Origin of the sequence: Sulfitobacter sediminivivens (genome assembly GCF_042611115.2) — a bacterium.
Lineage (GTDB): Bacteria > Pseudomonadota > Alphaproteobacteria > Rhodobacterales > Rhodobacteraceae > Sulfitobacter > Sulfitobacter sediminivivens.
Window position 1 is genome coordinate 1 of sequence record NZ_JBHGAR020000013.1, and the last position, 57671, is coordinate 57671.

The 57671-nt window shown below is 56.8% G+C and carries 49 protein-coding genes, 1 tRNA gene and 1 pseudogene; 25 read left to right on the forward strand and 26 right to left on the reverse strand.

Going from position 1 to position 57671, the window contains the following annotated elements; translation table 11 throughout:
- Nucleotides 1–712: 712 nt before the first annotated feature.
- The gene (locus ACEWL3_RS13590; RefSeq protein ID WP_435001021.1) at nt 713–838 is read right to left on the reverse strand and encodes a hypothetical protein; all 126 of its coding nucleotides are present in this window, start codon (nt 836–838) and stop codon (nt 713–715) included.
- Between the two features lie 331 nt (nt 839–1169).
- Between ACEWL3_RS13590 and ACEWL3_RS13595 the strand changes: the two genes are divergently transcribed.
- On the forward strand, nt 1170–2108 hold the full coding sequence (locus ACEWL3_RS13595) for a hypothetical protein (protein ID WP_386183837.1): 939 nt from the start codon (nt 1170–1172) through the stop codon (nt 2106–2108).
- A 225-nt stretch (nt 2109–2333) separates the two neighbouring features.
- Here ACEWL3_RS13595 and ACEWL3_RS13600 read toward each other — a convergent pair whose 3' ends face one another.
- From ACEWL3_RS13600 to ACEWL3_RS13620, 5 genes are all read right to left on the reverse strand, one after another.
- Nucleotides 2334–4154, reverse strand: a complete 1821-nt coding sequence (locus tag ACEWL3_RS13600) for a pentapeptide repeat-containing protein (RefSeq protein WP_386183838.1) — start codon at nt 4152–4154, stop codon at nt 2334–2336.
- 822 nt (nt 4155–4976) lie between these two features.
- Nucleotides 4977–5939 carry a Gfo/Idh/MocA family protein gene (locus tag ACEWL3_RS13605; protein WP_386183840.1) on the reverse strand — a complete coding sequence of 321 codons (963 nt, stop codon included), beginning with the start codon at nt 5937–5939 and terminating at the stop codon, nt 4977–4979.
- 11 nt (nt 5940–5950) lie between these two features.
- Nucleotides 5951–6901: an acetamidase/formamidase family protein gene (locus tag ACEWL3_RS13610; RefSeq protein WP_386183842.1), complete on the reverse strand. Its 951-nt coding sequence runs from the start codon at nt 6899–6901 to the stop codon at nt 5951–5953.
- A gap of 31 nt (nt 6902–6932) precedes the next feature.
- Nucleotides 6933–8528, reverse strand: a complete 1596-nt coding sequence (locus ACEWL3_RS13615) for a gamma-glutamyltransferase family protein (protein WP_386183844.1) — start codon at nt 8526–8528, stop codon at nt 6933–6935.
- A gap of 60 nt (nt 8529–8588) precedes the next feature.
- Nucleotides 8589–9218 carry a GntR family transcriptional regulator gene (locus ACEWL3_RS13620; protein ID WP_386183846.1) on the reverse strand — a complete coding sequence of 210 codons (630 nt, stop codon included), beginning with the start codon at nt 9216–9218 and terminating at the stop codon, nt 8589–8591.
- 246 nt (nt 9219–9464) lie between these two features.
- On the opposite strand from ACEWL3_RS13620, the gene ACEWL3_RS13625 reads away from it, so the two are divergent.
- From ACEWL3_RS13625 to ACEWL3_RS13675, 11 genes are all read left to right on the forward strand, one after another.
- A complete protein-coding gene (locus tag ACEWL3_RS13625) occupies nt 9465–10457 on the forward strand; it encodes an ABC transporter ATP-binding protein (RefSeq protein ID WP_386183848.1) in 993 nt (330 codons plus the stop codon).
- Entirely contained in the window at nt 10454–11470 is a 1017-nt protein-coding gene (locus ACEWL3_RS13630) for an ABC transporter ATP-binding protein (protein ID WP_386183851.1), read from the forward strand. Before ACEWL3_RS13625 ends, ACEWL3_RS13630 begins: the two co-directional genes overlap by 4 nt.
- 42 nt (nt 11471–11512) lie before the next feature.
- A complete protein-coding gene (locus ACEWL3_RS13635) occupies nt 11513–13312 on the forward strand; it encodes an ABC transporter substrate-binding protein (protein WP_386183853.1) in 1800 nt (599 codons plus the stop codon).
- 83 nt (nt 13313–13395) lie between these two features.
- Nucleotides 13396–14346, forward strand: coding sequence for an ABC transporter permease (locus tag ACEWL3_RS13640; protein ID WP_386183855.1), 951 nt, complete (start codon nt 13396–13398; stop codon nt 14344–14346).
- A complete protein-coding gene (locus tag ACEWL3_RS13645) occupies nt 14343–15242 on the forward strand; it encodes an ABC transporter permease (RefSeq protein ID WP_386183858.1) in 900 nt (299 codons plus the stop codon). Before ACEWL3_RS13640 ends, ACEWL3_RS13645 begins: the two co-directional genes overlap by 4 nt.
- Nucleotides 15243–15244: 2 nt before the next feature.
- A complete protein-coding gene (locus ACEWL3_RS13650; protein ID WP_386183860.1) occupies nt 15245–15376 on the forward strand; it encodes a hypothetical protein in 132 nt (43 codons plus the stop codon).
- Nucleotides 15373–17028 (forward strand): amidase, encoded by a 1656-nt coding sequence (locus ACEWL3_RS13655; protein ID WP_386183862.1) that lies wholly within the window; start codon nt 15373–15375, stop codon nt 17026–17028. Before ACEWL3_RS13650 ends, ACEWL3_RS13655 begins: the two co-directional genes overlap by 4 nt.
- A 147-nt stretch (nt 17029–17175) precedes the next feature.
- Nucleotides 17176–18714, forward strand: a complete 1539-nt coding sequence (locus ACEWL3_RS13660; protein ID WP_386183864.1) for an ABC transporter substrate-binding protein — start codon at nt 17176–17178, stop codon at nt 18712–18714.
- Between the two features lie 56 nt (nt 18715–18770).
- Nucleotides 18771–19712 carry an ABC transporter permease gene (locus ACEWL3_RS13665; protein ID WP_386183866.1) on the forward strand — a complete coding sequence of 314 codons (942 nt, stop codon included), beginning with the start codon at nt 18771–18773 and terminating at the stop codon, nt 19710–19712.
- A gap of 4 nt (nt 19713–19716) precedes the next feature.
- Entirely contained in the window at nt 19717–20541 is an 825-nt protein-coding gene (locus ACEWL3_RS13670) for an ABC transporter permease (protein WP_386183868.1), read from the forward strand.
- A gap of 2 nt (nt 20542–20543) precedes the next feature.
- Entirely contained in the window at nt 20544–22373 is a 1830-nt protein-coding gene (locus ACEWL3_RS13675; protein ID WP_386183871.1) for an ABC transporter ATP-binding protein, read from the forward strand.
- A 539-nt stretch (nt 22374–22912) separates the two neighbouring features.
- Here ACEWL3_RS13675 and ACEWL3_RS13680 read toward each other — a convergent pair.
- The 9 genes from ACEWL3_RS13680 to trpS form a co-directional block, all read right to left on the reverse strand.
- On the reverse strand, nt 22913–24706 hold the full coding sequence (locus ACEWL3_RS13680) for an ABC transporter ATP-binding protein (RefSeq protein ID WP_386183874.1): 1794 nt from the start codon (nt 24704–24706) through the stop codon (nt 22913–22915).
- Nucleotides 24703–25647, reverse strand: a complete 945-nt coding sequence (locus tag ACEWL3_RS13685) for an acetamidase/formamidase family protein (protein ID WP_386183877.1) — start codon at nt 25645–25647, stop codon at nt 24703–24705. The genes ACEWL3_RS13680 and ACEWL3_RS13685 overlap by 4 nt, the downstream gene beginning before the upstream one ends.
- 4 nt (nt 25648–25651) lie before the next feature.
- Nucleotides 25652–27274 carry an ABC transporter substrate-binding protein gene (locus tag ACEWL3_RS13690; protein ID WP_386183880.1) on the reverse strand — a complete coding sequence of 541 codons (1623 nt, stop codon included), beginning with the start codon at nt 27272–27274 and terminating at the stop codon, nt 25652–25654.
- 33 nt (nt 27275–27307) lie between these two features.
- The gene (locus ACEWL3_RS13695) at nt 27308–28228 is read right to left on the reverse strand and encodes an ABC transporter permease (protein ID WP_114879757.1); all 921 of its coding nucleotides are present in this window, start codon (nt 28226–28228) and stop codon (nt 27308–27310) included.
- Nucleotides 28228–29109, reverse strand: a complete 882-nt coding sequence (locus tag ACEWL3_RS13700) for an ABC transporter permease (protein ID WP_386184051.1) — start codon at nt 29107–29109, stop codon at nt 28228–28230. The genes ACEWL3_RS13695 and ACEWL3_RS13700 overlap by 1 nt, the downstream gene beginning before the upstream one ends.
- Nucleotides 29093–29704, reverse strand: coding sequence for an ANTAR domain-containing response regulator (locus ACEWL3_RS13705; RefSeq protein WP_386183884.1), 612 nt, complete (start codon nt 29702–29704; stop codon nt 29093–29095). The genes ACEWL3_RS13700 and ACEWL3_RS13705 overlap by 17 nt, the downstream gene beginning before the upstream one ends.
- Nucleotides 29701–30801, reverse strand: coding sequence for a transporter substrate-binding protein (locus ACEWL3_RS13710; RefSeq protein WP_386183886.1), 1101 nt, complete (start codon nt 30799–30801; stop codon nt 29701–29703). The genes ACEWL3_RS13705 and ACEWL3_RS13710 overlap by 4 nt, the downstream gene beginning before the upstream one ends.
- 838 nt (nt 30802–31639) lie before the next feature.
- A complete protein-coding gene (locus ACEWL3_RS13715) occupies nt 31640–32491 on the reverse strand; it encodes a HalD/BesD family halogenase (protein ID WP_435001025.1) in 852 nt (283 codons plus the stop codon).
- Between the two features lie 293 nt (nt 32492–32784).
- Nucleotides 32785–33801 (reverse strand): tryptophan--tRNA ligase, encoded by a 1017-nt coding sequence (gene trpS, locus ACEWL3_RS13720; protein ID WP_386183891.1) that lies wholly within the window; start codon nt 33799–33801, stop codon nt 32785–32787.
- Between the two features lie 75 nt (nt 33802–33876).
- Here trpS and ACEWL3_RS13725 point away from each other — a divergent pair, with 75 nt between their 5' ends.
- On the forward strand, nt 33877–34563 hold the full coding sequence (locus ACEWL3_RS13725) for a rhomboid family intramembrane serine protease (RefSeq protein WP_386183893.1): 687 nt from the start codon (nt 33877–33879) through the stop codon (nt 34561–34563).
- A 53-nt stretch (nt 34564–34616) separates the two neighbouring features.
- On the opposite strand, the gene murJ is transcribed toward ACEWL3_RS13725, so the two are convergent.
- The gene (murJ, locus tag ACEWL3_RS13730) at nt 34617–36209 is read right to left on the reverse strand and encodes a murein biosynthesis integral membrane protein MurJ (RefSeq protein WP_386183895.1); all 1593 of its coding nucleotides are present in this window, start codon (nt 36207–36209) and stop codon (nt 34617–34619) included.
- A 771-nt stretch (nt 36210–36980) separates the two neighbouring features.
- On the opposite strand from murJ, the gene ACEWL3_RS13735 reads away from it, so the two are divergent.
- Complete coding sequence (locus ACEWL3_RS13735) at nt 36981–37256, forward strand: ArsR/SmtB family transcription factor (RefSeq protein WP_386184053.1); 276 nt, start codon at nt 36981–36983, stop codon at nt 37254–37256.
- Nucleotides 37253–37720: pseudogene (locus ACEWL3_RS13740) on the forward strand (SRPBCC family protein). Before ACEWL3_RS13735 ends, ACEWL3_RS13740 begins: the two are co-directional and overlap by 4 nt.
- A gap of 71 nt (nt 37721–37791) precedes the next feature.
- On the opposite strand, the gene ACEWL3_RS13745 reads toward ACEWL3_RS13740, so the two are convergent.
- Nucleotides 37792–39051, reverse strand: coding sequence for a D-amino acid dehydrogenase (locus tag ACEWL3_RS13745; protein WP_386183897.1), 1260 nt, complete (start codon nt 39049–39051; stop codon nt 37792–37794).
- 250 nt (nt 39052–39301) lie between these two features.
- The gene (locus ACEWL3_RS13750) at nt 39302–39964 is read right to left on the reverse strand and encodes a 50S ribosomal protein L25/general stress protein Ctc (RefSeq protein ID WP_386183900.1); all 663 of its coding nucleotides are present in this window, start codon (nt 39962–39964) and stop codon (nt 39302–39304) included.
- Between the two features lie 160 nt (nt 39965–40124).
- On the opposite strand from ACEWL3_RS13750, the gene ACEWL3_RS13755 reads away from it, so the two are divergent.
- Nucleotides 40125–41276 (forward strand): MFS transporter, encoded by a 1152-nt coding sequence (locus ACEWL3_RS13755; protein ID WP_386183902.1) that lies wholly within the window; start codon nt 40125–40127, stop codon nt 41274–41276.
- Here ACEWL3_RS13755 and ACEWL3_RS13760 read toward each other — a convergent pair.
- Entirely contained in the window at nt 41273–42439 is a 1167-nt protein-coding gene (locus tag ACEWL3_RS13760; RefSeq protein ID WP_386183905.1) for an alpha-hydroxy acid oxidase, read from the reverse strand. The two genes, ACEWL3_RS13755 and ACEWL3_RS13760, sit on opposite strands and share 4 nt — an antisense overlap.
- A gap of 137 nt (nt 42440–42576) precedes the next feature.
- On the opposite strand from ACEWL3_RS13760, the gene ACEWL3_RS13765 reads away from it, so the two are divergent.
- On the forward strand, nt 42577–43689 hold the full coding sequence (locus ACEWL3_RS13765) for an Acg family FMN-binding oxidoreductase (RefSeq protein WP_386183907.1): 1113 nt from the start codon (nt 42577–42579) through the stop codon (nt 43687–43689).
- A complete protein-coding gene (locus ACEWL3_RS13770; protein WP_386183909.1) occupies nt 43673–44125 on the forward strand; it encodes a MarR family winged helix-turn-helix transcriptional regulator in 453 nt (150 codons plus the stop codon). The genes ACEWL3_RS13765 and ACEWL3_RS13770 overlap by 17 nt, the downstream gene beginning before the upstream one ends.
- 28 nt (nt 44126–44153) lie before the next feature.
- Here ACEWL3_RS13770 and trpA read toward each other — a convergent pair whose 3' ends face one another.
- Nucleotides 44154–44945: a tryptophan synthase subunit alpha gene (trpA, locus tag ACEWL3_RS13775; RefSeq protein ID WP_386183911.1), complete on the reverse strand. Its 792-nt coding sequence runs from the start codon at nt 44943–44945 to the stop codon at nt 44154–44156.
- A 146-nt stretch (nt 44946–45091) separates the two neighbouring features.
- On the opposite strand from trpA, the gene ACEWL3_RS13780 reads away from it, so the two are divergent.
- The 3 genes from ACEWL3_RS13780 (at nt 45092) to ACEWL3_RS13790 (ending at nt 46759) form a co-directional block, all read left to right on the forward strand.
- Nucleotides 45092–45283 carry a hypothetical protein gene (locus tag ACEWL3_RS13780; RefSeq protein ID WP_114879743.1) on the forward strand — a complete coding sequence of 64 codons (192 nt, stop codon included), beginning with the start codon at nt 45092–45094 and terminating at the stop codon, nt 45281–45283.
- 61 nt (nt 45284–45344) lie between these two features.
- Nucleotides 45345–46442, forward strand: a complete 1098-nt coding sequence (gene ychF / locus ACEWL3_RS13785) for a redox-regulated ATPase YchF (protein ID WP_386183913.1) — start codon at nt 45345–45347, stop codon at nt 46440–46442.
- Between the two features lie 229 nt (nt 46443–46671).
- Nucleotides 46672–46759, forward strand: a tRNA-Ser gene (locus ACEWL3_RS13790).
- A 224-nt stretch (nt 46760–46983) separates the two neighbouring features.
- On the opposite strand, the gene ACEWL3_RS13795 is transcribed toward ACEWL3_RS13790, so the two are convergent.
- Together ACEWL3_RS13795 and ACEWL3_RS13800 are read right to left on the reverse strand one after the other, a co-directional pair.
- Nucleotides 46984–49824 carry a [protein-PII] uridylyltransferase gene (locus tag ACEWL3_RS13795; RefSeq protein WP_492012009.1) on the reverse strand — a complete coding sequence of 947 codons (2841 nt, stop codon included), beginning with the start codon at nt 49822–49824 and terminating at the stop codon, nt 46984–46986.
- A complete protein-coding gene (locus ACEWL3_RS13800; protein ID WP_386183915.1) occupies nt 49769–50953 on the reverse strand; it encodes a penicillin-binding protein activator in 1185 nt (394 codons plus the stop codon). Before ACEWL3_RS13800 ends, ACEWL3_RS13795 begins: the two co-directional genes overlap by 56 nt.
- Before the next feature lie 88 nt (nt 50954–51041).
- Here ACEWL3_RS13800 and rsmI point away from each other — a divergent pair, with 88 nt between their 5' ends.
- The 4 genes from rsmI to ACEWL3_RS13820 are packed head-to-tail and all read left to right on the forward strand — an operon-like array spanning nt 51042 to nt 54191.
- Complete coding sequence (rsmI, locus tag ACEWL3_RS13805; protein ID WP_386183918.1) at nt 51042–51899, forward strand: 16S rRNA (cytidine(1402)-2'-O)-methyltransferase; 858 nt, start codon at nt 51042–51044, stop codon at nt 51897–51899.
- A gap of 5 nt (nt 51900–51904) precedes the next feature.
- Nucleotides 51905–52282: a YraN family protein gene (locus tag ACEWL3_RS13810; RefSeq protein WP_386183921.1), complete on the forward strand. Its 378-nt coding sequence runs from the start codon at nt 51905–51907 to the stop codon at nt 52280–52282.
- Between the two features lie 59 nt (nt 52283–52341).
- Nucleotides 52342–53277 carry a glutathione synthase gene (gene gshB, locus ACEWL3_RS13815; protein ID WP_386183923.1) on the forward strand — a complete coding sequence of 312 codons (936 nt, stop codon included), beginning with the start codon at nt 52342–52344 and terminating at the stop codon, nt 53275–53277.
- A complete protein-coding gene (locus ACEWL3_RS13820; RefSeq protein ID WP_386183925.1) occupies nt 53274–54191 on the forward strand; it encodes an alpha/beta hydrolase in 918 nt (305 codons plus the stop codon). Before gshB ends, ACEWL3_RS13820 begins: the two co-directional genes overlap by 4 nt.
- On the opposite strand, the gene ACEWL3_RS13825 is transcribed toward ACEWL3_RS13820, so the two are convergent.
- From ACEWL3_RS13825 to cobU, 4 genes are all read right to left on the reverse strand, one after another.
- A complete protein-coding gene (locus tag ACEWL3_RS13825) occupies nt 54157–55671 on the reverse strand; it encodes a YifB family Mg chelatase-like AAA ATPase (protein WP_386183927.1) in 1515 nt (504 codons plus the stop codon). The two genes, ACEWL3_RS13820 and ACEWL3_RS13825, sit on opposite strands and share 35 nt — an antisense overlap.
- 109 nt (nt 55672–55780) lie before the next feature.
- On the reverse strand, nt 55781–56464 hold the full coding sequence (locus tag ACEWL3_RS13830) for a glutathione S-transferase (RefSeq protein ID WP_386183929.1): 684 nt from the start codon (nt 56462–56464) through the stop codon (nt 55781–55783).
- Between the two features lie 59 nt (nt 56465–56523).
- Nucleotides 56524–57105 carry a histidine phosphatase family protein gene (locus ACEWL3_RS13835; protein WP_386183931.1) on the reverse strand — a complete coding sequence of 194 codons (582 nt, stop codon included), beginning with the start codon at nt 57103–57105 and terminating at the stop codon, nt 56524–56526.
- Complete coding sequence (cobU, locus tag ACEWL3_RS13840; protein WP_386183933.1) at nt 57102–57623, reverse strand: bifunctional adenosylcobinamide kinase/adenosylcobinamide-phosphate guanylyltransferase; 522 nt, start codon at nt 57621–57623, stop codon at nt 57102–57104. The genes ACEWL3_RS13835 and cobU overlap by 4 nt, the downstream gene beginning before the upstream one ends.
- Nucleotides 57624–57671 lie beyond the last annotated feature (48 nt).

Genomic DNA, 57671 nt, shown 5'->3' on the forward strand with positions numbered 1-57671 from the left:
CATTAGGCTATCGCCCACCAGCGCCTGAAGCCATCATCCCGATGGACCAACGGCCAATCATGCACTAACTTTTAACACGGACCACTCAAGTGGGGCTGCTCAAGGCCAGCTATGCGAAACTGTGGAAATTTATCACTACTGCCTCAAAGAGCGGCTGATCGCACAATTGTGCTAACGGCTGGCGTTGGCGCTTTGCGACACGCATTCCAAACGGTGTTAATGAAAAAAATTTTAGAAACACCAAATTTGCTCTGCGTAATTCGGTTTTTGCTAAACGGATTGACCGGTCAAGCGCAAATTCTGCATACGAAATAGTGCATCAAAGCAGAGTATTGCGTTGAGTTGAACTATTGGGCGCTAGTCCTGTTTTCCGCATGTGTGCAACTTGTGTGCAATAATCGTCATGCTGCGAAATCGTTGTTGCAAGATTTGGGAAAGAATCGCTGACAAAAGTTTCAAAGGTAGCAATACCTTGGTTAGATGCACTTCAGCTAGGCAGCGATCTTGACTATCTGCCGCTCAAGCAACCGCAGAAATCGAAAGTTGCGAACTCCTGCAACCAAGTTTACTAATTAATAACAATCGCTTAAAGTCCATCCTTGGGTGAGTTTTTGCGTTTTAGATACCGCCGCAGACGCATTGTGGAAGCAGACGGAGCGCGTTCAGGGGCGTGGGCCCACCCAACTTGGTTCGCACGCTGACGCTTCGCAATCTACAGTTCGTTCATATCCTCCATAAAACCTGCACGCATTTTCTCGCGCGTCACAACATCAGCCAGATAAACGAAATCAGCAGGGTCCGCCCCACTGGTGACGAGGGCGCGCAGAAACTGCGTCATTACCGCATCGCAGACCCGTTTCGGTTCAATGCCAAGGCTACAGAAATATGCCACGAAGTGGGGGTAACGACATTCCTGATGTTTGGCCCCCGCATGCCTGAAGAAGGCGTTCCATCTTGCGTTGCGATCCGCTTTCGCCATTTCATGGGGGACGAACCGCGCCAGCGGTTCTCTTGCGCGGCACAAGACAACTGTCGTTTTGTCGACCTGGAATGCTAAACGTTTGGCAGTTGGGAACCGGCCGTTCTTGTAGATAATCTGGTGGCCCATGCTGTCTTGGACGGTAGGATTGTCTTGATGGGCCGTGCAATTGCGGCCTAAGGTTTAGATCATGTATGATCGTGCCCATTTGACGTGGATTTTCTTGCCTATTTTGCCGTTTTCATTGGGCTTTACTGTGCTCGAATTGCTCAGTAACGGGACGACTGATTTGCTGACCCGCATGTTGGAAATTGACAGCTTTTTTCAGGGCAATCTGGATCTTCGGTTTTATAACGGGTTAATAATATACTCTGCTGTGGGCTTGTTTCATGTATCGAGTTGTTTCGCTGTGATTTGTCTCATGGTGTCAAAGATTTGGGAGCTGTCTCCTAAGGCCAGAAGCCAAAGCCTGCTTGTTTTGGGCGTATCAGTGCTCCTGCTTGTCTTGGTCAATGCTTTGGCCCGCCACGAGAATTTCTTGGGCGCGTTGAATCTGACTTACCGATCAACCTGCGCGGTTTTGGTTGAGGCGGGTGTGGCCCCTCACGTCTTGCCAGAAGGGTGCAGTGATCCAGGTTTGAGCATTTTGGCCTGGTTTGCTGTTTTGCCGTATCTCTTTGGACTATTGGCAGCGGCTTGTGCATCTGCAGTTGTAAGCACGGGTCAAAGCATCAAGAATTTGGAAGCACATCTGGGCTTGGTTGATCTGACTTTTCAGACGACAGCCTTCGTATTGGTAACGAGCACAATTACGCTGATGCTATTCTATCACCTGCCTCTGGCGGTTGTGGCAGAGGACACAGCACGGGAATTGATCCGCGGTTTTGCACAAGGGATGGCGCTGTTCTGGGGGATCGTGTTCACCCTGACCCTTTTGTTCATTTTTGGGCCCAGCAATTTGATACTCCGCAAAGCATTGGAACACGATCCAACCATACAAGAGGACCTGCGTGGAAGGATCGAAAGGCGCAGTACAAGATATCAAGTCACAAGGATTCTCACTATCTTGGCACCACTTCTTGTCGGCTCCTCGGCTTCAATTTTGGAAATGATTACGCAGGCCTTGTGAATCGAAGTTGTGATTTGTTTTGGCGAGCAGGGCGGTCTCGCGTCCGAAATCAGATCTGTTGATGTTCAAAAGGACTTCATCTGCCACAAAGGTCTGTTCACACCAAATGAAGTGTGGATCCCGATCAGGACGCCAAGCCTTATCTAAACATTCAAGTCGCTATGCACCAATTCAGCCTTTAACATTTCGACCGGCGCTGACGTTTTCAATTATTATTGCCAGATATTATAGTTTGTCGGGACAGGTTCCATCAGGTCCTCTTGCGACCGGCGGTATCTTTCCTGCCATCCAATCGTCGCGCCAATGATAATGGTATCGTCCGCTTATCGCGTAATCAGGCCAATGACACGGGGTCTCAATTCCCGGTGGAAGAACCGTTGTGGCGTCCCCAAAGGTCTTGTCAAAGTCCTCTTGGTCCATGTTGGTTGAACTCAAATTACTGAGGTCCGTCGACACAAGGAAATTCATTTCGATAGTGTGCACATCAAGGCGAGTAGACGTCATTATTGCACTTGAAAGATCGACCCCGATCAATCGTGACTTCCAAAAATGGGCGTTTTGCAGTTCCGAATGTCTGAGATCCGTTTCTAATAGCTGTGCAAAGGAAAAGTCAGCGCCCTGCAAGTCAGAACCAGCAAGAGACGTTCCCTCTAGCCCCGCTCCAATAAAGTTCGCATCCCGCAGATTGGCTCCTCCGAAATTAACGCCTTCAAGTTCAGTTGAAGAAAAATCGGCTTCAGGTAGCTGCAGAAATTGACGTATGGGTACCCCATCTTCTGACACAGCTGCATGGTTTTCATCCTCTTCTTCTGTTTCGTACGTAAGATCCGCCCATTGCATTTGTGCGCCAACAAATCGAACCCCTTCCAGACCTGCACGCGATAGGTTTGCACCTTGCAATGAGGCACCACTTAAGTTCACATTCTGCATTTGTGCAGACTTGAAAACCGCGCCAGAGGCATCAGCACCTTTTAAGTTCGCCCCCGTCAAATCCGCTTTTTCAAGATCAATGCCGGCCATAAAGGCAAAAGACAGATCTGCACCGCGCAGGTCCCTATTCTCAAGGTTCTGATGGTCAAGAGAATGCGTAAGCGATTGCCACAGACGGCGGGCTTCCTTGTCAAAGTTGATTTTCTGTTCAGGCGTCCAGGCGGCATGGTGTACGTCAATCCCTTCTCTGCGCGCAAATTCGGACCTGATCTCTTTTCGCCAATCCTCCCAAACAAGCCAATCTCTGGGCCTTACACTCAAGTGCGCTTCACGAAGATTGGCGCGCGAAAGAGGAATGAGCTTTGTCAAACGCTCGGACGCAATAGGGTAGGCTGCCAACAACGTGTCAAAGCCTTTGGTACGCCCATAGGACGTTAAGATTAGGGCAGCGCATACCGCAATGCTGCTTAAGATCCGAATTGGCCGCATTGCCGTTTGCGAAGGTGCCTTATTTCCCAATTGCGTGCGTGCGGCACTGATTGCATATAGTCCGACGTCCAGCGTGCCACAGAGGCAAACCGCTGCAACTATCGTTATGAGCGGTTCATGGGCAGGCATGGAGCGCCACCAGACAAATGCAAGAATGACCCAGCAGAAAGCCCAACCCAAAAGTACTGCGATGATCACCGTCCAAATCCCAAAGATGCGGGCGGACATTGATCCGTCTTGCCTGACATGATTGCGATACCAAAGCGCAGCAATTGTAAAAATCGTTGGGACGATCAATTCAGCAAGTGGTGGCATCTCGTCCGTTTCGGGATCGGGTGGTATCTGATCAATCTTTCCTAATGCATCCCACAATCCGAACAGGAAAATATTCATGTAGCAATAAAACGCCGTCACCAAGAGAGGAGCTGCAAGAAAGAACGCATCTGTCGGCACTTCCACACCAATTATGGGCAGAGTTGTCGAAGCGCCATGTGCGAAAAAGTCACTGTCTTTGTGAGCCATAATTGTAATGCCGACGAAAATCAGCAAGCCAAGAAGGCCCAGCCACGTACTGCGCGCGGTTTGAGCAAGGCTGGAGATATGGCTAAGTCGGACTTCGGTATTCATAGCGATAGCGCTCCAGACCGGTAGACATCCAAGTGAACAACAGTTCCAAAAAATTGGCAACGATCAATGATCGCGCCAGATTTTGAAATCGATCTAAGGTCTTTGCGCTGAGGGCAGATCTGTCTGATGAGTGTGAATAGCCCCACTATCGGACTTCGCGTTTGCAGCGAAAGTCAGCAATAACGGGCCGCGTCGCAGCATTTCGTCGGACGGATCAAAGGCAGCAATGGGCCGTCTGAGACAATACGAGAAGGGTAGAACCGGCATGATGCCGCAAAGCGGGAACGGCAAATGTGAGCCCATGGTGTTGGTTTCTGCACGATGCATCGATTTATGGTCTGCGCAAAGCCTTCGCCTTGCGTCACGCCCAGTCAATCAAACAGCGCCGGAATGGCCAGCGACGACAAAGCTTGGGTCAGCGGCCCCGTATTGTAGAGAGTCTCAACCGATGTTGTGACTGTAAGAGGGGTTTGCAGTTCGGACTGTAGCTTTCGAAATCCATTTGCCGCAGCGGGCTCCCCTGCGCTTGGAGAAAGCGGGCATGGGTGTGGGCGATATCGCCGCGATAGTAGCTGTCAGCGCTGATTTTCGTAGTAACGCAGTGCGGCGGGGAGAAGATACTTGGCAGGCCATAAGCAGTATTATTCATCTCCCTTTCAATTCATTTCGCACGCCGAGACGCGCCCGAACCCGGCGCAGCAGTTTTGTGTAAGAGTGGCCTTACCACAGTGATTTGCAAGCGAACGTCCGTCGCGGGGCAGCGCGCAAACGATACTGGACAAGACCTGCGCCAGCGGGGGCGTGCCGGGCGTCTGGTTCAATTCAGGATTTGCCAGCCAACATTGCCTCGACGAGCTTTTGCACACGTAGCGCCTCTTCGGGAGTGGCTAGGCGGTTAGTTTTGCCGTCGAGACATAGGCTCAGATCGTCAAGCTGTGCTTTCAGGCTGGTTGCTCTGGGGTCCTCCGGCCGTTCCCGGACCTCGGTGAACGCGCCGCCATCCGAAACGGCATCGACATAGAAATCGGTGATGCGTCTGCTGGCCCTGCTTCCCTTGATTGTCAATTCCTGGCGGTCCGGTTGTGCACCGCCGATACTGGCCATGATTGTTACAGGTCGACCATCCAATGTTTCAAGACGGGCCAGCATATGGGTTTCGCACAGCGCAGGATCGTCCGGAAAGGACGGGCGTGCCCAGATGACCGTCAGTGGCCCAAGAATACGTTCCGAAAAAAACAGGAAATGCGAGATTACTTCCCGCGTCATGCCGCCTTCGTCGCGAAACCTAAGCCAATCGGCCGCCTTCTGCCAAGCGCGCGGCCAAGCCCCATAGGTTATGACGATATCGGCCCCAAGGACATCGCCCAGCACGCCGCTACGCGCAGCTTTGCTCACGTCCGTGAGGGCGGACCCTGCCGCCTGAGTGAAATTGACGGCGGTGGGAACGCCGAAAGATGCCAGCCGGTCCACGAGGTCTTCGCTCTCGGCGATATCCACGCCTAGCGGTTTTTCAAGAAACAGTGCCTTGCCTGCAGCTGCGGCAGTTAACGCATAGGCCTTGCGTGGTGCCGGTGGGCAGGACAGGTAGATCAGGTCAGCGGCATCCATCGCGGCCTCCGCGCTGGTTGCGATGGCAGCATCCGGGGCCAGTCGCACCGCTTGCGCACAGGCTTCTGGATCTGGGTCCCAAAGTGCGATCGGTTCATATCCATTGTGCCGGACCATGTGTTCGAGCATTCGCCGCCCCATGATCCCCAGACCGATGAGCGTTGTCTTAACGGCCATGTTGCCTTCCTTCATTGGGTTTTCCCGTCCAGCAATGCGATCTCCATCATCATGTGAATGCCTTTGTTGCCATTCACGGTTTGCGTCACCCGCAAATTACCGGCAAGCGAACACAGCATGTAGGCGTCTTCGCGGTTGAGCCCGGTGCGATCGGTGATCCACGCAATCATGTCCCTCAGCGCCATTTCAACACAGCGGTCCAAATCCTCGTGCATGCCCATGGTAATCAAGTGCGTCGGGGTCTTGGCGCGCGGAAAGTGGATTGGCATATCTTCGCGAATGGTAAGCCGGAACGTGCCTTCCAGAGCCGTTTCAATCGCCGTTACGCAGACCTCGCCATCGCCCTGTGCGCCGTGACCATCGCCACATGAAAACATCGCGCCTTCGGTGAAAATCGGCAGGTAAAGTGTCGTGCCCGCCACCAGCTCCTTGTTGTCGATATTTCCGCCGTGCGCCCGCGGCTGGATTGTCGAAATCCGCCCCCAGTTCGTCGGTGGTGCCACGCCCATCACGCCGAAAAACGGTTTCAGCGGCAGCGCGAGCCCCCATTGCAGCTCTGCCGTCATTGTGTCCTGATCCAGCGGGATCGTGACTATGCGACCGGTTTGAAAGTCATCGGGCAAGGTTCCTGCCAAGGGCCGTATCATGTTCCAGCCCCAGTCCTGGCGCAGTTGGATATCGAGGATCTGAACCTCGAGAACCTGCCCGGGTTTCGCCCCGGCCACTGCCACCGGCCCGGTCAGGATGTGCCCCGGCACCTGACGGTGCGAACGCGCATGGATGTCCAAAAGCTCAGGTGGGATGTGAAACCCGGCATCCGTTGGCGGAATTTGATCGGGGCCGCCCGAAACCGTCTCTATGGCAACCGTTTCACCGCTTTGAATTTCCAGAGCAGGGGCAATGGTGGCGTCGAAATATCCCCATGCACAGGTTTCGGGACTGGCTTTAAGTCGGTGTATCATGATGTGAACCTTGGGCTATCAACTGAATGGATCAAAACCCGACCGCTGCGCCGTCTTTACGCGGGTCAGAGCCTCCTGCATACCCGCCGCCCGGAAGACGATGGATCAACTGGGCACCGCCAAAGCCAAATGCTGTGTCCGGCTCTTCCATTGCGAGCGAATGTCCGAGCCGTGCGAGGGTTTCAAGAGTGTGTGAGGGCAGCGTCGTCTCGCAGGCCACACCAAGTCCTTCAGTTACCCGCCAGCGTGGGGCATCAGCGGCCATTTGCGGATCCTGCCCCCAAAGCTGGGTGCGCAGCACCATCTGCAGGTGCCCCTGCGCCTGCATCGGGCCACCCATAACGCCAAAACTCATGATAGGTTGCGTTTTTCCCATCAGGAAACCGGGGATGATCGTGTGAAACGGCCGCTTCCCAGCGCCCACGACATTTGGGCTATTGGGATCAAGGGAGAAGCCCCAACCGCGATTTTGTAGGTGGATACCCGTTTCGGGCACCGCCACGCCTGATCCGAACCCGGCATAGTTCGACTGAATGAAAGACACCATCATGCCCGACGCGTCGGCGGCAGTCAGATAGACAGTGCCCCCGCGTTTGGGCGCACCCGCGCCAAATTCCTGTGCCCGCGACGGATCAATCAACTTTGCCCGCTCTGCCAGATAACCGTCGTCCAGCATGTCTGCGGCCGAAACCTTCGTCATGTGGGCAATGTCGCCTACAAAATTCTCAGTGTCGGCAAGAGCGAGCTTCATAGCTTCAATCTGAAGATGCATGGCGCGCGGGTCATCAGCGTCAAGATTGCGAATGCCGGTGTGTTCCAGAATGCCCAGCCCCATCAGCGCCGCGATGCCCTGTCCATTCGGGGGGATTTCGTGCAACGCCGCGTCTCCAAATCCTTTCGAGATCGTGCCGCACCAATCAGCGCGATGCGCGGCAAGGTCATCAAGGGTCATCACGCCGGCATTGGCCTCCGAGAAGGCGATCATGGCCTCGGCAAGTTCGCCCTGATAGAAGGCCGCGCCTTTTGTTTCGGCAATCCGGCGCAGGCTGCGGGCAAGGGCACGATTGGCATACCGCTCTCCGGCGCGGGGGGCCTTCCCGTCCGGCAGAAAGTTTTCGGCAAACCCCGGCTGGTCGTGCAGTTTCTCACCGCCGCGTTCCCATAACTGCGCGATTTTTGGCGAGACAGGAAATCCGCGCTCGGCATAACCGATGGCAGGCTCAAACAGGGTTTCAAATGGGAGTGACCCGAATTTCTGTGATAATTCGACCCAAGCGGACACCGCACCGGGCACTGTCACACTATCCCAGCCATGCATGGGCATTTCATTACGTCCGGAAAATTTGTCGAGCGACCAGGCAGCCGGGGCACGACCCGATGCGTTTAGCCCATGCAACTGCTTGCCATCCCAAAGAATAGCGAACGCGTCTGATCCCACGCCGTTGCCCGTCGGCTCCACGACAGTGAGCGTGATCGCGGTGGCCACTGCCGCATCTGCGGCATTGCCACCGCGCGCCAGCATTGAAAGACCAGCCTGCGCTGCCAGCGGTTGAGAGGTCGAAACGATGTTGTCTGCCAAGACGGCCGAACGGCGTGACGGGTAAACGTGCGAAGAACGCAATTGCATCAAATTGACCTTTCCAAATGGTATCCTGTGGCTGCATTCGACGGCCTCAGGACGAGTGTCTCACCGAGAATCCATTGCGGACTTTAGGGGTGGTGACCAGAGGCTGATCGTTAGGTTAATGTGGTCGCACAACGCTGCAGCGGCATCATCTGCGTTCCCGCCTCGCAGGGCGTCAAGGATTGGTTGATGTGCCTCAGTTGGCGTGACAGGCCGTTTCGCGGGTTTTGAGTGACCAAATGTTCGCAAATGCATGTGCAACATGCAGCGTGTCAGGATCGGTTCGAGTGCGTTCATGCCAGAGTGTCGAAACAATGTTAGATGGAACTTGCGATCAAGCTCGCTGAGCGCATAGGAATCGCTTTGTTTGGCGGCGGCGTCCATGCGCGACAAGCAGTCCTGAAGCTCTGCGAAATCATCTTCGATTAACCCATCGGTGGCGTGGCGGACGCCCTCCATCTCGAGCTTGATGCGGATCTCCGCCATTTGTACGCCTTCGATCAGCGAGCTGCGTGTCACGGTCGTGCCATGATAGCCGCGCCTCTGCACAAGGCCTTCTTCCTGCAAACGCATCAGCGCCTCGCGCACCGTGCCCTGCGAAAAGTTAAATTTGCTTCCGATCTGTGGCTCAGAAAGCGTCTCGCCTGCTTGAATTTCGCGCAAGAGGATCGCGCGACGGATTTCGTGAAACAAAGCATCACCCTTGGTTTTCCAAGGTATTAAGCTTTGTCCAAGCGAAGAATTTTTCGTCAGGTCCACGTGAACTCGCCCATTATTGTGTCAAACTGAATCTATAGATATCGATATCGATAATTTGTTTACAGGATAGGAAAACGTGGCTACGGTCAACCGTATTGAAGATAAAAAAAACGGTGATTTGCCAAAATACTACGGACGGCGCTCACCGACACCCGGCGTTTCCAATAGCGAGGCCTAAACTTGAAAGACTTGCTTGTTATCAAGGATATGGTGATTGAATTTCGCACGCCTGAAGGCGTGGTACAGGCCGTCAACGGCATTTCCTATTCGGTTGCGCCCGGTGAAATCGTTGCGATCGTAGGCGAGTCGGGAAGTGGTAAGTCGGTGGGTGCCCGTGCGATCCTTGGGTTGATTCCAAGTCCGCCGGGTAAGATCGTTTCCGGGTCGATTGCCTTTGACGACATTGATCTGCTGGGCTTGGACGACAAATCTATCCGGCAGGTGCGAGGCAAAGAGATTGCGATGGTGTTTCAGGAGCCAATGACCTCGTTGAATCCGGTCATCTCGATTGGGCGGCAGCTGACCGAGGCGATGAAGCTGCACCTGAATATGTCACAAAAAGAGGCGAATGAGCGCGGCGTAGAGTTATTAAAGAAAGTCGGCATATCAGACCCTGAAGGACGTCTGAGCCAATACCCGCATCAACTGAGCGGAGGCATGCGCCAACGTGTGATGATCGCGATGGCCCTCTCTTGTTATCCAAAACTGATACTGGCGGACGAGCCGACAACGGCATTGGACGTGACGGTCCAGGCGCAAGTGCTGTCTCTGATGAAGGACCTCTGTCGGGAGATGGGTGTCGCGCTGGTTATCATTACGCATAATCTCGGGATCGTTGCGCGCTATGCGCACCGCGTAAATGTCATGTATGCCGGAAAAATCGTCGAAACCGGGATCGCCGCTGCGCTCTATTCGAACCCCAGCCATCCCTATACGCTCGGGCTTCTCAATTCAGTTCCCCGGTTGGATCAGGTGCGCGGCACGCAGATCGAGCCGATCCCTGGCAGCCCGCCGGACCTCGCGGATCTGGGGCCGGGGTGCTCCTTTGAGCCGCGGTGCCGTTTTGCGACGGCCCGATGCCGCGCCGAAACACCGCCGATGATTGATATCGGCGGTGCCCACAGCTCGGCTTGCTGGGAAATCGATGCCCTCCACCAGGAGACTGCGGCATGACTAAAATCGCCGTTGCCGCCGCCCCGTCCCAAGGGGCCCAGGACAAGTTGATTGAGGTCGAAAACCTCAAGGTGCATTTTCCGGTGCGCAAGGGTACGATCTTCGAAAAAACCGTGGGGCATGTGAAGGCCGTTGATGGTGCCAGTTTTGACATTCACCGTGGCGAAACCCTGGGCCTCGTTGGTGAATCCGGGTGCGGCAAGACCACCATTGGACGATGTTTGCTGCGTCTGGAAACGCCGACCGAAGGCCAGATCAAGTTCGACGGACACCAGATTGCCGGTATGGCCGGAAGTGCGGGGCTGCAGTACCGGCGTCAGGTGCAGGCAGTGTTTCAGGATCCGTTCAGTTCACTCAACCCGCGCATGTCTGTGGGCGATATCATCGCGGAACCGATACGCATCCACGACCGGGGCATGAACTTTGTGGGCCGGGCACGGCGCATCAAGGAATTGCTCGCGCTTTGCGGTCTGCCAGCCAACCTGGCAGATCGCTATCCACACGAAATGTCCGGTGGACAGCGCCAGCGCGTCGGGATCGCCCGGGCGCTTGCCCTGCGCCCGGAATTTATCGTCTGTGATGAGGCGGTTTCCGCGCTCGATGTGTCAATCCAGGCGCAAATCATCCGCCTGCTGGAAGACCTGCGCGAAGAGTTTGGGCTGACCTATCTGTTCATCGGACACGATCTGAGCGTGGTGCGCCATATCTGCCACCGGGTCGCCGTCATGTATCTGGGCAAGATTGTTGAAATCGGTGATTGTGACGCGATCTTTTCCGATCCCCGGCATCCCTACACGCGGGCTCTTCTGGATGCGGTGCCGGTCCCGGACCCCGAGATCGAGCAAAAACGCCCGCACAGCTTTGTCTCTGGCGAGGTGCCCAGCCCGATGAATCCGCCGTCTGGCTGTGTGTTCCACCCGCGCTGTCCAAAAGCCCGTGACAGCTGTCGGGTGGATGTTCCCAAGACCATTTTCACTGACGACGGTCGCAAGGTGGCCTGCCCCTTTGCATGAGCGTTCAAAACCAAAATACCATAACCAAAAGGGAGATCCAAAATGGATGACAATACACATAAAAACATGACCCCGACGCAGAGGGCAAAATTCGACACAGAGCTATCTGACGCCTATGATTTTGACCGTCATGATCCGATGTTCGGACTGTCACGGGACGAAATGTCGGGCCCCAAATTGAAACGTCGTGCGGTACTGCGCCTGATGGCGGCGGCGGGCACGCTGACCGCTGCAAACATGCTGCCGGCCGGTGGCCTGATCCGCAGCGCCCAAGCGGCGGGTACCCCGGGCGGCACCCTGACCTGCGGGTGGTCCGGTGTGGGCCAGATCGTCACGCTTGACCCCGCGCAGATCAATCAGGTGGTACAATTCCAGATCATGTCAAATGTGCTGAGCGGTCTGATGCACATCAACCGGGATTTGGTTGCAGAAGGCGATCTTGCCGAGGGCTGGGAAGTCTCCGCCGACGGCACGCAGTACGTCTTCAAGCTGCGCGAGGGCGTGACTTTCCACAATGGCGATGCGTTTACGGCTGACGACGTTCTCTACACCTACAACCGGTCGAAAGATCCCGAAAAATCGATCCATTCTCGGGTCTTGAGTAATGTGACCGGGCTTGAAAAGCTCAACGATCTTGAGGTCAAGTTCACGCTGGCCAAGCCTCAGGCGTCGTTCCTGACCAAGACGTTGGAACGCTCCAGCGGTCGGGCCATGACCATCGTCAGCGGCCGTGCGCTCGAGGAGATGGGCAATTCTGACTACGGAATGGCACCGATCGGCACAGGCCCCTTCAAGGTCGTTGAGCACCAGCTCGGTCAGGGCGTGGTACTTGAGAAATTCGAGAACTACTATGACCCGGAGCGCCCGAAGCTCGACAAGGTCATCATCAAACCGATCAGCGATGCCGAACCGTTGGCCGCAGCACTGGAATCCGGCGACATCCAGCTGATCGGCGGCAATCCGGTTCCCAGCGAACTGGTGGACCGGTTCGTGGCGAATCCCGATCTGGTGGTGGACGAAACACCCGGTCCGGGCTTCCAGTCGATCTGGATCAACCCCTGGCACGAGAATATGACGGTGTCGGATTTCAACAAGCCCCTGTCCGAACTGATGAAGGAAAAGGGTTTCATGGTGCGTCTGGCAATCGCCAAGGCGTTTGATCGGGATCGCTTCCTCAAGATCGCCCATTTCGGACGCGGAACGCCCGCCTTTGGCACAATCAATCCGGCCATGGGCTTTTATTACGACGAGGCGATTTCCGAAACCAGTAACCAGCGGTTTGACCCCGAAGGCGCACGACAGTTGATGGCGGATGCGGGCTATCCCGGCGGGGAGGGTTTTCCCACCCTGAGGTTGACCTGCACGCCGACGGGTCGCCGCGAGGCGCAAGTCGCCGCCTCCATCCTGAAGGAAAACTTGGGCATCACGGTTGAGCTGGATACCAAGGAATGGACCGTCAATGTTGAAGAGTTCGACGCGATGACATGGGACCTGCGGACATCGGGCAGTGGTGGTGACTTTGACCCCGATGATGGTCTGGTGGACTGGATGCAGACCGCATCCAAATTCAACGGTCGTAAACGCGACAAGGACAAAATGCCCTTCGGTTACTTCTCGGACAGTGAAGTCGACAGTCTCGTCGACCAGCAAAGTGTGGAGGCCGATCCGGAGAAGCGCAAGGCACTGGTCCAGCAGGCCAACAAGATCACCTCCGACAAGGTGGCCTCGGTGTTCAGCTATCACCCTTCGGACATCCTGGTTCACAGCGCCAACCTGGACTTCCCTGAGCAGAGCCGGATCCCCGGACTAGTCGACCTTGACCGGGTGTCGTTCAAGTCGTGATCCGCTGACACGCGGCGCTATCCCGCATCCGGTTCGGGCGAGGTGATCTTGCCCGGACCAAACACTCAACAACGGAGGCGGCCATGACCGGATACCTACTGAAACGGACGCTTGGGGCCCTCCTGGTGATGTTCGTGGTCGCGACGCTTGTGTTCTTCATGCTGCGGCTTGTGCCGGGTGATCCGATTGCGGCCATGCTGGCCGATGTCGGCGACCCTGATGCAGTGGACGAGATCCGCCGCAAGCTCGGTCTCGACCAGCCGATGTATGTTCAATACGGAAAATGGCTCTGGAATGCGGTGCAGGGGGATCTGGGCAATTCGATCTACGGCAGTCGCGTGCCGGTTGGGCAGTTGATCGCGGAATCCCTGCCGCGCACTCTTTCACTGGCCCTTTTATCGTTCTTCGTGGCGATCGTCATCGCCGTACCCGCCGGTCTGATTGCCGCGACCCGCAAGAATTCGGGGCTGGATTATGCAGTGACTTTCGTCGCGTTTCTGGGGTTGAGCATGCCGGATTTCTGGCTGGCGATCCTTCTGATCATCGTCTTTGCCGCTAACCTGCATTGGCTGCCAGCCATCGGCTATGTGCCGCTGTCAGAGGGCTTCTGGCCATGGTTTTCCCATCTGATCCTGCCATCGATCGCTGTCGGCACTGCGTTTTCGGCCATCGTTGCGCGGATGATCCGCTCGTCGATGCTGGAGGTGCTCAATGCCGAATACATGCAGGTCGCGCGCGCCAAGGGGCTGAGTGAGTACACTTTGATCATGCGACATGCTTTCCCCAACGCCCTGATCCCGGTGATCACCGTGATTGGCATCGCCTTTGCCTTGCTGATGTCGGGCGCTGTTGTGGTCGAGAATGTATTCGCGATCAAAGGTCTTGGGCGACTTTTGATCCAAAGCATCCTGAACCGCGATTACCCCGTCGTTCAGGGCGCAATCCTGATCGTTTCCGCGATCTTCGTTTTTTCCAACCTGCTGGTTGACGTTCTCTACACGCTCGTTGATCCGCGCATCAGGTATCAATCGTGAGCAAATACGCAAAAGCCTTCGGTGCCGATACAGTCAGTACCGGAGAACCTGTCCTCCGTCGCGGTCCCGGTTTCCTGCGCGAAATCGCGCACGACAAGAAGGCCGTCTTTGGCCTGATCGTGCTAGGCATCTTTGCCGTCTTTGCGTTCTTGGGGCCGTGGCTGGCACCACATGATCCGAATGCGATGCTGTTCGACATGCTGATGCCGCCATCGCTGGAGTTCCCATTGGGCACGGATGATTTGGGTCGCGACCTGTTAAGCAGAGTGATCTACGGCACGCAGATATCCCTGTTTGTGGGCGTGTCGACAGTCGCCATCGCGCTGGTCTTCGGCGTGGCACTGGGATTGATCGCCGGGTATTTCGGCGGATGGCTCGACTACGTGATCATGCGCTACATCGACCTGCAGTGGGCGTTTCCGAATTTCATCATCGCAGTCTATCTGGTAGCCGTTTTCGGGGCCGGGCTGTTGAATGTCATAATCGCCATATCCTTGGCCTTCCTCGATGATTTTGCCCGCGTCGCGCGGAGCATGGTTCTGACCCTGAAAGAGGAACAATACGTCGATGCCGCGCGTGTGTCGGGGGCCTCGAACTTTCGCATTCTGACCCAGCACATCCTGCCCAACGCGGCGGCACCGATCATCGTACAGGCAACAGTCAGCGTCTCTTATGCCATTCTGGGCGAGGCCAGCCTGTCGTTTCTGGGTCTCGGTGTCGAGGCCGACACGCCGACCTGGGGACTGATCCTGGCTGACGGTCGGAGCTTTATCTCGCGGGCCTGGTGGCTGGGCCTGTTCCCCGGTGCCGCGATCATGCTGACGGTTCTCAGCATCAATTTTCTCGGCGACGGGCTGCGCGATTATCTGGATGTGCGCGAAGTGAAGGATGTCTGAGCATGGCCATGATTGATCTTGAGCAGGAATTGATCGGGGGCTTCGGCGCGAAAATGGCATTGGGCGACACTGACGCTTTGTCGCTGAAACAGTGGTGCCTGAACCAGATCGGCAAAACAGGAGAGCATCAATGACAGATACTGCCATCACCGTAGAAGACATCGAAGCCGCCGAGCGGCTGTTGGGTCTTTCCTACACTGTGCGGGAACGCCAACAGATGGTTGGCAATCTGGCCGGGCAGATTGAATCTGCCGTGGCGCGCCGCAAGGTGCCATTGTCCAACAACGTGCCGATGGCGTCGCGATTTGATCCGCGGCTGCCGGGATTTGAAATGCCCCAAGTGGCGGACAGCCAATTGTTGGCGACCCACTCCGCCCCGCTTCCCGACAGTGACGAGGACATCGCCTTTGCCCCCCTGACGCATCTGGCCGCCTGGATCGCCAGCGGGCAGATCACCAGCCGCCGGTTGACCGAAATCTATCTCGCCCGAATTGCGACGCTGAACCCAAAGCTGGAATGTTATGCGAAGGTGATGTCGGAAACCGCATTGTCTGAGGCGGACGCGGCAGACAAATTGCTGGCGCAAGGCACCAATCTTGGTCCGCTGCACGGCATTCCCTATGGGATGAAAGACCTGTTTGACACGGAAGGTGTCACCACCGGTTGGGGTGCCGAGCCCTATCAGGAACGTGTGCCTGACTGCGATGCGCGTATCGTCACGTTGCTACGTGATGCTGGCGCGGTGCTGTTGGGTAAGACCACGCTGGGGGCGCTGGCATATGGCGATATCTGGTCGGGTGGTTGGACGCGCAATCCATGGAACCTGAATGAAGGCTCGAGCGGGTCAAGCGCCGGGTCGGCGTCGGCCACCGCCGCCGCACTGTGCGGGTTTTCCATCGGGACCGAAACCTTGGGATCGATTACATCGCCCAGCCAGCGCTGCGGCACCACCGGGCTGCGGCCCACCTTCGGCCGGGTGTCTCGCGCAGGCGGAATGGCACTTTGCTGGTCGCTCGACAAGGTCGGCCCGATCTGCCGGGGCGTCGAGGATACCGCGATGGTGCTGGCCGCAATCAATGGCGTGGACATTAACGACCGCTGCACAATCGCGGCACCGTTCAACTTTGATGCAAACCAAGGTATAGAGGGCATGCGTTTGGGTTATCTGCCAGAAGCCTTCGGCGAGGGTGCAACTGAGGTTGATCATGCCGCTCTGGCCGCTGCGAAGGACCTGGAAATTGAGGTCGTCGAGGTCGAACTGCAGGATCTACCCTACGGGGCCTTGATGAATGTGCTCTACGCCGAAGCCGCTGCGGCGTTCGAGCATCTGACCTTAGAAGATACTGACGATACGCTAAAATGGCAGGATGATGGGGCTTGGCCCAATACCTTCCGCAAAGCGCGGTTCCTGTCAGCAGTCGATCACGTACAGCTGGACCGTTTGCGTTATCTGGTCATGCAGTCATTGGACGCGCTGTTCAGTAAAGTTGATGCGCTGATTGGCCCTTTCATGACCGGACCGATGCTGGTGGCCAGCAATTTCACCGGCCATCCCTGCCTGCACTTGCGTGCCGGGTTCCTTGAAACTGGGACCCGCAGTGCCGCATCGCTGGGGGCCGGCAAACTGACCACTGGAAACGCCATCGGTGCGGGCCCTACTTTCACCGTGCCACAGGGAATATCCCTGTGGGGGCGGCTGTTTCAGGAAGGCCCGCTGCTGAATCTTGGTATGGCGCTGGAACGTAAACTGGCCGTGGCGGACAGACGCCCCGGCTTTGCGATTTGAGCAGACCTGACACTGACGCGACCGGCATCCAGTCGTAGCGCAGCATCTGAAAAACCAGAAGCCCATCGCAATTGGGCCTGAATCCTACTTTTCAACCGGGCTTTGCCGTCCTTCGGGACATTGAGGCCCATCCACGAGGAGAGAAAAATGAAACGCAGAGATTTTCTTAAATCCACATCCGCGGTTGTTGGCGGCACAATCCTTTCCAGTGCCGTGCCAGCGCTTGCGCAATCGACACCGGTCAGCGGCGGAACCCTGATCTGGGGTCATTCCGAGACGACACAGAACCTTGATATGCACCAGACCGGCACTGCCTCAACAGGGCGGGTGCTGCAGAACGTTCACAGTTCGATTGTGACGGTAGACAAGGATCTGAACGTCATTCCGAACCTTGCTGAAAGTTTCGATCTGTCCGAGGATGGCCTTGTCTACACCTTCAAGCTGCGCTCTGGCGTCAAATTCCACGACGGGTCGGACATGACCTCTGCCGACGTGAAATACTCGTTCGAGCGGTGCAAGGACCCGGCGACGGGGGCGGTCAATTTTGAGGTTTTCAACGCGGTTGAATCGATCGAAACACCTGATGACCTGACCGTCATCGTTACTTTGAATAGTATCAATGCGCCTTTCCTCAGCCGTCTGGCGGAAAACGGTGCCGGTGTAATCATGCCCGAAGGCTCGGGCGAGGTGCAGGGCACCACGCCGATTGGTGCCGGTCCGTTCAAGTTCGTGCGCCGGGAATTCGGCAACGAGGTCGAACTGGCGCGATTTGACGACTACTGGGAAGGCCCCGCCTATCTGGAAAGGATCATGATCCGCGAGATCACCGAGCCTACGGTGCGTCTGACCGGCCTGCGGACAGGCGAATTGCACATGATCAACGATATCCCAGCCGACCGGATGGCCGAGATCAAGGCGGACCCGGCGTTTCAGGTTGTCACATGGTTCCCGCTGAACTGGGATTTTTTGAACATGAACCACGATTTCGAGCCATTCAAGGATGCCCGCGTGCGCAAGGCCTTCGATCTGATGATCGACAAAGAGGCGCTGCTAGAGGGGGCATTATGGGGCGAAGGCGCGGTCACGGCGTCGCCCAGCTATCCGACCTCGGCATCCTACAACCACGATCTGGTGCAACGGCCACAGGATTTCGAACAGGCCCGCGCGTTGCTGGCTGAGGCGGGCTATGGCCCAGGAGAGTTGAAGGTGGTGTTCAAGGTCACGACCAATTACCCCTACCACGTCGAGGCCGCCCAAATCATGCTGGAATGGTTCCGCGAGGGCGGGGTGGATATGAGCATCGAGCAGCTGACCTGGTCTGATTGGCTAAGTCAGGTGTGGGTCGACAAGGATTTCCAGATCTCGATGATGAACTTCTTCACGCTGTGGGAACCGGACTTCCTGTACTACAGCCTGTGGAACACAACCGGTGCGTTCAACTACCGCAAGATCAGCGATCCCGTGATTGATGAACTGACGGAAAAGGCGCGCATCACTGTCGATCCTGACGCGCGGGCCGAAATCTATAAGGCCGTGCAGCAGCGCGTCTTTGACGAGACACACGATGTGTATTTGTGGTTCCGTAACGGATCAATCGGGGCGCTGCCGTCGGTCGGTGGATTGGATACTGTCGTGCACCCGAACGGCTCGAACCTGAATTTCCACAAGGTCTGGTTGAACGCCTGATCCTATGACGCGGGCCTTTTCGGGGCCCGCGCCGCGCTCCTATTGGAACGATTTGAATGACCTATGTCTTGAACCGCCTCCTGTCGCTGGCGATCACCTTGCTGCTGATCTCGGTGATCACATTCGTCGTGACCAACATCCTGCCGGGCGATGTGGCGATGATGATCATGGGCACGCAAAGCAATCCCGAGGCGCTGGCGGGCTTGCGTGAATCGCTTGGGCTGAACGATCCGTTGATTGTGCAATATGGCCGCTGGATCGGTGGTATGCTGACCGGGGACTGGGGCACCTCGCTGGTATTCAAGGAACCCATCGGTCCGTTGCTGCTGCAAAAGATGACCGCCAGTTCGCTGATCGTGGTGATGTCGATGACCATCGCGCTGACCGCCGCCGTGCCGCTTGGCATCTGGGCGGCAGTTCACCGAGACCGCTGGCAGGACACGGCCAGCAGCACTACTGCGCTATTGGGCGTCAGCTTGCCGGACTTCTTCTGGGGGATCATGCTGATACTTCTGTTCGCCCGCACGCTCGGATGGCTGCCCTCAAGCGGGTTTGTTGAGCCGTCCGAGAACTTCGTGCTGGCACTGAAACATGCCTTTCTGCCATCCCTTGCGCTGGGCCTGGGTTTGATGGCGCATCTGACCCGCATGACCCGGGCGACTATGACAGGCATTCTGGGCCAGGAATTCATCCGCGTTGCCCGCGCCAAAGGCCTGTCGGAACGCACCGTCGTCTGGCGCTATGGGTTGTCCAACGCGGTTGGTCCGGTGATGACCGTAGCGGGCCTGCAAATCGGATATCTGTTTGGCTCGATCATCGTGATCGAGAGCTTGTTCAACTACACTGGCATGGGGTGGCTGACCTATCAGGCGCTGTTGAACCGCGACATTCCACTGATCCAATCCAGCGTCTTCGTGATCGCCGCAGTGGTCATGCTCGCCAATCTAATCGTCGATCTGATGTACGTGCTGATCGATCCTCGAATTCGGCTGGGATGACGAGATGAAATCCTTTTTTTCATCAAAAGGCATCATTGGAATCGTTCTGGTCACCGCTGTGGTGTTGGTCGCAATATTTGCTCCGCTTATCATCCCCGCCGAGTTCGCTACCAAGATGAACATGCGCGCGCGGCTTGATCCGCCAAGCATGGACTATCTGTTTGGCACCGATCAACTGGGCCGGGATCTTTTTTATCGGGTCATGTTGGGTGCGCGCACCTCAGTCATGATCGCGGTGTCTGCCGTGGCCATGAGCGTCGTGATCGGCCTGCCGCTGGGCATTATCTCTGGGTATTATGGTGGCGTCACCGACAACTTGCTGATGCGACTGGTGGATACTCTTCTGAGTTTTCCGGTGCTTTTGCTGGCGCTGACGATCAGCGCCGTGTTGGGGCCAAACCTGCAAAATACGATCATTGCCATCGGCATCGCATTTACGCCCTTTCTGGCCCGCATTATCCGGGGTGAGGCATTGCGTATCGCGCAGATGCCTTATGTCGAGGCGGCACGTGCAGCAGGCACCACTGACCTGATGATGATCCTGCGCCACATTCTACCCAACATCATGCCGCCCGTCATAGTTCAGGCGACGATCAGCTTGGCCTTCGCAATCCTGGCCGAGGCCGGGCTATCGTTTCTGGGCCTCGGAACCCAGCCGCCGCGCGCTTCGTGGGGGCTGATGATTCAGGCCTCGCGCGATTATCTGGACGTGGCACCCTGGACTGCGCTGGTGCCGGGGGCCGCTGTCGCGTTGACGGTACTTGGCCTGAATATGTTCGGGGATGTGCTGCGCGACGCGCTGGATCCACGCTCGCGGTCGGGAGGCTGAACATGCTTGAAGAACCCAGACAAACCCCGATCGTCGACATCGACGGTTTGAGAGTGGAATTTGAAACCGACGATGGCATCGTTGTCGGGGTCGAGGATGTCAGCTTTTCAATCAATCCTGGCGAAACCGTCTGTGTTGTCGGCGAATCCGGTTCGGGCAAATCCGTCACCTCGCTTTCGCTGATGCGGCTGGTCGAATTCGGCGGTGGGCGTATCACCGGCGGACAGCTTCACTTTACGCGCCCCGGCGGTGAGGTGCTGGATGTTGCAGGTGCCGACACTGATACGATGCGCGATATCCGTGGCAACGAGATCGGGATGATCTTTCAGGAACCAATGACCTCGCTCAACCCGGTCTTTACAATCGAACGTCAGCTGACCGACGGGCTGCGTGTGCACCGGAAGCTCAGTCAGGACGCCGCCCGCGCCCGGGCGCTGGAATTGTTGCGCGAGGTCCGCATCCCGGAACCGGAACAACGCCTGCGGCAATATCCGCACGAATTGTCGGGCGGCATGCGCCAGCGGGTGGTGATCGCGATGGCAATGGTATGCGAGCCGCGCCTGCTGATCGCTGATGAACCCACGACGGCGCTCGACGTGACCATTCAGGCCGAAATACTGGCGCTGATCGACCGGTTGAAGCGTGAAAACAACATGGCGGTGCTTTTCATCACCCACGATATGGCGGTGGTCGCCCAGATGGCTGATCGCGTGGTGGTGATGTATCGCGGCAATCTGGTTGAGAGCGGACCGGTTAGGCAGATTTTTGAGGCACCGACCCAAGACTATACCCGCGCACTTTTGGCCGCCGTGCCGCGACTGGGCGAGATGACGGGTACGACCGCGCCCGAACCCATGCGCATTGTCGGGGCAGAGGCCACGGCGGTGTCGCGGATACTGGAACCAGCTGAATATCCTGAACCACTGCTCGAGGTGCGAAACCTGACCACCCGATTTGCGGTCAAGGGAGGGGTGTTGCGTAGAACCACGGCCTATGTCCACGCGGTCGAGGATGTCAGCTTTACTGTCAACAAAGGTGAGACCCTGGCACTGGTGGGTGAATCCGGCTGTGGCAAGTCCAGTTGCGGTCGCTCAATCCTGCGGCTGGTCGAACCAACTTCTGGTGAGGTTGTGATCGACGGCACCGACATTATTGCGCTAAATGCCGCCGACCTGCGCCGGGCGCGACGCAACATGCAGATGGTGTTTCAGGACCCCTTTGCCTCGCTCAACCCATATCGGCGGCTACGCGATCAGGTGGCAGAACCTTTGCTGAACTTCGGCATCGCCTCTGGGTCCGAGCTGGAGGATCGGGTGGCGACGCTGTTTGGCCGCGTTGAACTACCGCGCAGCTTTTTGCGCAGATTTCCTCACGAACTGTCCGGTGGTCAGCGCCAGCGCGTTGCTATTGCTCGCGCGCTAGCCACCAATCCCAAGTTGATCATTGCGGACGAGGCTGTCTCGGCGCTGGATGTATCGGTGCAAGCTCAGGTACTGAACCTAATGATGGAACTTCAGGCCGACCTAGGCGTGTCGTTTCTATTCATCAGCCACGACATGGCCGTGGTTGAACGGGTCGCCCACCGGGTCGGCGTGATGTATCTGGGGCGAATCGTCGAGATCGGCTCACGCGCGCAAGTGTTTGAAAATCCGCAGCACAGCTATACCAAATCGCTGATAGCGGCCGTGCCAATCGCCGACCCAACCCGCCGGACAGTCCATGATAACTTGAAATTCAAACCGATCCCTTCGCCAGTGTTCCCTGTCGGTCACCAGCCCCAACCCTCTGTCTATTACGAAGCGGCCCCTGGCCACTTCGCGCTGAACGACTGATCCAGCAAAAGGCGATGGATATCCATCGTTATCAAGAACTGCCTTGCCGAAAGGTACCCCGATTTCACCGCATAGCGCCGCGACCTGCACGGAAATCTGGAACTAATAAAGAACACCCACCGGACATCTGACCTTGTCGCTGACATGTTGCGGGAGTTTGGACCCGTCGCCGTGATTTTCCAGCGCACAGAAGGGCGCGGCACCGTTGGAGAGGCGATGATCAAAGACGGCATAATCGAGCGTTTTGGGATCAAGAAAGTCTAGGGCATGCACAATCCGGCGGGTTTAACTGTCGGCGAGTTCGCCATCCGACCGGGGCCACTTTATGCAGCAGCTGACCAATTCGAAATCGACGTCACCGGTAAGGGCCACACCGCCAAGATGCGTCATTTTGAATAAGACTTTTACGATGAGACGATCCCAGTGGGCTGCCCCTTACAGGGCTGAACTCTTAGAAATCCGAATGCCCACCTAAGCGGTCCTAAGGGCCAAATTCTGGAACATTTGAGGCGTACTTTGTGATCGCGGGTATTCAGACTTCAAATATTACCCGCGACAAGATGGCCATGCCCGATGTCTATAAGGTTCATCATTTTGGGGCGTTGCCCGATTTTGTAGACCGGGCTTGGCACGTCTCCTGTCAGACGCGTGTTGCTGGTCCGAATGTGGGTCGGATCGGGCACTGGCACGGCTTCGATCAAACGTTGGGTATAGGCGTGCTGTGGGTTTCCGAAAATCTGCCGGCAACTGCCCATTTCCACGATTTGGCCCAAGTACATGACCGCAACACGGTCAGCGACATTTTCGACCACGGCCATGTCATGGGAGATAAACAAATACGCGAGCCCCATTTCCCGTTTCAATTCACCCAACAAATCGAGCACTTGCGCCTGAACAGATACGTCCAACGCCGAAACAGATTCGTCAGCAATTATCAGATCAGGTTGCAACGCCAACGCGCGGGCGATGCAAATGCGTTGCCGCTGACCACCGGAAAACTGGTGCGGATGCCGGTCAGCCGCGTCGGTAGGAAGCCCAACCCGTTTGAGCAGGTCCAGCACAGTTGCCTTCCGATCCGCGGTGGTTCCGATGCCGTGGATGGTCAGGGGTTCGGCAATCAGATGTCCGACCTTCATGCGCGGATCAAGTGCCGCCATCGGATCTTGAAACACCATCTGAACATTGCGGCACAGCGCCTTGCGCCCGGCCGAGTCCAAGCCTTCAAGGTGGCGACCTTTGACCTCAATCCGGCCGGTATGAGATGCCAGACCGACAACCGCCCTGGCGATGGTGGATTTGCCACAGCCGCTTTCCCCAACCAGTGCGAATGTTTCGGCCCGGGCAATGTCAAAGCTGACATTTTCAACCGCGTGTACCCGATGCGTGACCCGGCCCATAATGCCGCCACGAACATCAAAACGGACCGCCAGATTGTCCAACCTCAGAACCGGCTGATCCTTTGCAGGCAGCTTTGGCGGTTTGCTGGTGCCATCGCCCATGCGCGGCACGGCCTCCAAAAGCTGCTGGGTATAAAGTCTGCTGGGGGCCGCGAACAGGGTCTTGACGTCGTTGACCTCTTCGATAGCGCCGTCTTTCATCACGATAACTCGGTCGGCCATTTCGGCAACGACGCCCATGTCATGGGTAATCAGCAAGATCGCGGTGTCATGTTCGGCTTGAAGATCGCGCAAGAGGTCGAGAACTTCGCGTTGCACGGTGACATCCAACGCGGTGGTGGGTTCATCCGCGATCAGCACTTCGGGCTCCAACGCCAGCGCCATTGCGATCATCACGCGCTGGCGCATGCCGCCCGAAAACTCATGAGGGTATTGGTCAAGCCGCTGTTCAGGCTGACTGATCCGGACTGACCGCAGGGCGTCCAGCGCTCGAACGCGGGCCTCGCGGCGGCTGATCAGTGTGTGCGCACGGATTGCTTCGGAAATCTGTGTGCCAATGGTCAGAACCGGGTTGAGCGACGTCATCGGTTCTTGAAAAATCATCGCTATACGATTGCCGCGGATGTCGCGCATCTGGGCTTCGCCAAACTGGGTTAGATCGCTTCCGTTCAACCGGATGGTGCCGCCCGTAACCTGCACTGCGGGGGGCGGCAAAAGCCCCATGATGGCCAAGGAGGTGATCGATTTCCCGGAACCGCTTTCCCCTGCGATGGCCAGAATCTCACCTTTTTCGAGAGTGAAGCTGATGTCGCGGATCAGCGGCTTTTGGCCTTGTTCACTGCGCACCGATACCGTCAGTCCGTCAACTTTGAGGACGGGCTGTTCCAAGACGGCCTCAAGGGCCGCCTCAGTTTTCTTGTATGCTTCTGGCATCATTCAAAAACACATCGCGGGAAGTAAAAGCTGACGACCCAATTGGGCATATCAACAATCTCCGAGATCCTAAGATCACCACAGGTCGACACCAGCATATAGGCATCTACCGCTGACATGCCGCGCTGTTTGCACAACAAGTCAACCATTGCCGACACCGCATCACGCGCCGCCTGCATCAGGTCAGGGCCCATGCCGGTTGTGGCTTCGTAGCCTTTGGCATCAAGATGGTTGGTGACGGGACCCGGCGTGGTAAAGCGTGGGGTTTTCAGATTCTCACCCTTGACCAGATCCAGCGTCAAAACCACGTCCATTGGACTTTCAATTGCCGTGCCACAGACCTCTCCATCACCCTGTGCAGCATGGGTGTCGCCAACACTGAACAGCGCGCCGGCCACTTCAACAGGAAGATAAAGCGTCGTGCCCGCCGCCAGATCACGGATATCCAAATTGCCCCCGACCCGCCGGGGTGGGACAATTGAATGCAAACCCGCCTCTGCCAAGGCGTTCCCGATGGTACCGCAAAACGGCTTTAGCGGTACCTTGCCCTGATCGCCCCAAAGAGCGGGCGCAAGCGAGCTGGGATCGTACTTCCATAAGGTCAACGCAGCATCCGTGAACTGGTCCGCCAACAGGCCGAAGCCGGGAATATTGGCGGTCCAGCCCCAGCCAGAGGGCGCAAAGCTTTCGATGGTGACTTTTACGCTGTCGCCGGGTTCGGCCCCTTCGATGTAGATCGGACCCGAAACCGGATTGATCTTACCGAAATCCAGGTCGACCACATCCTGCACCGTGGACGACGGGCCAAGCTGGCCCGCCGAACTGTCGTGGCAGTGAAACAGGATTGTCGAACCAGGCGTGACGCGTTCGGCCGGGGCAATGGAATTGTCCCAGCCGAAATGGTGCTGCGCGTGGTGGATCGTGTAATTACAAGCCTGACACATGCGCTTACTCGGTCACATAGACGTAGTCATAGTTGACCGGGATCGATACCGGATCAACGTAAAGCGCGTCGGCCCCGCCCATGCGCGGCGACTTCATCGTGTAGCGCTGTTCGTTGAATACTGGCACCCAGGGCGCATCTTTCATCACACCCATATAGACGTCCGACCACATTTTCATGCGATCATCCACCATGCCTGCATCGGTGATGCTGTCCGCCTTGGTTGCCATCGTGTCCAGCTCTTCGTTGCAATACCACGACCAGTTCCAGCCGCCTTCGACTGCCCCGTCGCAGCCAAGAATCGGCCCGTAAAAGTTGGATGGATCGGGGAAATCTGCGATCCATGCCATACCGCCAGACCAAATCATCGGAGCAGTGCCATTGCCGCCGGCCTCAATCACGTTGGCTTGGGCCAGTGATTTGATCGCTGCCTTGATGCCGATGGCATCGAGATCACGCTGGATTGCCTGGGCGATGCGCGGGTTGGGGTCGGTGTTCATCACGTAAAGCTCGGTTTCGAACCCTTCGGGATGTCCTGCTTCGGCCAGCAGTGCCTTGGCACCGTCGACGTCAAAGGCATAGCCCGGATAATCCGGGGTATATCCGGGCATCGAAGGTGGCAGGGGTTGCGTGGCCGGAACCGCGCGCCCGTTGATGATCTGAACGATCCGGTCTTTGTTAATGGCCATGTTGATCGCCTGCCGTACCCGCACATCGTCCATTGGCGGCGTGTTGACGTTGAGGGTGATGTAGCCGGTGTGAAGCTGTCCGCCCTCAACAACACGTTCAGCTTGAGCCGGGTCTGACATCACCTCCTGAAACTTCGCCGGGGGGATGCCATCGCCGGGAACGTCCACCTCTCCATTCTGAAGCCGTAGCAGGGCCACGACCGGTTCCTGCCCCACTTCGAAGGTCACCGCATCCAGATAGGGGATGCCCGCGCGCCAGTAATCGGGGTTCTTTTTAAAAACCAGCCGCTGCCCAAGCGTCCATTCGCCAAGGCTGAAGGCACCGGTACCGACGGGTTGTTTGCCAAAGTCATCTCCCGCCGCATCGACCGCTTCTTTGGGGACGATCGACGCAAAGTTCAGCGCCATGACATGCAAGAAGGTCGCGTCGGGGCGCGACAGAGTGATTTCCACGGTGCTGGCGTCCAGAACCTTGACCCCGTCAAGGTGGTCGGCGGCACCGGATGAGACCTCGTCAAAGCCTTTGATTGAGCCAAAAAAACCTGCGCCCGGAGATTGAGTCGTTGGATTGGTTACCCGGTCGAGCGAATATTTGACGTCGTCGGCGGTCATCACCCGCCCGTTGTGAAACTTGACGCCGTCGCGCAATTTGAAGGTAAAGACCATGCCATCATCGGACACGGAATAGCTTTCGGCAAGGCCGGGGCGTAGATCAGTGGTGCCGGGGTCGTAATCCATCAGACCGTCAAAGATCGATTTGATCATCGACCAGTTTTGCCAGTCATAGCCGATGGCAGGGTCCAGCGTTGCCACGTCATCCTTGTAGGTGATCACGATATTACCGCCCGGTTTAGCATTCGGGTCGGGTTGATAGCCTTCGGCGAGCGCGGGCAGCCCAAACCCAAGAACCAGTGCGGATGTACAGAGTAGCTTTTTCATTTGGTATTCCTCCTTGTTGAATTTGAATGACCCTCAACGCAGTTTGATGCGCGGGTCGATCAGCGGTGTGATGATGTCCGCCAACAGATTTCCCAAAACGATTGCAAAGGCAGTGACCAGCGTGACACCCATAATGATCGGGATGTCGACGCGCTGAATCGCCTGCCAGGCAAGCTGGCCAATACCGGGCCAGCCAAAGACACTTTCAACGACCACCAGCCCGCCCATGAAGATGCCAATGTCGATCCCGATCATGGCAATCACTGGCAGGATGGCATTGGGGATCGCATGGCGCAGGATAATGCGCCGTCGGGTCAGTCCCTTGGCGCGGGCGGTGCGGATGAAATCCTGCTGAAGGACTTCGATCATCGACGACCGCATCATGCGACTGTACCAACCCGAGCCCATGATCCCCAACGCCACAGCGGGCAAGACAAGATGTGCTGCTGTGCCATAACCGCCGATCGGGAACCATCCCAGTTGCACGGCAAATACGTAAAGCAACAACAGCGAGACCACGAATTGCGGGGCCGATACGGCAATGAAGGATGTGATCATCAGCGTCTGATCCAACGGCTGTTCGCGCCGAATCGCGGCGATCACCCCCATCGACAAACCGATAATCAACTCGCAGATGATACCCGCGCCCATCAGCAAAAGCGTCGGGGGAAGGCGCGCCGCGATCAGCTCACTGACTTGGGTTTTCTGCAGATAACTGCGCCCCATATCACCTTGGAGCAGGCCTGAAAGATATCGGTAATATTGAACGACGAAGGGTTGATCCAGTCCCAGTTGCTCTCGGATATTCTGGACTGTTTGCGCCGTGGCGGAACGTCCGGCGATCTGGCGAACCGGGTCGGCGGGCAGCACGTACAAAAGCAAAAAAGTGATGAACGAGATGCCCAGCATGATCAAAGCGGATTGCACAAGCCGGCGGACAAGGTAGGCAAGCATCAGCTGCGCCCCCGCTGGGTGGGGTCCAAAACATCACGCAGGGCGTCGCCGACCAGATTGAAGGCCAAAGCCAGGATCAGGATGGCAAAACCGGGAAGGAAAACCAGCCACGGGGCCGACTGAAAATAGGTTTGGTTTTCGAAAATGATGTTGCCCCACGATGGCGTCGGTGGCTGCACGCCGATACCCAGAAAGCTGAGCGTCGCCTCAAGCAGAACAGTGGTGGAAATTCCCAAAGTTCCCCAAACAAGCAGGATCGGAAGCAGATGCGGCAAGATGTGGTGGAACAGGATGCGGCCAGTGCCAGCCCCCAGCGTCTTTTCGGCGGCGATAAAATCACGTTCGGCCAAAGATGTGGTTTCGGTATAGATCACCCGCGCGGTCTGAACCCAGTTCACCAGCGCAATCACCATTGCGACGATCCACAATGAGGGTTGAAAGATCGCAGCAAGGCAGATCGCCAGCAAAAGCGCGGGAAACGCCATCATCAGATCGGTGAACCGCATCAGGATCGTTCCGATCCAGCCACGCAAATAGCCAGCCGTGACACCAATCAGGGTGCCAATGATCAATGCCAACCCGTTTGCGACCACACCGATGATCAGTGACGTTCTTGCACCATACAATATGCGCGAAAACAGATCGCGCCCAAGCAGGTCAGTGCCCAATGGAAAATCGCCGCCCGGCGGCAGTGGCGCGCCCTGCAGGGTCAGCCCCTCGAAATGCTGCTCATTAGGAGAGTATGGCGCGATCAGCGGCGCGAAGAGAGCCCCAATCACGATCAGGGCAATCAATACCAGACCAAACACAGCCAGTTTTCGGCGGACAAGGCGACGCCAAGGTCCAGCTTCGGCGACCTCGGCCTCAACCCCGATGACCATGTCGGTCATGCAAATCCCCCTTTTCAAGATGTTGGGCAACCACCCTTTGCGCCGCGTCCTCGAAGTTGATCCGCCAATCCATGGCCATGCGGCGCAGCCGATCATATGCGGCGTCTTCGTCGACACCGGACACCATCAGAAAGTTGACAGCCCGCACGACGGTCTGACGCTCGTTCAGACGCCGGCGAAGGCTGTCCACATCATCCAAAAGTGCTTTTCGGGCGTTGTGGGCCGCGCGCGCAATCAAAAGCGCGCTATAGACCCCACCATCCCCAATTGGCTTGAGGAGTTGGGCATCGGCACCGGCAGACAACGCCCAATCAATCCGTCCTGGTGCCTCGCTGCCAATCAGAGCGATCAAGGGCATCGGCGATTGGCCAGCGGGCCACGGGAACTGCTCATCATGCCCCATGTCTGCATCAAAAAACACGAAATCCGCGCCCAAGGCACCAGCATCAAGCACGGGCCAACTGGTCGAAATCTGCAACCCAATTGCAGTGAGTTGGCGCGACAGATTGCGGACCGTTAAGTGTTCACGGTGCAATATGATGGCATGGGCCCCGCCGAGCTCTTGAATGGAAACACGCCGTTTCATGACACCACCCGCAGCTTTGGCGCAATGCCTTCAAGCCCGCTCCGCCCCCGCGACAGGTATGGGTCGCCCATGATGGGTGCAAATTGCCTTCTCACGGCAAATTCGCCGCCTTCGACCTGTCCGATCAGCACCGGCAGCCGGGTGTGATGGGTCTGGGGGTCAACAATGCCTTCTGCCGCGCCATCGACACGAAGCAGTTCAGACAAGCTGAGGGTTTCGGCATCTGGACACAGGTTCAAAAGCCGCGCCAACTCGCGGATCGCCGTAAAGGTCGCGGCCTCGTGCGACGAATTGAAATTATGCCCCTCGGGCCAGGCGGTCGAGCCGCGGAAATATGGCCCTACGGCCACCAGACCTTCTGCGGCATCGCCAAGTGCTGGCAGCTCACATTCGGTCAGGTTACACGACATTATTGGACAGTTTTCGGGTAAAAAATGGGGGTTGGTCTTAGCCAGTTCGCGATAGGCCGCAATGAACTGATACTGGGATCGACCGATCATTGAATTGAGGATGAAATCGGGGCGCGCCGAGGCAATCTCGCGGATCATCAGATCAACGTCCGGCGACCCGACCGGCAAATACCTTTCGCCCAAAATTTCACCACCCTGCGCAGTGATCTCTTGGCGCGCAATGCGGTTCATCTCCCAACCCCAGATATAGTTGGACCCGGTCAGATAGGCCCGTTTTCCATAGGTTGGCATCGCCCAGTCGAGCAGCGGCAACAGGTGCTGGTTGGGGCAGGCATGGGTATATACCACATGGTCAGAGGCCTCGAACCCCTCGTAAGGCACTGTATACCACAAGGTTGCCCCAGCGCGTTCCAGCGTGGGGATCACCTCTTTGCGGCTCGAAGAGGTTACACATCCGACCACATGGCGTGCATTGGTGTTGTCCAGAATGTCGCGACACAATGGTTCATATCGATCGATATTTCCCTCGGGATCACGCTCGACTGCATGCAAGGTAAAAGCCAGGTTCGGATCCGCATTGATTTGAGCAATGGCGGACATTGCCCCTACACGGCAGGCTTCAGAGATCAGCGAATAGGTGCCTGACCGCGACAGAAGCAGGCCAATTTGGATTTGACGTTTTCCCAAGCTTTCCCCCCAAACAAAAAACCCCGCGCCGACCTCTTGCTAGAGATCAAACTGCGGGGCGCGAATGCCAAATAGGTGTTTTTCCGAGTGTTGCCTCAAGGGTGACGCCAGAGCTGCATTCTGTCAATAACTTAATCGGCCCAAGATTTACGGGTTGAAATACTTGCCTTCATTGCATGTGCCCATGACACTGACGTCCAGATCAAGTTCACAGAATGAATCTGCTCGACCTATTTCACCAACCCGCAGAACATCTTCTCTTATCTTCAAGTCACCTTTGATGAGTGTCATGCACGCGCAAAGCACTAACGTTTCTTCTTTCTTTGTAATGCTCTTTTTGTTTGATGGTGTAACGACGGACTCAATTTCCGCACTGAAGGCCCGTAAACCACTGGGAAGAGTCCTTTAGGCATTCGAGTTTCATCCTGGGTGAAGATTTTACCTTTTACGAAGGGCCGACATACGTATTGGGCGCTATGTGTCGATTGCCGCCACTTGCGCGAGCGCAGCGAGCGGTAATTTGGTCCTGAACTCTGTGAGTCGGCCATCCCCCGAATTTGCACCCGCGGCGAATGGCGGGTCTGACGGGCCGCACTGCAGGATAACAAGCACTGGGCGAACGACGGCTATGGGCCGTCCTTGTGTGTGATGGTTTGCCCGTGATGGAAACATGCTGCGCCCGATCTAATGGCGGCTTCGAGGCAAAAGTGACGGATTCAGCAGCGTGTATTAACGTCTGCTTTCAAGAGAGGTGCATCTTCGAAGTTCGCTTTGAAGGTTCAGATTTTGTATTTGTCCCTGCAAGGCAACATAGCCCCGCAAGAGAAGTTAGTGCTCGTCAATCTGTCAATGTGTCTGCCCGCTGTCCGGCCCGATTGTGGTGAATTGGAAGCGTTTTTCCATAGAGTTGCTGAGTGCGCTCAACGCTGCCTACCATGTCCGGCTCTTCCACATAGGAAAAAATGGCAACATAGCGGGGAGTTTGGCCTTCGAGAGGCGCGACGCGATGCAACGAGTAGCGACCTTTGAACAGTTGCAAATCGCCGGGCTCAAGCTCCAGCGAATTCACTTTCTCGGACGTGCCGTCAAGAACCCTCGAAACCTCTGCAAAGTTCTCGTCCTCGCTGCTGCGTATCATCGGGGCGTATTCGAAAGCGCCGCCGCGTTCTGCATTCTGCAGCGCCAGTGTTACTGTGAAATTGTTGGTGTCAAAGTGCCAGGGAAACCCGTTCCCTTCCGCAGCGGCATTCACGATGACATCTGCCAATGGGTCAGCGTAGCGAAAGAACCGGTCTTCCGGCTGCTCAAGGCACTCGCGAATGAAAGTGTCGAAACCATCACAATCAAAAATGGTGCGTAGCGCACCGTCAGAATGGAAGTTGTCGGCCGGAACGAACGCGTTTGACCTATCAAAAAACCTCCGCCTCGGATCAGACTGCGGCAAACTTAAGTCCTCCGACGTGAAATATGCGTTGGTGCGCGAATAGCTGCGGTGGCCTTCGCCTGCTACATTTTCTGCTTCTGCAACTGAGGCGGCAATCCCCTCTGGTGTCAGAAAGCCCTTGAGAACAGCACAGCCTTGCATTTTCAACGCACCACGTACTCGATCCAAGATAGCATCACGCGAGGTTCCAGGGGTCGAAATTGGGTAGCGTTCGAAATCGATAAGATCTTTTGCGTTAAGTCGCATGGGCTTGCCTAAGAATGAGTTGCACCGATCGAAGTGTGGGACTGCAACTGACCACGTGCTAACGGCAACACGACGATCCGAGGTCGTTTTTTGCGCATGATGAGGACGCGGTCATTCGCAAAGAGCACCAACAACGGCAACGTCGTCCGGTTAGCGGTTATTTGGGTGCGACAGGAATATGGTCAAAAGTCGGTTGCGTTTGCGCCGGTATGATCTTGCGTTCGCAAGAGTGGTTGCTGGCTGATTTCGCCAGTTAGAGGCCATCAGTAAATCATTTCTTGATATGGCCCGTGTTACCCAACCATACCGACGATCTCGTAGGTTTTCTTCAAGATCGGTGCCGTAATCTCGCGTGCTTGCCCGGCACCTTTCGCAAGGATGCGGTCAATCTCTGCAGGGTCGGCCATCAGGCGCGCCATTTCGTCTGAAATGGGGGCGAGTTTTGCGACTGCCAATTCGGCCAGAAGCGGTTTGAAAGTGCCAAATTGATGGCCGCCCACGTCTGCCAGTACCCGATCCACGGTTTGGTCATTGAGGGCCGCATAGATGTTGACCAGATTGCGCGCCTCGGGGCGGTTCTCCAGCCCTTCGGCTTCGGAAGGCAGGGCGTCGGGGTCGGTTTTGGCTTTGCGGATCTTCTTGGCGATGGTATCGGCATCATCGGTCATATTGATGCGGCTGGCATCAGACGGGTCAGATTTTGACATCTTCTTGGACCCGTCGCGCAGAGACATGATACGGGTCGCGGCCCCTTCGATGACGGGTTCGGTGATGGGGAAGAAATCGACGCCGTAGTCGTGGTTGAATTTGGCAGCGATATCGCGGGTCAGCTCGAGGTGCTGTTTCTGGTCTTCGCCAACAGGCACGTGGGTCGCGTGATAGATCAGGATGTCGGCAGCCATGAGGGCCGGATAGCCAAAGAGACCGAGACTTGCGGCTTCGGCATTCTTGCCCGCCTTGTCTTTGAATTGGGTCATGCGGCCCATCCAACCCATGCGTGCTACGCAGTTGAATATCCAGCCCAGCTGCGCATGCTCTGGCACCTGGCTTTGATTGATCAGGATGGATTTGTCGGGGCTGATGCCGGACGCGATGAACCCTGCGGCCAATTCGCGGGTGTTGTGCTTGAGTTTCTCCGGCTCCTGCCAGACAGTGATCGCGTGGAGATCGACCATGCAATAGATCGTTTCGAACGCCTCGTCCTGCATCGACACAAACCGTTTGATCGCACCCAGATAGTTGCCCAAGTGCAGATCACCGGACGGCTGAATGCCTGAAAACACTCGGGGGGTGAATTTGGTTTCCGTCATGGGTCACTCCTTAAGGGCTGGAAATGCGCTTGTGTCCCGCTTACTCATGGGGCCAGCCAGCGTCAAGGAGGCCCCATGCACGACCCTGAAATCCAACCCCCCGTGAACCCGTTGCCGCCTGTGGTGGTCCTGTTGTTTCTAGCGATTGCCGGGATTGAGGCGGGGCTGTCGCTGGGAGAAGCAGGGGTGATTGGCGGGCCCGGTGCGATTGGCTGGCGGCTGGGGCTGGTCCGCGATTATGGCTTTTCCGGTGACATCTTTGACTGGATGCTGGCGAATGGTCAGTGGCCGTTGAGCGAAGTGATGCGGGTTCTCACCTATCCGTTCATCCACCTTGGTTTTACCCACGCGCTATTTGCGATGGTGTTGCTGTTGGCGTTGGGAAAAATGGTGGCCGAGGTGATGGGGCAGGTGGCGTTGCTGATGATTTTTGTCATGTCCGGGATCGGTGGTGCTGTGTTTTATGCGCTGGTGCTGAATGATCCGGTCTGGCTGGCGGGTGCCTATCCGAATGTGTACGGGCTGATTGGTGGCTATTCATTTGTGATGTGGCGCAAATTGGCGGGGCAGGGCGCGCAGCAATTGCGGGCCTTTGCGCTGATCGCGGTGCTGATGGGGTTGCAATTGATCTGGGGAATTCTGTTTGAGACAGGGACGCTGTGGGTGGCGGAACTGGCCGGTTTTTTCTGTGGGTTTGGGCTGAGCTTTTTGTTTGCGCCGGGGGAGTGGGCGCGGCTGCGCGCGAAATTGCAACGTCGTTGAGCGGGGCAGAGGGCGAGATTGAGTATTTTTGGCGAAAAGAAGCGGGGTGGAAGTTATCGCCGGCGTATCGCGCCCCTGAATTCTGACAAGCGGAACGCGCCGATCATCTGGCCGATGCCAAAATAGCTGATGATGCCGACACCGACCAGGATCAGCAGGGCGATTCCGCGCCACCACGGCTGGCCCAGCATTGGTTGCAAGGCGGCATTGGCGGTCCAGAGTGCGAACCCCATGGCAATGGATGCAGCAAGGATGCGCCAGATGCGTTTGTGAAAACGGGCGTCGAATTTTGCCGCAAGGCCATAGCCCCGTGCGCCCAAGGCCAGCAGTGCGAACATCGCCCAGCCGGCAAGCGAGGCGGCAATCGCGGGGGCGATCCAGCCCACAAAGGGCATCAGCCCCACGGCCAGGCCGACATTGACCACCATGGCAACCACGGCAAAATGGAAGGGGCGGCGGGTGTCTTCGCGCGCAAAATAAAGAGGTTGCAGGATTTTTTGCAGGACAAAGGCGGGCAGGCCAAGTCCGTAAATTGATGCGGCAATGGCGATGGCCGCAGCATCGTCGATGCCTGTTGCCCCGCGTTGAAACAACACGGATACAAGCGTGAACGGGATCACCATCAGTGCCACAGCCGATGGGATCGTCAGCGCCAGCGCAACCTCAGCCGCGCGGCTGATGGTGCTGTGTGATCCGTCCTCGTCGCCGGCCTTGAGTCGGCGCGACAGGTCCGGCAACAACACCACACCGATGGCAATGCCGACGACGCCCAGGGGCAATTGATACAGGCGATCTGCGTAGTTGAGCCATGCCACCGCACCATCATAAAAGCTGGCCACCTGGCGACCTACCAGCAAGTTGATCTGGACGACGCCCCCAGCCAGTGCAGCGGGTGCCGCAATAATCGCAAGGCGTTTGAGGTCCGGCGTCAGGCGCGGGCGGCGGTTGATGCGCAAGGTAAAGCCCGCGCGCCGGGCCGCCCACCACACCAGCGCCAATTGCGCCAGGCCTGCCAGCGGTACCGACAGTGCCAGCGTGTCCCCGACCCGCATGCCCAGAGCCTGATCAATGCCAACCCCAAGGGCGTCAGAACCGGGCCGCCCCAATGCGGCACCGATCAAAACGGCAGAGATAAACACGACGTTCAGGACCACAGGTGCAGCGGCAGCGGCCATGAAGCGGCCATTGGCATTCAGGACGCCGGAAACCAAGGCGGCGAGAGAGATAAACAAGATATATGGGAACGCCAGACGGCCATATTCAACGGCCAGATCAAAGCGTTCGTCACCTGCAAACCCCGATGCCATCAAAAGCACCAGTCCCGGCATCGCAATTACCCCGATGATCGTGAACAGGGTTAGCACAAACGCCATGCCGACAAAGGCGTCCTGGGCGAACCCTTCGGGGTCGTCGCCAGCCTCCAGCCGCTTGGAGAACATCGGCACAAAAGCCATGTTGAACGCCCCTTCTGCAAAGAAGCGGCGGAACATGTTGGGCAGGGAAAAGGCGACGAGGAAGGCTTCGGCCACCGGACCTGCACCCAGATATCCCGCGATCATCACATCGCGGGCAAAGCCCATGACACGACTGAGCAGGGTCCAGATTCCCACAGTGAAGAAGCCGGACATAAGACGGATGGGTTTCATCGCGGTGCGTGCCTTAGGGTTGCGTCGGAACGTGCCTAGCGTGGTGGGGGGGGCAGTGCAATGGGGTGGCGATAGGGCCGTCGCATCGGCCAGGTCGAGCAGGTGCAGCGAATGGGGGGTACATCCCAGTCTTACCCGACCAAAACGCTCAAGAAGTGTTAACTACTGGTGACCCGATATTTGATGCCTTTGTCCGGCGATGGAAGATTGTTTTGCCGCAAAGCGCCGCAAGAGGGCCAGAGTAGACCAAATAGAGCATGTCAAAAGCGGTTCCTATTGAGCCACTTTTTTTGATTGCGGTAATTTTCCAGATCGGCCTGAACGCCGTGGCAACCCCTCAAGGTATCCAATATTACAATGAAAAACTTGCGAATTTTTGAGAACTGGCTTTGCATTGACCCGACCCCCGGCTTGAGGCGTTTTAACATGTCCGCAAGGGGCTGACTGCGAACCAGATCACATTCCCGAAAGAATAGTTTGAAAGCCGCAGGAAACTGCTCCTCCCCGTACTTAGTGTTAAAATGTGCTTGATGTGGCATTAGTTACAAAGGCCAAAAAGCCGAGCTTGGTGTAACGCTCAGCCGAGGGCCGCAACCTGCTCATTCGTAAGTATGCAGCGAAGGGCCGCTTTATTAGTATTCGTCATTATTCAGGATTTTTCCTAAGTGTTATTCAAGAGACCGCTGTGCATTATTCCTTAGGGATATGTCTAAGTATGGTTCAAAACTAGATCTGTGCCTCTCCGCCCCCGGCGATCCGACATGACGCTTAATCCTTCAACGCCTTGCGCGCGGCGAGGCGAGCGTGAGCGAATTGGCTAAGCCGCATGACATGGCGCTGCCATCCCTTATGGAACATCTGAAGAAGCTGGAAGCGGCGGGATTGATCACATCGAAAAAGCAAGGTCGAATACGAACTTGTGAACTCACGTCCAACGCTTTTTTACCAGCCAAAGATTGGCTGAGTGAACAGAGTGCAATCTGGGAAGCCCGCTTGGATCACCTTGACGTTTACATCACCAATTTGATGAAGGAACGCGACAATTGAAACTCGGCCCCGAAACCGATCTAACCTTTACACGTGCTCTCAACACGCCTCCGGCGCTGCTATGGAAATGCTGAACAGCGCCGGAACATATCAAGCGGTTTTTCGTACCCAAACCGCATTCTGTCGATGCTTGTGAGATCGACCTACGGGTCGGCGGACGCTTTAACATTGTGATGAATGTCGAAGGCAACAAGATGGCGAGTGAAAGCGTTTGTCTTGAGGTTGAAGAAGGCAAGCGACTAGTGTTCACCGATACCTGCAGCGAGGGTTGGTAGCCCGCCGCCGATCCCTTCATGACCGCCATTATCGAGTTCGAAGACAATGGAAGCGGTGGAACGACATATACTGCGACAGCGCGGCATCGCTCGTCGGATGCGCGGCAATCGCATGAGGAAATGGGATTTCTAGACGGATATGGAACAGTGGCCACCCAACTGGAAGATTATGCCAATGGCCTTCGTTGAGCTGCTAGCCGATATTCATCAAATGAAGGCTTGGTCCGCACCGCGGACACTGCCAGTCGCACCTCCTCCATTCACCGCTGATACCGCGCCGCCGTCAGCCCCTCCATCGAAATTTCGGGTGTTTTACCCAGCACTACATCTGCAACTGCACGGCCTGATCCGCACGCCATTGTCCAGCCGAGCGTGCCGTGTCCGGTGTTTACAAAGAGGTTCTCAAACTGTGTAGGGCCCAGCACTGGCGTGCCGTCGGGGGTCATGGGCCGCAGGCCGGTCCAGCCTTCGGCGCGTGTAATGTCGCCGCCTTTGGGGAACAGATCGCTGATCACGTGTTTGACGGTGTCGGTGGCATGCGGGCCGAGGCGGCTGGAATACCCGGCAATCTCTGCGGTGCCTGCGACGCGAATGCGGTCGCCAAGGCGGGTGATCGCGACTTTGTGGGTTTCGTCCATGATGGTGGATTGCGGGGCAAAGGCATTGTCGGTGACGGGCAGGGTCACGGAATAGCCTTTGACCGGGTAGACGGGCAATTTCACGCCAACCGGATTCAGCACGTTCACCGCATAGCTGCCCATGGCGCAGACATAGGCGTCACCGGTGATGCGCCCGGCAATTTCGGTGTTGATGCCGGCGATTTTGCCATCCTCGATGGCGAGGGTTTTGATCGACTGGCCGTATTGAAATTCAACGCCCATTTCCTCGCATTTTTCGGCCAATGCCATGGTAAACAACCGGCAATCGCCAGTGCGATCTGCGGTCAGGCGCAGGCCACCGACGAATTTGTTGCGCACCTCGGCCAGTGCCGGTTCCACCTCGATACAGGCGTCGCGGCCCAGCACTTCGTAAGGGCTATCATATTCCGCCAAAATCTCCTGATCGGCTTTTGAGCCTTTCATCTGTTTGGCGGTGCGAAAGAGTTGGAGCGTGCCTTGTTCGCGGCCGTCGTATTCGATGCCGGTTTCCGCAATCAGATCAGGCATCACGTCACGTGAATAGTTCGACACCCGCACCATACGACCCTTGTTGATGCGATAGCTTTCGTCGTTGCAGTTCTGGATCATCTGCACGCACCATTTCCACATGGTCGGGCTGATCAGCGGCCAGATGAACAGCGGGCGGCGTTTCATGAACAACCATTTGACCGCCTTTACCGGAATGCCGGGGGCCGCCCAGGGCGAGGTCATGCCATAGCTCAATTCGCCCGCATTGGCATAGCTGGTTTCCAGCCCCGGACCAGCCTGCCGGTCAATGACAGTCACCTCGGCCCCACCTTTTGCAAGGTAATATGCGGTTGTGACGCCAATGACGCCCGCGCCCATAACGACAACTTTCATAATGATCTGCCTTTCGGTGGTAATTTATGTACGATGCGATGGTCGTGGGGTTGTTGCAAGAGGTGTGGTGGATTGGGGACAAGGTCGATGCCCGACTTCACCGCTTCAGCGACAAAAGCATCAAATCGTTTTTTGCACTCCCTGATCCGCTTTGCAGCAATTGGAAATAGGGACGTAACGTGCCGTGGACATGAAAAAACGGGGCCGCATCAGCGGCCCCGTCTCAGCAAATCCCAGATGTGCGGTTTGCTTAGCTTTCTTCACCGTCTGGTGCGCCCATCTCGGTGGTGGGCACTTCATCCACGGCTGTATCTTCGTCCTCGTCTTCATCGGCGCTTTTCAGGGCAGATGGGGCAGAGATCTGTGCGATCACAAAATCGCGGTCGATGACGGGCTTAGACCCCGCAGGCAGTTTGACATGCGAGATTGTCGCGCTGTCGCCAATTTCCAACTCCGAAACATCAATGGTAATGCTTTCAGGAATATCAGCCGCGGTCACGACCAGTTCGACTTCTGGACGAACCAACGTCAAGGTGCCACCCTTTTTCAGACCGGGTGATACGTCTTCGCCGATGACGTCAACGTGGATGAACAGGTTGACTTTCGTGGTCCGCTTGAGACGCATGAAATCCACATGGGTGGGCAGGTCTTTGACAACATGGCGCTGGACGTCGCGGCAGATCACGCGCACGTCATCGTGGCCTTCGACTTTCATGTTGAACAAGGTCGCCTTAAAGCGGCCTGCGCGCAGCATGGTCAGCAGTTTGTTGAACGGGATGTTAATCGGCAGTGGGTCTGTGTCGCCACCAAAAACAATCCCCGGTACCATGCCATCACGGCGTGCCTGACGAGCGGCGCCCTTGCCTGTCCCCGTCCGTACCTGGGCTTCAAGATCTGGAATCTCTCCGGCCATTTTAATCTCCAATATATATAGGGCGGGGCCCCTCCAAGGCTGTAGTCCCCGCGTGAAGTCGCGCGTATAGAACGGTTTGGCAGGGTTGAAAAGAACAAATCCACCCTGTCCGTTCAATGCTGTGTTGGCATTTGACCAAACCCGTGGCAAGGGCGGTGGCATGAGCATCAAACATGATCTTTACCTGACCCGTAAACCATTGGCGGGATTCATCGCCATCGGGGTCGCATGGGCGGTGTATTTTGCGCATATGCCAGTGATAAAGGCCAATGTCGGCGCGTCTGACGGGGCCTACGGCGTTGCGGTCTTTTTCGCGGCCCTTGGCGCTGTCGGGGCCATGTGGCTTGCACCGCTTGCGCAACGGTTGGTGGGCGGCAAGGCGTTGCCTGTGGCGATTCTAGTGGTGGCCGCGGGGATGTTCGCTGCCAGTTTTTCGTCGCTTCTGGTGATCCTGGCGCTGGCGATGTTGGTTGCGTCCATCGGGTCGGGGGTGACGGATGTGTTGATCAATGCGCGCGTGTCCGAGATCGAAGCCCGATCTGGCCGCACCTTGATGAATCTGAACCATGCGCTTTATTCGTTCGCCTACGCGGGGGCCGCATTGCTGGCGGGTGTGCTGCGCGAGGCGCAGGTTGATCTACGGGTGATCTTTGCGTTTTTGGTGGTTGTCCTGACGGGGCTTGCCTATGCCGCACGCGATGTCAGCCCGAATATTGAAGACGGGACAGATGGGACACCCGCCGAGATGCCACACCGTTTGGTGATCATGGCAGGGCTGGTCGTTCTGGTGGCATTCCTGGCCGAGGCCTCGTCTGAGGGGTGGTCAGCTTTGCATCTGGAGCGGACCCTGGGCGGTACACCGGGTGAAGGGGCGATGGGCCCGGCGCTGTTGGGTCTGACCATGGGGGTTGGCCGGTTGTCTGGGCATGGATTGGCGCGGTTCATGCGCGATACAACGTTGATGTTGGTGGCCACGCTGGTGTCCACCAGTGGATTGTTGCTGGCGGGGTTGGCCACAAATGTTCCGATGGCGCTGGCTGGGTTTGCGCTGGGTGGTTTGGGGATTTCTGTCGTGGCCCCTTTGGCGCTGGCTTTTGTGGGGCGCAGCGTCCCGGATGCGTCGCGATTGGCCGCAATCAGCCGCGCGTCGGTTCTGGGCTATGGGGCGTTCTTTTTTGGGCCGCCGATGATGGGGGTGATCGCCCAGGGATTTGGTCTGCGCACGGCGTTTGTTGTGATCGCTATCCTGCTGGCGGTGACCGCAATCGTGTTGATCCCGGCGCTTGCACGCCGGGCAAAGGTCGCGCTCTAGTCCTGCCAGTCGCCGCCAAAGTTCTTTGGCACCAGCAGGTTTTGCCGCCCCAGGTTTTCGACGGATGTTTCCCCGCAGAGCGCCATTGTGATGTCCAGTTCGCGGTGGATCACCTCAAGCGCCTTTGTCACCCCAGCCTGACCCATCGCGCCCAATCCATAGACAAACGCGCGTCCGATGTAGGTGCCTTTTGCACCCATCGCCATCGCTTTGAGCACGTCCTGGCCAGAGCGGATACCGCTATCCAAATGCACCTCAATCTTGTCTCCCACAGCATCCAGAATTGAAGGTAGGGCGCTGATCGAACTTACCGCACCGTCCAATTGCCGCCCGCCGTGGTTTGAAACGATGATCGCGTCAGCACCAACCTTCAGCGCCATTTTTGCGTCCTCAGCGTCCAGAATACCTTTGATGATCACCTTGCCGCCCCACATCTTGCGGAATTCGGCAATGCGATCCCAATTCAGCGCCGGATCAAAAGCTTCGGCGGTCCAGGAGGAAAGCGACGAAGGGTCTTTCACGCCTTTGGCATGGCCGACGATATTGCCAAAAAACCGCCGTTTGGTGCCAAGCATTTCTAGCCCCCAAGGCACTTTGGTCGCCAGATTGGCCATTGATTTAATTGTAAATTTTGGTGGCGCGGACAGGCCGTTTTTCAAGTCCTTGTGACGTTGGCCCATGATCTGCAGATCAACCGTGATCACGATGGCAGAACAATTTGCGGCCTTGGCCCGGTCGAACAATCGTTGCATGAAATCACTGTCTCGTAGGGTATAGACCTGAAACCAGAACGGCTTGGTGGTCACAGTTGCAACGTCTTCGATCGAACAGATCGACATGGTGGAAAGGGTAAACGGCACGCCAAAGGCTTCGGCCGCTTTTGCCGCTTTCATTTCACCATCGGCGTTTTGCATGCCGGTGAAGCCAACCGGGGCGAGGGCGACAGGCATCGATACGTCTTCACCTATCATCTTTGTTGCGGTGCTGCGCCCGGTCATATCGACGGCCACCCGCTGGCGCAGCCTGATCTGGTCAAAATCCGAGGTGTTTTCGCGGAATGTCTGCTCCGTCCAACTGCCCGATTCCGCATAGTCAAAGAACATGCGTGGCACCCGGCGTTCGTAGATGCGTTTCAGATCGGCAATGTTGGTGATGACGGGCATATTAGACTCACTTTGATATTGGTCATTTTTCTTTACCAATTTCACCAAAAAAGAGCAATTGCAGAAATGGCTTGATTGGTTCGATATCGCACTATATAAAGTAGTACCATATCGCACCAAAAAGAGGACTTTCTGGCATGGAACTTTCCCGCCGCAAAACACTTGCTTTGATCGGGGGCGGCATTGTTGTGGCCGCCGCAACTTCGGCAACCGGCTTTTTGGCCACCCGTACGCCCGAAAGCGCACTTCGGCCATGGTCTTTGGCAGGCAGCTATGACGACGCCCGGCTTAACGCGCTCAGCTTTGCCCTGCTTGCGCCAAACCCCCACAACTTGCAGCCCTGGCAGGTTGAATTGATTGGCGATGATCGTCTGCGTGTCTTTCGTGACGAAACCCGCCGCTTGCCCGAAACGGATCCATACGATCGCCAGATCACCATTGGGCTGGGGTGTTTTTTGGAACAGATGGTCTTGGCGGCCGGGGCAGATGGATACTCAGTTGACCTTGCTCTTTTTCCGGATGGACCAGAGGGGGCCATCGCCGAGGCCAAATTCAGCAAAGGTGGCAAAGCAGACGCTTTGGCCGACCATATCCTTGATCGCCGCTCGTGCAAGGAACCGTACGAAGCGCGTGCGGTGCCCCCTGAGCTTGCTGATACATTGCGGTTGGTCGCAGATATTCATACCGACCCAACGATGGTTTCGTCCCTTCGAAAACTGACATGGGATGCGTGGATGGTCGAGGCGATGACACCACGCACGATGCAAGAAAGTGTTGATCTGATGCGCTTTGGCAAAGCCGAGATCAACGCCATGCCGGATGGTATTGATCTGGGTGGCCCGTTCTTGGAAAGCCTGATGTTGGTTGGGGTCCTGACCCGCGAAGATCAGGCGGACCCCGACAGCACCGGATTCAAGGAGGGAATCAAGATATATAGTGAGATGTTGCAAGCGACACCGGCCTATGCGGTGATCACCACGCCCACAAATACTCGGCAGGATCATATTAACGCTGGACGGCGCTGGTTGCGGTTGAATCTTGCGACCACAGGAAGTGGGTTGGCTTTGCATCCGGTCAGTCAGGCGTTGCAGGAATATCCCGAGATGGCTCCCCACTATGACGCTGTACATGCGATGTTGGCACCGGGCGGCGGCACGGTTCAAATGTTAGGGCGGCTGGGCTATGGTCCAACGGTACCGCGTACACCGCGTTGGCCATTAAAGGCGAAATTGATTGACGGACAAACATGATCCGATCCTGATGTTCGAGATTTTCAAGGAAATCGGGATCATAGAACAGCTCAGTCGCGCAGTTTTAGAGGCGCGCCTGCCGAAAGGATTGATCGCGCCGCACTTTGCGGTGCTCAATCACCTGATCAATCGGGGTGATGGGGCGGTGCCTATCGACATGGCCCGCGCATTCCAAGTGCCTAAGACATCAATGACCCATACCTTGAAAGGGTTGGTGTCGCATGGGCTGATCGAGTTGCGCGCCAATCCTGATGATGGACGGTCCAAACGGGTGTGGCTGACCCCAGCGGGGCGAAAGATGCGCGATGACACCATTCAGGCGCTGGCACCGGAGTTTAACGCGCTGGTGGCGGGTTTTGATGTAGACAAGTTAACCCAGATCAAACCGACATTGACGTCGCTCAGAGAATATCTTGATGACGCGCGAAATAGCTAGGCGGGGCAGGCCGCTTGCATGCCAGATGTCAGGCGGAATGCGCCCCATCTGACAGCGATTTCACGAAGGCCAGCACATCCGCGACGCTGTCACCTTTGGCGATGCGCGACACAATGGCGGAACCAACCACAACACCATCTGCAACTTCGGCAATCGCACGGGATTTCTCGGGCGTGTTCACCCCAAACCCGACGATCACCGGCAGATTACTGGCCTTTTGAATACGCACGACTTCGGGGGCAACATCGCCTGCATCCGCTTCGGCGGACCCGGTGATCCCTGTGATAGAGACATAATATATAAAGCCCGATGTGTTCTGAGCCACCTGAGGCAGGCGTTTGTCGTCCGTGGTCGGCGTGGCCAGTCGGATGAAATTAAGCCCCGCCTCTTTGGCTGGCAGGCACAGTTCGCTGTCTTCTTCGGGGGGCAGATCGACGACAATCAACCCATCGATCCCAGCGGCAATTGCTTCTTTCAGGAACGTTTCAACGCCCATGGAATAGATCGGATTATAATAGCCCATCAGCACAATCGGGGTCGTGTCGTCACCCTTGCGAAAGGCAATAGCCAGATCTAGCGTGCGGCGCAGGGTCATGCCGGCCACCAATGCCCTTTGCCCTGCCAATTGGATCGTCGGGCCATCGGCCATCGGATCGGTAAACGGCAAACCCAGCTCAATTACGTCAACACCCGCATCGGGCAGGCCCCGCACGATTTCCAGCGAAGTGTCAAAATCGGGGTCCCCGGCCATAATATAGGACACAAACGCCTTTTTCCCTTGGGCCTTGAGGTCTGCGAATTTGGCGTCAATACGAGTCATGATGGCGGCTTTCTTTTGGAGTTGAAGCTGCAATGCCGAAAAGCGTAGGAAAAATCAATGTTCCTTCGCTTTGAGGTGTTCCACAAATATTGGGCCGGACCCTGCAAGGAAATTGAAAATAGAAATTCAGGTCCTATTTCTTTTAAATGAATTACATTCTCGCCATCTTGCTTCCGCCGCTTTCGATCCTGCTAACGGGCCGACCGATCCTGAGTGTGATCGTTTTTATCATCTGGATCCCAGCGCTCATCTTTTCCGGCGGCCTGACCCATCCGATGTTTATTCTGTTGGCATGGCTCTTGATTTTTCAGGCCCGCGAGGACCGACGCGCGCGCTGAGACTTGCGCCCCGCCGCGTCACACCCTAGGAAAACGCGAGCTTTGATAAAGGACGCGGCACATGGGTTTTAAAATGGGTATCGTGGGTTTGCCAAACGTTGGCAAATCGACACTTTTCAACGCGCTGACCCGCACCGCAGCGGCACAGGCCGCGAACTTTCCGTTTTGCACGATCGAACCCAACGTGGGCGAGGTTGCCGTGCCCGACGCGCGGTTGGAAAAACTTGCCGCCATCGCAGGATCGAAACAGATCATTCCCACCCGCATGACATTCGTGGACATCGCGGGTCTGGTCAAAGGGGCCTCCAAAGGCGAGGGGCTGGGCAATCAGTTTCTGGCCAACATCCGCGAGGTCGACGCAATCGCACATGTGCTGCGATGTTTTGAAGACGGCGATGTGACCCATGTCGAAGGCCGCGTGGACCCGGTGGCGGATGCCGAAACCATCGACACCGAGCTGATGCTGGCGGATCTGGAAAGCATCGAAAAACGCCGGGCGGGCCTGGTGCGCAAGATAAAAGGCAATGATAAAGACGCGGTGCAGCAGGACCGCCTGTTGGCTATGGCCCAAGACGCGATTGAAGCAGGCAACCCCGCCCGCGTGGTTTCCGTCGACGACGACGACCGCAAGGCTTGGCGGATGCTGCAACTGCTGACGACCAAACCGGTGCTTTATGTCTGCAACGTGGGTGAAGGTGACGCGGCGACGGGCAATGCGTTTTCTGCGAAGGTCGCCGGGATGGCCGCGTCCCAAGGCAACGCCCATGTGATCATCTCTGCCCAGATTGAAGAGGAAATCAGCCAGCTTGAGATTGAAGAGGCCCAGATGTTCCTTGACGAAATGGGTCTGGCTGAGGCGGGCCTAGACCGCCTGATCCGCGCTGGATACGAACTGCTGCACCTTGAAACCTATTTCACCGTCGGCCCGAAAGAGGCCCGCGCCTGGACCATCAAACACGGCACCTCCGCCCCCAAGGCCGCTGGCGTGATCCACGGAGATTTCGAAAAAGGCTTCATCCGCGCCGAAACCATCGCCTATGATGATTTTGTATCTCTGGGCGGTGAGGGGCCTGCGAAAGAGGCGGGCAAAATGCGGGCAGAGGGCAAGGCATATGTGGTCAAAGACGGCGATGTGCTGCACTTCTTGTTTAATACCTAGGAACCTGCGGTACAGCATGGCAGTGATGTCGCTGACGACCGTCCCAGTGACCTGACTGGCCTTTTTAACAACAAAGACGTCGGAAAGGTGCTCAGTTTGAATATCCATTTGCCTAAGTGACGATATGCAGGTTCTGTCTTCATGGTCTGTCAACCGCCGATGAAATGGGTGGGGTGAAAGACCACTTTCACTCTTGCCCCCTCATTGCCGCTTATGTAGACGGGTCGACGGAGACGTGGCCGAGTGGTCGAAGGCGCTCCCCTGCTAAGGGAGTAACGTGCAAGCGTTCGAGGGTTCGAATCCCTTCGTCTCCGCCATTATTCTTAAGCAAAATTCTGAAAATTGATAATATTCTGACGTCCATTCAAAAATGTTCCCGAAAACGTTGTGAATGCTGGGCTCGCTTGAAAACGATTCACCTTCAAAGACATCACGATCTAAATCGCCAATAACTGGAGTGCGCTGGCGTTTGCGGTTTAACTGTCCAAAGTTGTGCAATGGGTCAGAACATTAGTACAGCCAAGCAATATGGCAGCCGAAGTTATCCCTCAGCCCGTTCAACGCCTTCCACTATCGCCTGTCGCAATCTTTTCTCAAGCGTGTTTTGCTTGCTCTGAGAATAATACTTCAACCCGAACATGTCCTTCACATAAAACGTATCTACCACCTGTTCGCCGTAGGTCGCGATCACGGCGTTGGCGATATAGACGTTGGAGGCAGCCATGGCGCGGGTCAAATCATAAAGCAGGCCAGGGCGGTCGCGGGTGTCGACCTCGATGATGGTGTAGATCTCGGATCCTTCGTTGTCGAAGGTGATATGGGTCGGTACCTTGAACGCCTTTTCGCGCTTCTTGACCTTGTCGCGAGATTTGAGCGCGTCGCGCGCGACAACTTCACCGCGCAGGGTCTTGGCGATCATCTGGCGCAGGCGGGGCAGGCGGGCGGATTCGTAGGCGTTGCCGTCGGCATCCTGTATCCAGAAGGCGTCCGTCACAAAGCCGTCCTTGGTGGTATAACTGCGCGCGTCCACCACATTGGCCCCCACCAGTGCCAAGGCACCCGCAAGTCGTGAGAAGATGCCGGGGTGATCGGCCATCACAAAACAGGCGCGGGTGGCATCCCGGTCTTCGTCCGGGTGCAGGTCGATGCGCACATCGTCATGTCCGATGTCACGCAGCAGTTCGGCAAAGGCGACATGGGCCGTGACATGCAGCCCCTGCCAATAGGGATTGTAATGCCGCGCCGTTTCAATTTGCAGCGCCTTGCGGGGCCAATCCTTTAATGCGTTACGCAGGGCCTTCTTGGCCTCGGTGCCCCGGTTTTCGCGGTTAAGATCCTCAAGACCCTTCTCAAGGGCGCGTTCGGTTTGACGATAGAGTGCGCGGATCAGAACGGCCTTCCAGTTGTTCCACGTGTTTGGGCCTACACCGCGAATGTCACAGACAGTGAGCACACAAAGCAGGTCCAGCCGTTTCACCGTCTGCACGGCTTTTGCAAAATCGCGCACGGTGCGCGGGTCGGCAATGTCGCGTTTCTGGGCCATGTCGGACATCAACAAATGATAGCGCACCAACCATTCTGCGGTGTCTACTTCATCCTGTTTCAATCCCAACCGCGGGGCAATTTTGCGAACCATCTTGGCCCCCAGAATCGAATGGTCCTCTGGACGGCCCTTGCCGATGTCATGTAAAAGCAAAGCGATATAAAGAACCTTGCGGTTTACGCCTTTTTTCAAGATCGAAGAGGCAACGGGCAGCTCTTCTTCAAGTTCGCTTTTCTCAATCCGGGCAAGATTGGCAATGCACTGGATCGTGTGCTCGTCGACCGTATAGCTGTGGTACATATTGAACTGCATCATCGCCACGATGGGCTCGAATTCAGGGATGAACGCGGAAAGCACACCCAATTCGTTCATCCGGCGCAAGGCGCGTTCCGGGTTGCCATGTTTTAGAAGCAGATCCTGAAAGATGCGCTGGGCCTCAGGTTCGGTGCGCATGGTGTCGTCAATCAGATGCAGGTTGCCTTTGATGAGGCGCATCGCGTCCGGGTGGATCAACATGCCGGTCCGCAATGCTTCTTCAAATATGCGGAGCAGGTTCAGCTTATCAGATAGAAAGGCCGCTTTGTCCGAGATGGCAATCCGGTTGTGAACGACTTCAAACCCCGCACGGATCTTGGGACGGCGCCGGAATATGCGTTCCAGCAGCGGCTCAGCCTTGACATGCATGGCCTCAAGACTGGTGAGGAAAATGCGGGTCAGATCGCCCACAGCTGTGGCATGGCGAAAATAGCTTTGCATGAAAACCTCGACCCCGCGCCGCCCTTGCGTGTCTTCGAACCCCATGGCCGCCGCGACCTGAACCTGCATGTCAAAGGTCAGCTGTTCGGTGGCGCGACCCGTCAGCAGGTGCAGATGTCCGCGCACAGCCCAAAGGAAGTCTTCTGCCGCCTTAAAGGTTTCAAACTCATCCGCCCGAAAAACCCCCTTGGCCACAAGATCGGCAATCTTATCCACTTTATGAATGAACTTGGAAATCCAGAAAAGCGAATGCAAATCACGCAGGCCGCCTTTGCCTTCTTTCACATTCGGTTCAACAACATACCGTTCGCCTTGTTTTATGTGCCGGCGATCACGTTCTTCCAGTTTGGCCTCGATAAAGTCACTTCCCGAACCTGAAAAAAGGTCCTTCTTCAGCGCTTTTTTCAGGTTCGATGCCAGAGCTTTGTCACCAGTGATGAACCGATGTTCCAAAAGGGCGGTTTGGATGGTGAAGTCTTCGGATCCAAGACGCACGCAGTCGCGAATGGTTCGGGTGGCGTGGCCCACCTTTAGCTTTAGATCCCATAAGATATAAAGCATGCTTTCGATGACGCTTTCCGACCATGCTGTCGCTTTGTAGGGGATCAGAAACAGCAGATCGACATCCGAAAACGGTGCCATTTCGCCGCGTCCATATCCGCCTACGGCGATCACCGACAAACGCTCGCTTTCTGTCGGGTTAGGCTTGGGATGCAGCAGTTCAGCCGCTACAAAAAGCGCCGACTTTACCAGATTATCTGTCAGGTAGGTATAGGCACGGGTCATGGGGCGTGCGTCAAACGGGGATGCGGCAAAGCCCTCTGCGATCCTGGCCCGGCCTTCCTTTTGCGCGGCGCTCAAAATGCTTACGGCGCAGGCGCGCAGCGCTGTGGGATCGCGATCGGTGCAGGCTTCCTTTAATGCGGTCGTAATTGCGCTTGTGTCAAAAATCATCTCTGGCGCGCAAATCAGGCGCGGCTGATCAACCGCGCCTGAGGATGTTTCTAACGTTTTATGAGTGCCCAATTCAGAACCCAGCGCCGCCAAAGCCCTGCGGTGCACCTTCAAGAACGACAACGCCATTGTTGCGGATCGTTGCAACTGCAAGCCCCCGTTCATTGGTGCCGTTGTTGCGCAGGCGGAAAATACCGCTGGCCCCGCGGAAACCCGCACCCTGGGTCAGCGATGCGCCAGTGAGTGCAGAAGATTTGCCAGATTTCACCAGCGCCCCCACTGCAGCAATGCCGTCAAAAGCAAGCCCGGCCAGCGGATGTGGTGCGCCGCCATAGGCAGCTGAGTATTTTTGTGCAAACGCCCCCGTCGCACCGGGGTCAGGCAGCGCGAACCAACCGCCCTGCACACCGGGCAAAGCGAGGGTTTGTGGTGGGATATCCCACCGCGTCAGGCCGATGTATTGCGTCGTGGCAATCGGCAAACCTGCTTCTGGAAGAAGCTGTGCAAAAAGAGGCAGCGCGCTGGCAGATGAAGTCGTCAGGAAAACCGCGTTTGCACCTGAATTGCTCACGGCGGCCTTGACGCGCGGGACTGCGGCAATCACCGATTCTTGACTGAGCGAATAGTCAACGCTTCCTGCCAAAGTCGCACCATTGGCCGAGATTGCCTGTTGAATGGCATTGCGACCCAATTGTCCGGCGACGTCCTGCGCATGCAAAATCACGATGCGGTCTTTGCCATTGCGTTTGGCGAAACCTACCAAACGATTGGCGGTGTTTTCAAAAGTTGGCCCAAGGACATAGACATTTCCGCCAGCGATTGTCGGGTTGTTCGAGAACGACAAAACGTTAACGCCTTGCGATGCGACGGCAAGACCAGCCGCATTGGCTGCCTCACCATAGACTGGCCCGATGATAATCCTTGCACCTTCGCTCACGGCTTGTGCCGCAGCACTTGCGGCGGTGCTTGCCTGGCCTGCAGTTGCATAAACCCGCAGATCAATCTGGACGCCGTCAAGGTCGCGCATCGCCAGACGTGCTGCATTTTCAAGGTTTTGCGCAAGCAGATTGTCGCTGCCCGATCCGCCGCGCGGGACAAGAAGGGCCACAGGCACCGGCGCAGCGGTGTCAATCTTTGGGCCGCCAATATTTGTTACCCCGCCAAGGGCAATCGGATCACAGGCAGCAAGGATCATGGCAAACAGAGGTAACATCAAAAGCCGCAGCTTCTTGCGGCTGGCTTGGAAAAAGGCAATCATCGTGAACTCACTCCCCCAGTGATAGGTTGGCAATTGCTTGCCACTTAACATTGGCGTGATCATAGAGAGTGCGAAAGGGGGGTCCAGCGTGAATTATCAAAAGAGCGTACTCGTGCCGGGTTTGTATTTTGTTGGCGTCCCGATTGGCTCTGCACGCGATATCACGCTGCGCGCGCTTGATGTGCTGGCGTCGGCCGAGGTGTTGGCGGCTGAGGACACACGTAGCCTGCGTCGGTTGATGGACATTCACGGTGTGCCTTTGGCGGATCGGCGCATTATTGCCCTGCATGATCACAGCAGCACGGCAACCCAAGACCGTTTGCTCAGCGCCATTCGGAGCGGCAAATCAGTCGCCTATGCGTCAGAGGCGGGGATGCCGTTGATTGCAGATCCGGGGTTTGAATTGGCCCGTGCTGTGGCGCAGGCGGGGTTGATGATGACATGCGCGCCGGGACCTTCGGCTGTTCTGACGGCGCTGGCCCTGGGCGGGTTGCCCACAGACGCGTTTTTCTTTGCCGGATTTTTACCAAATGCCAAGGCGGCGCGCTGTGCCGAACTTGAAAAGTTGCGCGACATTCCTGGCACGCTGGTCTTTTACGAATCGCCCAAGCGCCTGGGGGCAATGTTGCGGGACGCAGCGGCGGTGCTGGGTGCGGAGCGGAAAGCCGCAATGTGTCGCGAATTGACCAAGAAATTCGAAGAAGTGCAACGCGACACACTTGAGAACCTGGCAGAAAGGTTTGCGAAACACACCCCCAAAGGCGAAGTGGTTGTCTTGATTGATCGGGGCCATTTGGAAAGTGTTAAGGAAGATGACTTATTGTCTGATTTGACGCGCGCATTGAATGATATGTCGATGCGGGATGCGGTCGATCTTGTGGCGCAAGCCCACGGCCTGCCGCGTAGACAGGTTTATCAGGCGGCTTTGGCTCTGAGTAAGGATTAGGAAACATGGGCACCGGCGAAAAGCATCACCGTGGCAAGGCGGCTTTTCACGCAGGTTTGGCTGCAGAAAACCGAATTGCGCAGGATTATGAACGCCGGGGATTTGCTGTGGCTCGGCATCGTTGGCGCGGTAAATCGGGCGAAATTGATCTGGTTATTCGCGATGGGTCGGGCCTAATTTTTGTCGAGGTAAAACAAAGCCGCGACTTCACACACGCCGCTGAAAGCCTTGGGGCGCGGCAGATGCAGCGGATCTATAATTCTGCCGAAGAATATCTGGCACACGAACCAAACGGGAGCCTGACAAACGTGCGTTTTGATGTGGCCCTGGTTGACGGAACAGGCGCGACGCATATCATCGAAAACGCGTTTGGCCATGGCTGACCCATTGCGTCCTTGCCTTTGCTGGGCCATCTAAAGGGGCAAGCAGCACGGAGCACCCCATGAAAATCGCCTTTCAGATGGACCCTATTGGGGACGTAAATATCAACGCCGACAGCAGTTTTCGCCTCGCAGAGGAAGCACAGGCGCGCGGTCATCAACTGTTTTTTTACACGCCGGATCATCTGGCCTATCAAGAGGGGCGGATCACCGCACGCGGGCATGATTTCACCGTGCAGCGGGTGCAGGGCAATCACGCGCAACTTGGGCCAGAACGCGAAGTGGATCTGGGGACTTTTGATGTGGTGTGGCTGCGTCAGGACCCGCCCTTTGACATGCACTACATTACTTCAACGCACCTGTTGGATCGGCTCAAAAAGACAACGCTGGTCGTCAACGACCCGTTCTGGGTGCGCAATTATCCTGAAAAACTCATGGTGCTGGACTTTCCCGACCTGACGCCGCCGACAACCATCGCCCGCGATCTGATCACCATCAAGGCGTTCAAGGCCAAACACGGCGATGTTATCCTGAAGCCGCTTTATGGCAATGGGGGTGCAGGGGTTTTCCGGTTGGATGCCAATGATCGCAATCTGTCATCGCTGCATGAGCTTTTTACGGGGTTTTCGCGCGAGCCGTTGATCGTGCAGAAGTTTTTGCCTGCTGTCTCAAAAGGCGACAAACGCGTCATCCTTGTGGACGGTGTTGCGGTTGGCGCGATCAACCGCGTCCCTGCCGAGGGCGAGACGCGTTCGAATATGCATGTCGGTGGGCGGCCAGAAAAAGTCGGCCTGACGGATCGCGATCTGGAGATTTGCGCAGCAATCGGACCGTTGCTCAAGGAAAAGGGGCAGGTGTTTGTCGGGATTGATGTGATTGGCGACTACCTTACCGAGATCAACGTGACATCACCGACCGGCATTCAAGAACTTGAAAGGTTCAACGATGAAAATATTGCCGGCAAGATTTGGGAGGCGATCGAGGGCAAACTTGCATGAGCCTCCAGCGGTATCTTCTGAATGGGTGGCTGCGCCGGGTTGAAAAACCCCGCATGGTACGCGCCCAAACACCTGAACCGCTGCGCAGAGCCTTTGAATTTCAGGCCAAGCTCTTGTTTCATGCGCCGCGGGGAACCACTCAGCGATGGACAAAATTGGCTCATCTGCCAGCACTCGAGATCGTCCCAAAGCACGTTGCCGCCAACCCCCTGACAATTTTGTATTTTCATGGCGGTGGATTTACATTTGGCAGCCCGCGCACCCATGCGGCAATGGTGGCGCAACTGGCGTATCGTTTGGGTGCCCGTGCGATCTTGCCCCAATACCGCCTTGCTCCAGAGGCCCCGTTTCCCGCCGCCCCCGACGACGCATTGACCGCTTGGAACGCTTTGGTCGCAGCTGGCACAGCGCCGCGGGATATCGTGATAGGCGGGGACAGTGCAGGGGGCGCGCTGGCGTTTGGATTGCTGGCTGATTTATGTGCAAAAGGTGCGGCACTGCCCGGGGCGGTCTTTGGGTTTTCGCCGCTCACAGACATGACCCATAGCGGCGAAAGTTTCCAAAAAAATGCGGATTGTGACGTTTTGCTGCCTGCCATAAGAGCGGACCGCATGGGACAGATGTTCTTGATGCAGCACCCGCCAGAAGATCCAAGGGTCAGCCCAGTTTTTGGGAAATTTGAAGGCGCGCCGCCGATCTGGATTACTGTTGGTGACACTGAAATACTGCATGACGACGCCCTTAGCCTGTCCCAGGTTTGCCAGCGGGACGGCGTCGACGTGACCTTGGTCGAACAGCATGATCTGCCACATGTCTGGCCGATCTTTCACAATATCCTGCCGGAAGCAAAAGAGAGTTTAGACAGTCTGGCGGCGTGGATCAGGCAACAACGGGACCGGCCAGGCGAAAGCTGACCGCTTCGGCGATATGAGGTCGGCGCACAGTTTCTGCGCCTTCAAGATCGGCGATGGTCCGGGCCACACGGATCACTCGGTGATAACCACGTGCGGAAAGATGAAAGCGGTCGGCCACTTTGGTCAGCAATGCGCGCGCCTCGCTGTCGGGGGAGGCGATTTCTTCCAACATATCGCCTTCGGCATCCGCATTTACGGTCATGCCAGTGTGCCCCTCAAATCGGGCGTGTTGAACGTCGCGGGCGAGCGCAACACGCGCCGCAACCTGCGCTGACGTGTCGCCGTTTGGGGGTAGATCCAGATCGGTAAACGCCACAGGTGGCACATCGACCCGCAGGTCAAACCGGTCCATCAGCGGCCCGGAAATGCGGCCCATGTAATCCTCGCCGCAATGGGGAACGCGGGCGCAGGCGCGGGCCGGGTCAGAAAGATATCCGCATTTGCACGGGTTGGCCGCAGCCACCAGCATGAATTTGCAGGGGTATTTCACATGCGCATTGGCGCGGGCGATCATCACTTCGCCGGTTTCGATGGGCTGGCGCAGAGTCTCCAGAACGGCTCGGGGGAACTCGGGAAATTCATCCATGAACAGGACGCCGTTATGGGCCAGCGACACCTCGCCAGGTTTGGCTTGGCGGCCGCCTCCGATGATCGCGGCCATTGACGCGGTGTGGTGGGGTTCCCGGAACGGGCGGGCGCGCGAAATGCCGCCCTCGTCCAAAAGCCCAGCCAGCGAATGGATCATTGACGTGCTTAACGCCTCAGATGCGGTGAGGGGGGGAAGGATGGAAGGCAGGCGCGCGGCCAACATGCTTTTTCCTGACCCTGGCGTGCCGACAAACATCAGATGGTGCCGCCCGGCGGCGGCTATTTCCAGCGCGCGCTTGGCGCGTTCCTGACCTTTGACATCGCGCAAATCACGGGCGTGCGGCGGGTTGGACACTTCGCCCGGTTCCGCAGGGCTTAGAGGGACCTGGCCTGTATAATGACGCACCACATCGCCAAGGCTGGCAGCGGCGATCACCTGCGCGCTGCCAACCCATGCGGCCTCAGCACCAGAGGCGGCAGGACAGAGCAGGCTGCGGTTATGTTCGGCAGCGGCCATCGCGGCGGGCAGGGCACCGACCACCGGAATCAGCGAGCCATCAAGAGAAAGCTCGCCCAGGGCCACAACATTTTGAGTGACATCGTCTGGCAAGATATCGAGAGCCGCCAACAGCGCAAGCGCGATTGGCAGGTCAAAGTGGCTGCCTTCTTTGGGCAGATCCGCAGGGCTTAGGTTGATCGTGATGCGTTTGGAGGGCAACGCAATCGCCATGGAGGTTAACGCGGTGCGCACGCGGTCGCGCGCTTCTGACACTGCTTTGTCAGGTAAACCGACAATCGAAAAAGCGGGCAAGCCTGCAGTCACGGCGCATTGCACCTCGACCATGCGCGCCTCAACCCCCTGAAACGCGACTGTATAGGCGCGTGAAACCATGTCTGACCCTTCACCGTTTATGGTTAATGGGTAGGCAGGGGGTGTTTAAGAATGATTAACGTGGGCGGTAACGGTAAGATTTTTATCTGCCAAATCGTCGCGGCCTCGATCATGCCGCCGGCCAAGGGCGTGTTTGAGTTCCAAAGTTGTAGGGGAAGGGATCATAACTGACCTTTAGCCCCTCAGCGCGCCACTCTTTGAACGCGGGATCATTGATTGTGGTCTTACAATAGCGCCGCGCGGTTTCCGTCACCGGCAGGTCATAGCCGACGATCCGTGCGGCAACAGGGGCATAAAACACATCGGCAAGAGAGTACTGGCCAAAGAGCCATGGGCCATCGGTTCGGGCCTCAGTCCTCGCGTGTGCCCAAAGGAGTTCAATGCGTGCGAGGTCAGCCGATACAGCCCTATCGGCGGCAAAACCAACGTTTACATGTTGCAATTGCATCGGGCATGCACCCCGCAATGCACCAAACCCGGATGCCATGGCAGCACAAAGCCAACGGGCGGTTGCACGCGCGCTGGCGTCTTGTGGCCACAGGCCCGCATCGGGGTGACGTTCGGCAAGCGTTTCAGCCATTGCGAGCGTTTCGCCAACAACCGTGCCTTCTGGCGTGCGCAGTACTGGCACAAGGGAGGCAGGTGCGAGTGGTGCCAAATCATCTGCCATGGTGCCTTTGTAAAGGCCAACCAGATGGGTTCGGTAGGGCAGGTTGAATTTCTCCAACATCAGCCAGCCACGTAAGGACCAGCTTGAGAAGGTGCGATCGCCGATAAAGAGGTCATATGTCATGGGCGCAGATTAGCGGCAGCAAGACCGGGACGGCAAATTCGCAAATGTGCTGCGGACCATCACGGACAGTGATTGATGTGCACGGCTGACCATTGCCCGGCGTCATGATGCAGCTGGGTGACGGACAGGTTATCGATTTTGTGCGATAACGCTTGATGGGCTGTCACCCCAAGCGCGCGCTGCACCTGTGTGAGGATGACACCAAAATGCGCCACGGCGATGATATGGGCGTCTGGCTGTGTATTGTTCAGATAATCGACCACCGCATTGACCCGCGCGGCTGTCTGGTTCCAGCTTTCGCCATCAGGCGGGGCAACATCACCGGGTGTTTCCCAATAGGCGCGGGACAGGTCGGGGTTACGCGCAGCCACATCGAAAAAATGCATGCCGTCCCAGACACCAAAGTGCAGTTCGCGCAGGTCAGGTTCAGATGGCAAACGCTGGCGTTCAGGATGGGCGATGGCATCAGCCGTCGCATGTGCTCGGATCAGATCCGATGAAATGAGCAGTGCCGTTTTTGGCAGATGGTCATTAAGCCGCGCGATCTGGGCTGTGTCGGACAAATCCGCAGGTACATCGCGCCATCCGACAAAGGTTTTCTCGTGGGTGGGGCCGTGGCGGACCCAGTGCCATGTCGTCACGGTAGTTGCCCTTTCAAAACCTGAGGCAATCCGGCGATCACCTGCACGGCCAAATCAGCCTCGGCTGCGAGTGCAATGTTCAGACGCCCCTGCGCCTCGCGAAATTGGCGGGCCAGCGCGTTTTCAGGCACGATGCCATGCCCGACCTCATTTGACACGATGATCCAAGGTGCCGGGCATGTGCGTAAGCCGTCGATCAGAGCGGTTTGCGCAGTGCCCAAGTCAGAGCCATCCAGCATATGATTGCTCAGCCACATCGTCGCGCAATCAATCAACAGCGCAGAATTGGCATCAATTCCTGCCAATGCAGGTCCAAGGTCAAGCGGTGCCTCGATGGTTGTCCAGCGATTGTCGCGCCGGGCACGGTGAATGCCGACACGGGCGCGAACCTCTTCATCAAACACCCGGCCCGTTGCGATGTAAGTCATTGGTAAGGCTGATGTTTCCAAAAGCGCTTCGGCCCAGGCTGATTTGCCCGAGGCCGCCCCGCCTAGAACGAAAGTGCGCCGTGGCAACATTTTTTCACCTATTAATTGAACCATTTGCCTGTCTGATGCGTATCTATC

What these genes read in the sequence shown, in the direction of transcription:
- ACEWL3_RS13690 (WP_386183880.1), bottom strand. Translation starts at nt 27,274, where the DNA reads ATGAAAAAGCTACTCTGTACATCCGCACTGGTTCTTGGGTTTGGGCTG.
- ACEWL3_RS13810 (WP_386183921.1), top strand. Translation starts at nt 51,905, where the DNA reads ATGGGCACCGGCGAAAAGCATCACCGTGGCAAGGCGGCTTTTCACGCA.
- ACEWL3_RS13700 (WP_386184051.1), bottom strand. Translation starts at nt 29,109, where the DNA reads ATGGTCATCGGGGTTGAGGCCGAGGTCGCCGAAGCTGGACCTTGGCGT.
- ACEWL3_RS13780 (WP_114879743.1), top strand. Translation starts at nt 45,092, where the DNA reads ATGAATTACATTCTCGCCATCTTGCTTCCGCCGCTTTCGATCCTGCTA.
- ACEWL3_RS13830 (WP_386183929.1), bottom strand. Translation starts at nt 56,464, where the DNA reads ATGACATATGACCTCTTTATCGGCGATCGCACCTTCTCAAGCTGGTCC.
- ACEWL3_RS13685 (WP_386183877.1), bottom strand. Translation starts at nt 25,647, where the DNA reads ATGTGTCAGGCTTGTAATTACACGATCCACCACGCGCAGCACCATTTC.
- ACEWL3_RS13715 (WP_435001025.1), bottom strand. Translation starts at nt 32,491, where the DNA reads ATGCGACTTAACGCAAAAGATCTTATCGATTTCGAACGCTACCCAATT.
- ACEWL3_RS13600 (WP_386183838.1), bottom strand. Translation starts at nt 4,154, where the DNA reads ATGAATACCGAAGTCCGACTTAGCCATATCTCCAGCCTTGCTCAAACC.
- ACEWL3_RS13655 (WP_386183862.1), top strand. Translation starts at nt 15,373, where the DNA reads ATGACAGATACTGCCATCACCGTAGAAGACATCGAAGCCGCCGAGCGG.
- ACEWL3_RS13680 (WP_386183874.1), bottom strand. Translation starts at nt 24,706, where the DNA reads ATGATGCCAGAAGCATACAAGAAAACTGAGGCGGCCCTTGAGGCCGTC.
- ACEWL3_RS13640 (WP_386183855.1), top strand. Translation starts at nt 13,396, where the DNA reads ATGACCGGATACCTACTGAAACGGACGCTTGGGGCCCTCCTGGTGATG.
- ACEWL3_RS13755 (WP_386183902.1), top strand. Translation starts at nt 40,125, where the DNA reads ATGAGCATCAAACATGATCTTTACCTGACCCGTAAACCATTGGCGGGA.
- trpA (WP_386183911.1), bottom strand. Translation starts at nt 44,945, where the DNA reads ATGACTCGTATTGACGCCAAATTCGCAGACCTCAAGGCCCAAGGGAAA.
- cobU (WP_386183933.1), bottom strand. Translation starts at nt 57,623, where the DNA reads ATGTTGCCACGGCGCACTTTCGTTCTAGGCGGGGCGGCCTCGGGCAAA.
- ACEWL3_RS13795 (WP_492012009.1), bottom strand. Translation starts at nt 49,824, where the DNA reads ATGGCGTTGTCGTTCTTGAAGGTGCACCGCAGGGCTTTGGCGGCGCTG.
- ychF (WP_386183913.1), top strand. Translation starts at nt 45,345, where the DNA reads ATGGGTTTTAAAATGGGTATCGTGGGTTTGCCAAACGTTGGCAAATCG.
- ACEWL3_RS13675 (WP_386183871.1), top strand. Translation starts at nt 20,544, where the DNA reads ATGCTTGAAGAACCCAGACAAACCCCGATCGTCGACATCGACGGTTTG.
- ACEWL3_RS13660 (WP_386183864.1), top strand. Translation starts at nt 17,176, where the DNA reads ATGAAACGCAGAGATTTTCTTAAATCCACATCCGCGGTTGTTGGCGGC.
- murJ (WP_386183895.1), bottom strand. Translation starts at nt 36,209, where the DNA reads ATGAAACCCATCCGTCTTATGTCCGGCTTCTTCACTGTGGGAATCTGG.
- ACEWL3_RS13650 (WP_386183860.1), top strand. Translation starts at nt 15,245, where the DNA reads ATGGCCATGATTGATCTTGAGCAGGAATTGATCGGGGGCTTCGGCGCG.
- ACEWL3_RS13765 (WP_386183907.1), top strand. Translation starts at nt 42,577, where the DNA reads ATGGAACTTTCCCGCCGCAAAACACTTGCTTTGATCGGGGGCGGCATT.
- ACEWL3_RS13825 (WP_386183927.1), bottom strand. Translation starts at nt 55,671, where the DNA reads ATGGTTTCACGCGCCTATACAGTCGCGTTTCAGGGGGTTGAGGCGCGC.
- gshB (WP_386183923.1), top strand. Translation starts at nt 52,342, where the DNA reads ATGAAAATCGCCTTTCAGATGGACCCTATTGGGGACGTAAATATCAAC.
- ACEWL3_RS13725 (WP_386183893.1), top strand. Translation starts at nt 33,877, where the DNA reads ATGCACGACCCTGAAATCCAACCCCCCGTGAACCCGTTGCCGCCTGTG.
- ACEWL3_RS13750 (WP_386183900.1), bottom strand. Translation starts at nt 39,964, where the DNA reads ATGGCCGGAGAGATTCCAGATCTTGAAGCCCAGGTACGGACGGGGACA.
- ACEWL3_RS13800 (WP_386183915.1), bottom strand. Translation starts at nt 50,953, where the DNA reads ATGATTGCCTTTTTCCAAGCCAGCCGCAAGAAGCTGCGGCTTTTGATG.
- ACEWL3_RS13595 (WP_386183837.1), top strand. Translation starts at nt 1,170, where the DNA reads ATGTATGATCGTGCCCATTTGACGTGGATTTTCTTGCCTATTTTGCCG.
- ACEWL3_RS13670 (WP_386183868.1), top strand. Translation starts at nt 19,717, where the DNA reads ATGAAATCCTTTTTTTCATCAAAAGGCATCATTGGAATCGTTCTGGTC.
- ACEWL3_RS13635 (WP_386183853.1), top strand. Translation starts at nt 11,513, where the DNA reads ATGGATGACAATACACATAAAAACATGACCCCGACGCAGAGGGCAAAA.
- trpS (WP_386183891.1), bottom strand. Translation starts at nt 33,801, where the DNA reads ATGACGGAAACCAAATTCACCCCCCGAGTGTTTTCAGGCATTCAGCCG.
- ACEWL3_RS13610 (WP_386183842.1), bottom strand. Translation starts at nt 6,901, where the DNA reads ATGATACACCGACTTAAAGCCAGTCCCGAAACCTGTGCATGGGGATAT.
- ACEWL3_RS13820 (WP_386183925.1), top strand. Translation starts at nt 53,274, where the DNA reads ATGAGCCTCCAGCGGTATCTTCTGAATGGGTGGCTGCGCCGGGTTGAA.
- ACEWL3_RS13665 (WP_386183866.1), top strand. Translation starts at nt 18,771, where the DNA reads ATGACCTATGTCTTGAACCGCCTCCTGTCGCTGGCGATCACCTTGCTG.
- ACEWL3_RS13745 (WP_386183897.1), bottom strand. Translation starts at nt 39,051, where the DNA reads ATGAAAGTTGTCGTTATGGGCGCGGGCGTCATTGGCGTCACAACCGCA.
- ACEWL3_RS13760 (WP_386183905.1), bottom strand. Translation starts at nt 42,439, where the DNA reads ATGCCCGTCATCACCAACATTGCCGATCTGAAACGCATCTACGAACGC.
- ACEWL3_RS13705 (WP_386183884.1), bottom strand. Translation starts at nt 29,704, where the DNA reads ATGAAACGGCGTGTTTCCATTCAAGAGCTCGGCGGGGCCCATGCCATC.
- ACEWL3_RS13630 (WP_386183851.1), top strand. Translation starts at nt 10,454, where the DNA reads ATGACTAAAATCGCCGTTGCCGCCGCCCCGTCCCAAGGGGCCCAGGAC.
- ACEWL3_RS13615 (WP_386183844.1), bottom strand. Translation starts at nt 8,528, where the DNA reads ATGCAATTGCGTTCTTCGCACGTTTACCCGTCACGCCGTTCGGCCGTC.
- ACEWL3_RS13590 (WP_435001021.1), bottom strand. Translation starts at nt 838, where the DNA reads ATGACGCAGTTTCTGCGCGCCCTCGTCACCAGTGGGGCGGACCCTGCT.
- ACEWL3_RS13605 (WP_386183840.1), bottom strand. Translation starts at nt 5,939, where the DNA reads ATGGCCGTTAAGACAACGCTCATCGGTCTGGGGATCATGGGGCGGCGA.
- ACEWL3_RS13695 (WP_114879757.1), bottom strand. Translation starts at nt 28,228, where the DNA reads ATGCTTGCCTACCTTGTCCGCCGGCTTGTGCAATCCGCTTTGATCATG.